The sequence below is a fragment of the Chryseobacterium taiwanense genome, assembly GCF_000813825.1.
GTDB lineage: Bacteria > Bacteroidota > Bacteroidia > Flavobacteriales > Weeksellaceae > Chryseobacterium > Chryseobacterium taiwanense.
The window spans coordinates 1-57,671 of sequence record NZ_JWTA01000015.1 but is presented as its reverse complement, the minus strand read 5'-3'; the positions used below and the strand labels follow the sequence as shown (position 1 = coordinate 57,671).

Below are 57,671 nucleotides of genomic sequence, written 5' to 3'. Positions count from 1 at the left end.
GCTCTGGTTTAGAGTATGTTTTGAAGTTTGACAACGAGAAAACAGATACAGATCAGGTTTTTGAAGACAATGACATTAAAATTATTGTAGATAAAAAATCAATCCTCTATTTGGCAGGAACAATTCTAGAGTATTCTGGAGGTTTGAATGGAAAAGGATTTGTTTTTAACAATCCAAACGCATCAAGAACATGTGGATGCGGAGAAAGTTTTTCTTTATAGAAAAGACATTAGATAAAGGAAATCAGACGAAACTCTGAAATCTAACATCTGAAATCTAAAAAAAAGTAATGAGTAAATATACTGAAGACGATCTAAGAGTCGATCTAGAAAATAAAAAATATGAATTCGGTTGGGAAACGAAAATCGATTATGAAGATTTCCCGACGGGTTTAAATGAAGATATTGTCCGTGCGATTTCTGCTAAAAAAGAGGAACCGGAATGGATGACAGAATGGCGTTTGGAATCTTTCAGAATCTGGTTGAAAATGGTAGAGCCGGAATGGGCTAATATTAAATATGAAAAACCGGATTTTCAGGCGATTAAATATTACGCAGCACCAAAAGCTAAGCCGGAATTGGAAAGCTTAGATGAAGTTGATCCTGAGTTATTGAAGACTTTTGAAAAATTAGGAATCAATATCGAGGAGCAAAAAAGACTTTCTGGCGTTGCGGTAGATATCGTAATAGACTCGGTTTCTGTAAAGACAACTTTTCAGGATACATTGATGGAAAAAGGAATCATTTTCTGTTCAATTTCTGAGGCTATTAAAAATCATCCGGATTTAGTAAGAAAATATCTTGGGAAAGTAGTTCCTAGAGGAGATAACTTCTATGCAGCATTAAATTCTGCAGTATTCTCTGACGGAAGCTTCTGTTACATTCCAAAAGGAGTAAAATGTCCAATGGAATTGTCTACGTATTTCCGTATCAATCAGGCAGGAACAGGTCAGTTTGAAAGAACGCTTGTAATTGCTGACGAAGGAAGTTATGTTTCTTATCTTGAAGGATGTACAGCACCATCGAGAGATGAAAACCAGCTTCACGCAGCTGTTGTTGAGTTGATCGCAATGGATAATGCTGAAATCAAATATTCAACGGTTCAGAACTGGTATCCGGGAAATGAAGAAGGAAAAGGTGGAGTTTTCAATTTTGTAACGAAAAGAGGACTTTGCGAAAAGAATGCAAAAATCTCTTGGACTCAGGTTGAAACAGGTTCTGCGGTGACTTGGAAATATCCTTCATGTATTTTGAAAGGAGATAATTCTGTAGGTGAATTTTATTCAATCGCAGTAACCAACAATCATCAGTATGCCGATACAGGGACAAAGATGATCCATATTGGAAAGAATACAAAATCTACGATTATTTCTAAAGGTATTTCTGCAGGAAAATCTCAGAATTCATACAGAGGGTTGGTAAAAGTAATGCCAACTGCAAAAGGAGCAAGAAACTTCTCTCAGTGTGACTCTTTATTGATGGGTAACGAATGTGGAGCACATACTTTCCCTTATATCGAGATCAAAGATCCCTCTGCACAATTGGAACACGAAGCAACAACTTCAAAAATCGGGGAAGACCAGATTTTCTACTGTAACCAAAGAGGAATCGATACGGAAAGAGCAATTGCTTTGATCGTAAATGGTTTCAGTAAAGAAGTCTTAAATAAATTACCAATGGAATTTGCTATTGAAGCTCAAAAATTACTTGAGATTTCTTTAGAAGGATCTGTAGGATAATCTTAGTTTATTGAAAAGGGAATTAAGATAAAAAATAAAAAAATAATATTTCATTCGCTAGCGTTAATGCCTTTGTTAATTGTGGTTTAGTGTTACAAAGGATATACTCAAAGTTTGACCTTGCGATAAATTTGAATGTATGTTAAATATAAAAAACTTGCACGCCAAAATTGAAGATGGCGCAGAAATTTTAAAAGGTATCAATCTTGAAATAAAACCAGGTGAAGTTCACGCTATCATGGGGCCGAACGGAGCTGGTAAATCTACTCTTTCTTCTGTGATTGCAGGAAAAGAAGATTATGAGGTTACAGACGGAGAAATCATTTTCAGAGGTGAAGATATCATCGAAGATGCTCCTGAAGAAAGAGCTCACAAAGGAATTTTCCTTTCTTTCCAATATCCGGTAGAAATTCCGGGAGTTTCTGTAACGAATTTCATCAAAGCTGCGATGAATGAAAACAGAAAAGCAAACGGATTGGGAGAAATGCCTGCAAAAGAAATGTTGGCGATGATTCGTGAAAAATCTGAGCAATTAGGAATCAAAAAAGATTTCCTTTCAAGATCATTAAATGAGGGATTCTCAGGAGGTGAAAAGAAAAGAAACGAGATCTTCCAGATGATGATGCTAGATCCGAAATTGGCTATTCTTGATGAAACTGATTCAGGATTAGATATCGATGCATTGAGAATCGTTGCAGATGGTGTAAATGCATTCAAAAATGAAGGAAATGCGGTTCTTTTGATTACTCACTATCAAAGATTGCTTAATTATATCCAACCTGACTTCGTTCACGTTTTGGCAAACGGAAAAATCATCAAAACAGGTGATAAATCTCTTGCTTTGGAGCTTGAAGAAAAAGGGTACGACTGGCTTCTTAACTAAGAAGAAAAAATTTCGGAGATTAAAAATTTCTCATTGTCATTCAGAATGAAGCATAGCGAAATGAAGAATCTCTAATAAAAATTAGATTCCTCGTTCCTCGGAATGACAATATTTTAGCTCAAATAAAAAGAAAAATGGTGCAAACCACAGATATACCAGTAATGGCATTAAAAGAACAAGTTATAGAAAATCATAATGAATTTTTGGAGAGTCTTCGTCACAGATTTCTGGATGATGATAGAAAAGCGGCTCTTCAAAGATTTGAGAAACTTGGTTTTCCTACTAAAAAAGACGAAGAATATAAATATACCAACCTAAAGGAGATTACTGAAAAAGGATATAACTTTTTCCCGAAAGAAAGTCATAATATCACTAAAGAGCAATTAGATGAATTGCACTTAGGTGAAGAAAACTTTGACTGGATTACGTTCGTAAACGGTAAACTTCATAAAGAGTTATCTAAAGTATCGATTGAAAATGTTGAATTTCTTTCATTTAATTACGCATTGAATGATGAGAAACACAGAGATATTTTTGAAAAATATTTTAATACAATTGCTGCAGATAAATCGGCTTTCACGAATTTGAATCAGGCTTATTGCAAGTATGGTTTCTTTTTGAAAGTTCCTAAAAATGTTGTGATTGAAAAGCCTATCCACGTTTTCTACATTTCTCAGAATCAGGAAGAAAATACATTCTACAACACGAGAAACTTATTAATCGTAGACGAAGGAGCAAAAGTGGAAATCATTGAAAGTCACCACAATTTTGACAATACGTATGTGTTGACAAACTCTGTGACTGAAATTTTCACGTATCCGAATGCAAAAGCAGACTGGCATAAATTACAAAACGATAACGATACTTCTTACTTAATTGATAATACGTTCGCAAAACAGGAAAAAGACAGTTTAACGACTGTAAATACATTCTCTTTCGGAGGTAAATTGGTAAGAAATAACTTAGATTTCATTCAGAACGGATCGAATATCAATTCATTCATGAACGGAATCACGATTATTGGGAAAGATCAGTTGGTAGATCACCACACTGCGGTTCACCACAATCAGCCAAACTGTGAAAGTTATCAGAACTACAAAGGTATTTTCAACGGAAATTCTCATGGGGTTTTCAACGGAAAAGTTTTTGTAGATAAAATTGCTCAGAAAACGAATGCATATCAGCAAAACAACAATGTGTTGTTAAGTGAAGGAGCTACTATTGATACAAAACCTCAGCTTGAAATTTTTGCAGACGATGTGAAGTGTTCTCACGGTTGTACAGTCGGTCAGTTAAACGAAGATGCATTGTTCTATTTGAGAGCAAGAGGGATCTCTAAAAAAGAAGCTCAGGCGTTACTTCTATATGCTTTCGCAAACGATGCGATGCAGAATATCGATATTGAGCCACTAAAAGACAAAATTTCAAAGCTTTTGGCTGAGAAATTAGAAGTAGATATTGAATTTTAATCAGTATTTGATAATATAAAAAAGCACTTCGATCTGAAGTGCTTTTTGCTTTTCTTTAACAGCAAGTATTAAGAAAAAGCCGTAAATTTGAAGAGTTCTAAATAAGAACGTTTTAATTTAAAATTTTAATAAATGTTTGACATTCAGGAAATCAGAAGTCAGTTTTCTATATTAGATCAGAAGGTGAATGGTAAACCTTTAGTTTACTTAGATAATGCAGCAACCTCGCAAAAACCTAATTCAGTTTTAGAGGTTTGGAACAAATATTATACAGAGCTTAACGCGAATGTACATAGAGGAATTCATACATTAAGTCAATTAGCAACAGAAGAAATGGAACTTTCCAGAAGAAAGATCCAGAAATTCATCAATGCTAAACATGATTTTGAAGTTATTTTCACAAAAGGAACAACGGAAGGATTAAACCTTATTTCTTATATTTTAACTCAGAAATTAAAAAAAGATGATGAAATTATCATCTCTTATCTGGAGCATCATTCCAATATTGTTCCATGGCAATTGCTTTGTGAAAGAACCGGAGCGAAACTAAGAGTCATTCCGATCGATGAGAATGGAATTCTTCAATTGGATAAATTAGATGAGTTTTTAAGTGAGAAAACGAAAGTTGTTTCTGTAAATCAGGTTTCAAATGCTTTGGGAATTGTAAACCCTATTGAAGAAATCATTGCAAAAACAAGAGCCCATTCCAATGCTTATATCGTAATTGACGGCGCTCAGTCTGCGCCACATTTTACAATCGATGTTCAAAAATTGGATTGTGATTTCTTTGTGTTTTCAGGTCATAAAATGTATGCTCCGATGGGAACAGGGATTTTATATGGAAAGCAGGAAGTTCTTGAAGATCTGCCACCATTTCATGGAGGAGGAGAAATGATTGCAACGTGTTCTTTTGACGGAACTACTTACGCCGGACTTCCTTTTAAATTTGAAGCAGGAACTCCGAATGTAGGAGGAAATATTGCTTTAGGTGCTGCGATTGATTTTATTCAGAAAGTAGGGCAGGAGAATATCCAGAATCATGAAAATGCTTTATTGGAATATGCTCAAAGACAGCTGTTGGAAATCGAAGGATTGAAAGTATACGGCGAAAAAGCTCACAGAACGGGTGTTGTTTCCTTTAATCTTGAAGGAGTGGGGATTTCTTCTGATGTAGGAATGATTCTTGATAAAATGGGAATTGCCGTAAGAACGGGACACCACTGTACACAGCCTATCATGAACTTTTTTAATATTGCAGGAACGGTGAGAGCCAGCTTCGCAGTTTACAATACCTTCAGTGAGATCGATTCACTTGTAGAAGGGGTGAAAAAAGCTCAACGAATGCTAAGTTAATTCTTAAAAAAAATAAATTTTAAAAAGCACTTCCAAAATCTGGAAGTGCTTTTTTTATTGTAACCTATTTGAAATGAATGTTTTGTGTGATTTTTTATCTCGTTGATTTAAAATAATTTACTATATTTATTCTACCTTAAAATGTTACCATGAAACAACAATTACTTTTCTTTTTGTTAGCTTGTGGAATAATATCTCATGCACAAGTGTTTTCCGAGAATTTTAATGGAGGCTCAATGCCTTCAGGATGGACAGTCAACAATCCGGATAGTTCCTTTAATTGGGCAGTTGGCAGTCAGTCAGGTTTTGCAACTTTTCCAAGTGGTGCTGCTTTTTTCGATGATGATAATGCAGGTCCCACAAGTATTAATTCTAATGCAAGATTAGTATCTCCGGTTATCAATCTTGTTGGGGTGGCAAGTCCCAAATTATCATTTAAATATGCCAATATGATCTATGACCTTGATTCTACCGTAAAAGTCGAGGTTTATAACGGAACTTCCTGGGTTCAGGTATTCAGCTCTGCAGGAGATTCCGGACAATGGGGAATTGATTTTAATACCTTTATGTATGTTGTTAATTCTTATGACAATGCTACAAACATTGATTTAACACCTTATATCAATGCTAATTTCCAGCTTAGGTTTGTGTATAATGATGCTGGAGATTATTCTTACGGTGCTGTAATTGATGATATAACAATTACAAGTGCTGCGTTGGCAACTTCCGATATTTCGCATGAAGATAAGCTTCAGATCTATCCGAATCCTGTAAAAGACAATCTTTACATCAAGTCTGATCTAAAATCTAATTCGAAAATTTCTATAGTTGATATGTCAGGAAAAATGGTGAAAACATTTACCGATACATCCGGATCATACAATTTATCTGATCTTCCGAAAGGAACTTATATGATTCTTATCGATGATGGAAAAGAAATGATTAGGAAAAAAATTATTAAAGAATAATTGATAAAGCTCCTGAAAATGGGAGCTTTTTTCTTTTTATATAAAGTTATTTGAATTCAACATAAAGAATAGATGTTAACAATAGATCAAATTTAAAAAACCTTGTATCAGAATTGTAGTACATGGAGTACTTTTGTTAGGTCAAAATTTAATCTATGGAATTAATTGAAAAACTGAACTGGAGATTTGCTACCAAAGCAATGAACGGTCAAAAAGTACCACAGGAAAAAGTGGATAAAATATTAGAAGCAGCAAGATTAGCGCCTACATCAAGCGGACTTCAGCCTTTTGAAATCATCGTTGTTACCAATCAGGAGATCAAAGAACAGATTAAACCTCACGCTTGGAATCAGCCACAGATCACAGATTGTTCACATCTTTTGGTTTTCGCAGCTTGGGATACTTATACAGAGGAAAGAATCAACAAAATGTTTGATCTGACAAATGATATCAGAGGTTTTAAAAACGAAGGTTGGGAAAATTACAGACAAATGCTGTTGGGAACATACCCGCAAAGATCTGCTGAAGAAAACTTTACGCATGCCTCAAAGCAGGCTTATATTTCTTTCGGAGCAGCAATTATCGCTGCAGCGTTCGAAGAGGTAGATTCTACGCCGATGGAAGGCTTTTCTCCTGAAGCGGTGGATGAAATATTAAATTTAAAAGAAAAAGGGCTTAAAAGTGTTCTATTATTGCCGATAGGTTACAGAGATGCTTCAAGCGATTGGTTGGTAAACCTTACGAAAGTTAGAAAATCAAAAGAAGATTTTATTACGGAAGTCAACTAATTATTTAATTGATTTTTTATTAATAAAAAATCCCCTTTCAGTACTTGAAAGGGGATTTATATTTTATTTAAACTTAAAGCTTGTCATTCCGTAGGAATCTCGACAACGCATTTAAATATATTTTTAATAACTGAACTTAGATTCCTACGGAATGACAAACATACAGTAAAAATCTGCGTTATCTGTGAAATCTGCGAGAATTAAAACTGAGTTGTTGGTTTCCAATCCACCACCGCTCTGATAAACGCTTCTGCATTTTCTACCGGGACATTAGGTAAAATTCCGTGTCCTAAATTCGCAATATATCTGTCTTTTCCGAAACGGTTGATCATTTCAGTCACCATCTTCTTGATCGTTTCAGGCGTAGAATGTAATCTTGCAGGATCAAAATTACCCTGAAGCGTCATCGTATGATTCGTTAATGTTCTTGCAAATTCAGGCTTGATCGTCCAGTCAACACCTAAAGCTGAAACAGGAGACTGCACCATATCTTCCAGGGCAAACCAGCATCCTTTTCCAAAAACAACAACGTGAGTTAAAGGGCTTAAAGCTTCAACAATTTGGTTGATATATTTCCAAGAGAATTCCTGATAATCAGCAGGAGAAAGCATTCCTCCCCAAGAATCGAAAACTTGAACCGCAGAAACCCCCTTTTCTACTTTTCTTTTCAGATAAGCAATGGTAGTATCTGTAATTTTCTGAAGTAATAAATGAGCCGCTTCCGGTTGTTGGAAACAGAAAGATTTAGCAATATCAAAAGCCTTACTTCCTTTTCCTTCCACGCAGTAGCAAAGAATCGTCCAAGGAGAACCTGCAAAACCGATCAATGGAATTTCATTGTCTAATTTTTGCAAAGTAAGTTCAATGGCATCAAAAACGTATCCTAAAGTATCATTCACATCAGGAACCACAACATTCTGAACCTGTTCCATTGTTCTGATCGGAGTATCCAACCATGGCCCAATAGATTCCTTCATCTTAAAATCAATTCCCATTGCCTGTGGAACTACCAAAATATCAGAAAACAAAATCGCCGCATCCAACGGAAATCTTCTGATCGGCTGAACGGTGATTTCAGAAGCCAATTCAGGAGTCTGACATCTTGTGAAGAAGTCATATTGATCACGCAGTGCAATGAATTCCGGTAAATATCTTCCCGCTTGTCTCATCATCCAAACTGGAGGTCTTTCTACGGTTTCTCCGCGAAGTGCTTTTAGGTATAGATCGTTTTTAATCATAATTTTATTAGACTAGCATTGCCACAAGTGACAATTATAATATATCAATTTTTGTTTAGAATTTCCTTTTTTATTAATTTCAAAACAGACATCAGATTATTTCCTTCAGAAACTAAAATCGGTTTTGAAGTATACTTTCTCAGTTCATTAGCAGTTGTTTCGCCAATAGAAACCAGAGTAGTATCATCAAAGGAATTTCGATTTGCAAAACTACGAACTCCACTCGGACTAAAAAATACGTTAACATGATATTTTTCAGTTATTAAAGGATTGAGTTCTTCGGTATTGTAAACCGTGATTTTTTTATAGCTTATGTTTTGTAGAGGAAGATTTTCATCAAGCACGTCCAATGCGATGTTTCCGCAGAAATGCAAAAATTTTTCATGCTGACAATGGGTGATGATAAATTTTGAAAGCGTATCGGCATTTTTTAGCACTTTAAAAGTTCCGAAACCGTTCTTTCTTACTTCCCGTTTTGTTTTTTCGCCGACACAATAGATCTTATTGTAATTCTTCGCGGTGAAATCTTCGTTGGGTTTAAAGCCGCTTTTAAAAAAAGAGCTGACTCCTTTAGAACTCGTAAAGATCAGTGAATAATCTTTCAGATCAAATGGAATTATTTGCAGTGAATTTGTTTTAATTACCTCAACACAGTCGACCGAAATATCCTCTCCTAATTCTTTGGATATAATAGATGGGTCTATGTTTTTGGTAAATAAAATCTTCATTAAGGCTTATCTTTTAAATGTAAATCGGCGACCTGAAGTCTCACCTTGTTCATAAAGTCTTTTCCAGGATCTTCTTTTCCTGTGAAATAATTAGGATCAGATTCTTTCCAGAGTTTTGAGTTTCTGAAAACACCATATTCAGAATGGCCAATCAGATATTCAATGTTATATTTCTGAGTTAAATACCTTACCAAATGTGCATTTGCTACAACTTGTTTTTCGGTAAGCGGTTCTTTTTTACTTCCGATATTTTCAACTCCGATTGCGCAGTAATTTAATCCAATGGTGTGTCTTGCAAATTGAGTCGGCTCCATTAACTGATAAATGGTTCCGTCACGATCTATGATAAACTGTGAAGAAACATTTAGTGTACTTTGTTTCTTTAAAGTACTTCTTCCGCTTTCAAGAGTGTTTTTATTAAAATATTTGAAATTACTTTCTACAGTTCCGCCTGCTGTATAATGAAGAACGATAATTTTAGGAACTATAGTGGGTGTTTTTTGAACCAATCCATGATGCTCTTTTAGATATTCCAAACTTAAACGAACTCTTTCCTCAGAATAATTAATGGGTTTATGAATTATTTTCGGTTCGTTTTTTTGTCCCATTACAAAACCTATCATCAGTACAAACAAAAAACAAATAATCTTCTTCATAGCCTTTATTTCTGATACTGATAATGTCCGGTAATGGTAAATTTGAATAAACAGTCTTCAATAACCTGTCCTCCTCCGATATTGTGTACAATTAAATACCTTTTTCCGTCTGCTGATTTTTTATTGACAACAATTCCGATGTGGGTTAAATTTCCGGGTAAAATCCACGTTACAATATCTCCGGGAACATACAGTTCCGGTTTTGCCTCTATGGATTTCGATTTACCGAATTTGGCAAAGAATACTCGTAAGTTCGGAACTCTTCGGTGATCAATATTGGTGTCCGGTTTTTTCAAACCCCATGTTTTCGGATATTTTGAAAAATTTTTCGCCATATCTTCATGTACTTCTTTCTGAAGATCAATGCCCAATTTTCGATAGGCTCTGATCACAACATCAGTGCAGACTCCTTTATCCGAAGGAACGTCGCCGTTCGGATATTTTATCGTAAAATAAGCAGGATCGTAAGTTACTCGGTCTTTAGTAAGTCCTAAAGCTGCATCAGATAATTTATAAGCAAACTGAGCTTGTGCTTTTGAAATAAAAACACAACATATAATGATAAGGATAGTGAAATACTTTCTCATTACTCTGGAAATTTAAGATCAATTAAATTTGACTTTTTATTTCCGTCATAAGCTCTTTTCCTCCGTTTTCAAGAACTACTTTTGCAAACTTTTCTCCAAAGTTGATTCCTTCGCTGTATACAAAGCTTTCGTCTGTTGCGATACAGTTTTTACCGTCTAAAGAACAAAGTGCTGCCTTAAAACGGATCTGGTCTTCAAAAATCTCTGCAAAGGCTCCGATTGGAGCTGTACAGCCTCCTTCCAATGTGCTTAGGAAATTTCTTTCCATTTCTACACAAATCTGAGTGGGAGTATGATTGATGGATTTCAGAACTTCATTAATTTCTTTTTTATCAGAATGTCCGGCTACAGAAATTACACCTTGTGATGGAGCAGGGATTAAAAATGGTAGCATTTCATAATCGATGTCCATTTTCATTCTCTTGATTCCGGCTAATGATAAAATGGTTGCATCAAAATCTCCCTCTTCCAATTTCTGAAGACGGGTTTGAATATTTCCACGGATATCGGAAAACTCTGCATTTGGGAAGTTCTTTAGCCAGAAAGCTCTTCTTCTCAAGCTGCTTGTTGCCAGTTTCAGTTCGTGGAATTCTTTATTTCTAGCAGTTTCCTTTCTGATCAAAACGTCTTGTGGGAAGTCTCTTTCCAGATAAGCAATCATCTTAATGTTTTGAGGCAATTGAGTGGGAACATCTTTTAGAGAATGCACGGCAATATCGATCTCGTCATTTAATAATGCGACATCAAGATCTCTGGTGAAAACACCGGTGATTCCTAAAGAATAAAGAGGCTGGGTCAGGTTTTTATCACCTGAAGAGACGATAGGAACAATTTCCGTTAAATAATTATTGTTTTGAAGATGCCTCGCAACTTCTCTTGCCTGCCAAAGAGCAAGGGCGGAGTTTCTGGTTCCGATTCTAATGCTTTTCATTGAATTCGTTGTTTGGTTGTTCAACTAATATTTCGTGCATTAATTTACTAATTTCTTCGGCTTTTAACGGGTTGTCGATAATATATTTTGCAAAACGGTTGGTGATTTTCTGAATCATTTTGTCGGAAAGTTCCATGTCCGTGATGTTTATGTATTTATTTTTTCTGTAAAAATTGTGCATTTCGTTGCGTTCCATGTTTTTTAAAACCGCTTTGAAATGATGAATATTGGGAGCAAGCTTTCTTTTTTTCTCCCATTCAAGGAAATCTTTTGTCAGATCTTTGATAATACCTTCGGCTTTTGGAACTTCTTTTTCTCTTTGCTGAATGGTTTCCTGAATTTGTTTTGAAAGTTCATCAACATCAATCAACGTCACATTTTCATTTTCCATTACGTTTTTATCCACGTTGTTTGGAATAGAAAGGTCGATTACCAAAGTTTCCTTTCCGTTCGGGAAATGAGATTTGTTAACGATGGGATGTCTTGCTCCGGTTGCAACGATCAAAATATCGGTTCCGCTTAGTTCTTTATCAAAATCAGCATAATCAATATGAGGAATATTATATTTTTCAGAAATTTTTGCTGCTGTTTCCTGAGTTCTATTGGCAATTTTAATTTTAGGCTGATAAACATGTTTCACCAGATTCTCAACCGTGTTTTGTCCAATTTCACCAACTCCTAAAAGCAAAATGTTTTTTTCTGCAATTCTTTTCTGGCTGTTTAAAATATAATGAACTGCTGCATAAGAAACGGAAGCGGCTCCGTTAGAAATTCCCGTTTCGTTTTTGATTCTTTTAGAAATCTGAATCGCAGAATTGATTGCTCTTTCTAAAAAAGGATTGGAATTTTGTCTTTCCTTTTTAAATCGATTGTATGCCTTTTTTATTTGCCCGATAATTTCAAAATCACCGATGATCTGGCTTTCCAGACCTGCTGCCACTCTGAATAAGTGGGTTAACGCCTCTTCTTTAGTTAAAATATTGGCAAATTGTAAGAAATCCATCAGGTTTACACCAATGGTTTTGCAATATTCTTCAGCGATTAAAAGATAATTAGGTGAAGTTGTATAGATTTCGGTTCTGTTACAGGTAGATACCACAAATGCATCCCCTAAGTTCTCGTCATGAATTCGGGTAACAAAGTTTTTGATGTTTTCATCAAAGAAGGCAAACTTCCCTCTGGTTTCTACATCGGCCTTTTCAAAGCTAATGGAAAGTACCGAGAAATTCGCTGTTTGATGGATATTGGAATACTGTAACATAAGCGCAGCAAATTTACGTTTTTTTTAATTAATGATACTCTGAAAGTGTATATGATAATTATCGTAAAAAACTATTTCGTTGCTACCTGTGGTTATAGATTAAAAGCTTTAAATTAGAATGTTAAAAGTTTTAAGACTTATCATGGTATTTTAACTTTGGATATGTATTATGTTAAATGCTTGCAACTTTCGTATTGTCCCTTTATGACTACAAAAGATCTTAAATCTGGTTTAATTCAAAGTTCGTAAACATCTAACGTAAAAGTTAATAAGCGGTTAGAAAATTTAATAAAATTTTAACCAAATTATATGCTTTTGGAATGTCTTTGGTAGTGTTAAATTTATATCTTTGTAAATCTTTAAAAAAAAATCAGAAGTAAAATATGAGTTTATTCGATATGTTTACGCAAGAAATTGCGATAGACCTTGGTACAGCTAATACCCTTATCATCCATAATAATAAAATTGTTATAGATCAGCCGTCAATTGTAGCAATTGAACGTTCTACGGGTAGGCCTATAGCTGTAGGAGAGCAAGCAAAACATATGCAGGGGAAAACTCACGAAGATATTAAGACGATTCGTCCGTTGAAAGATGGAGTTATCGCAGATTTTCATGCTTCTGAGCATATGATTAAAGAATTTATCAAAAAAATTCCTGGAATTAAAGGTAAATTTATTCAACCAGCGTTGAGAATTGTAATCTGTATCCCTTCCGGAATTACAGAGGTTGAAAAAAGAGCGGTAAGAGATTCTGCTCAGAAAGTAAATGCTAAAGAAGTACGTTTGATTTACGAACCAATGGCTGCGGCAATCGGAGTTGGGATCGACGTTCAGAAGCCTGAAGGTAATATGATTATCGATATAGGTGGTGGTACTACAGAAATTGCTGTCGTTGCTTTAGGAGGTATCGTTTGTGATAAATCTGTGAAAATTGCAGGTGATGTATTTACAAATGATATTGCTTATTACTTAAGAACACATCATAATCTTTACATTGGAGAAAGAACAGCTGAGAGAATTAAAATCGAAGTAGGTTCTGCAGTGGAAGATTTAGAAGTTGATATTGATGATATCCCGGTACAAGGTAGAGACCTTATCACAGGTAAGCCAAAAGAAATTATGGTGGGCTATAAAGAAATTGCCCGTGCTTTGGATAAGTCTATTATCAGAATTGAAGATTCTGTAATGGAAACTCTTTCTTTGACTCCTCCGGAATTGGCAGCTGATATTTACAAAACAGGTATTTATCTTGCAGGAGGTGGTGCATTATTGAGAGGTCTTGCGGACAGACTACACAAAAAGACAGGTCTTCCTGTATTTGTAGCTGAAGATCCGTTGAGAGCAGTTGTTCGTGGAACCGGTATTGCACTTAAGAATATGGATAAATTCAATTTCTTAATAAAATAATTCTAACCTTTTTACGAACACATCTGAATGGGATTTTTGCTGAGATTATTTTCAAAGAATGCTCTTTTTGTCTTCTTTATATTTCTGCAAATTATTGCTCTGGTTCTGATATTTTCTAAAAACGCAATGCAACGATCTTGGATTGCGGGACAGTCTGCTGCATTGAATTCTTGGGTTTCCGGATATATCGATGAAGGAGTTTCGTACCTTAAATTAAAACAGACCAATGAAGATCTTGTGGCCCAAAACAAAGCTTTAATGATGGAGCTTTACGGAAAACAAGGCACAAAGAATCCTCTTTTCAGAAAAGTTCATGATACATTGGGTGGCGGACAGATTTATACCTTCGTAGATGGTGAGATCGTTTTCAACAGCATCAATAGAAGGAATAATTACTTTACCATAAACAGAGGACGACGAGATGGGGTATATCCTCAAATGGGAGTGATGGCTCCTAAAGGAATTGCAGGTATTGTCATTAATTCTACCGATAGCTATGCTTTAGTTCAGTCTGTTTTAAGTGTTAATAAAATTAGAATTAATGCTGCCCTTAAAAACTCAGGGTACTTTGGTACTTTGTCATGGAACGGAGATAATTCCCGTGTCATGCATCTTGCTGATATTCCGAAATACGTTGCTTTAAAAATTGGAGATTCTGTAGTTACAGATGGAAAATCTGCAATCTTTCCAAAAGGGGTAATGATAGGAACCATTGCCGGATATTCTGTGGATCATAAAACAGGATTCTGGGATATTTCGGTTGAACTAAGCGAGAAAATGGGAGCATTGAGTAAAGTATATGTGATCAAAAACCTGAAAAAAGCAGAAGTGCAAAAAATTCAGGATACCATGCAAGCTGTAATAAAAAAAGAAAATGATTAGCAGAACACTATTTACGGATATATTGATCATGATTTTTCTGGTTGCATTACAAATTTTTGTATTGAACAGAATTACGCTGTTCGGTAAATATACTCCGGTTTTGTATCCCGTGTTTGTCATGTTCTATCCTTTTTTTAGAAATAAATTTCAGTTCTTAGCTTTAAGTTTTTTAATAGGTCTATCCATTGATATTCTCTTGTATTCAGGAGGTATTAATGCATTTGCAACAACCTTGATTGCCTATTTCAGAACTTTGATTTTCAGAACGTCTACAGATACATCTACAGACTTTTTTTCTTTCCAGTCTCTTCAATGGGCGCAGTTTTTGCTGTTTTTGTTCTCTAGTATCTTTTTACATCAGCTTTTAGTACAGTATATTGAATTCTTCAAGTTGAGTAGATTTTTTGAAATATTACTTAATGTATTGGTAACAAGTATAATTTCGTTTATATTTATAGTTATTTATGCATTAATATTTAAAATCAAACAAAAAGTTTGAACACACGTTATTTAAAGATTTTTTCCGTTCTTGTCGTTATAGCCTTGATTTTTGTGGCTAGACTTTCTTATTTACAGTTGTTTACAGATCGTTATGCCTTGAATGCGGCGAATACTTCCATTAAAATTGAATATGTGATTCCTCAAAGAGGTGTCATTTTTGATAGAAACGGTAAAATCATGGTAGGAAACCAGCCTGCCTATGAGATTTCATTTACACAAGCGTTGATGAAACCTGATTTTGATACATTGGGTTTTTGTAATTTAATGAAAATTACGCCACCGGATTTTACCAAAAGAATTGAAGCGATAAAAAAAGAAAAATATTATTCCAAGCTTACTCCCATGACTTTCATGAAGGATTTGAGCAGGGAAGATATTGCAAGAGTTCAGGAGATTATTTTCAAATATCCGGCGTTCAGTATCGTATCAAGACCTCAGCGTCAATATGAAGTTTCCACTTCTGGGAATTTATTAGGATATACGAGTGAGGTAAATGAACGTGAAATTAAAAAAGATTCTCTGTATTATTTACCGGGCGATTTCATAGGAAAAACAGGAGTTGAAAAAGCCTATGAAAAAGAATTACGTGGTGTAAAAGGAATGAAGTATATCCAAAAAGATATTAAACTTCGAAACGTTGGACCTTATAAACAAGGCTCTTTAGATAAAGAAGTTGTAACAGGAAAGGACATTACGTTAACGATAGACTACGATCTCCAGAGAATAGCAGAAGAAATGTTGGTCAATAAACATGGTGCTGTGGTTGCGCTAGATCCTAATAATGGAGAAGTTCTGGTAGCGGCTACAGGTCCGGATATTGATCCGAATCTTTTTACAGGTCCGAACAAATCTAAAAATCTTTACGCGCTGTCAAAAGATACCATTTACGAAAATAAACCCACTTTCGATCGTTCATTGCAGGCGGCTTATCCTCCGGGATCAACCTTTAAATTACTTACCGCTTTGGCAGCTATGCAGATGGGAGTGATGGATGAAAAGACCATTTTTCCATGTGGAGGTGGATTTTATTACAGAGGAAAAAGAATTAAAGGACACGGAGGTGCAGATCCTCTTATCCCATCTATTCAGGTTTCGAGTAACTGTTTCTTCACATACGCATTCATAGCCATCATTAAAAAATATCCGGGAAATCCTTCAAAAGGAGTTGACGAATGGAAAAAGATTATGAGCAGTTTTGGAGTGGGAGAATTCTTAAATAACGATTTTGCAGTAGGAGCAAAAGGAAGAATTCCTTCGGGAGATTTCTACGAAAAACGTTTCAAAGCGATCATGAAAGCAAGTGGATCGCAGAGAAAGGATTTTAAAAACTGGGACGAAATGCCTACGGGAGCTATCTATAATGGAATGGGACAAGGTGATGTTCTTGTAACCCCTATTCAATTGGCTAATTATGTAGGGGCAATTGCGAATCGTGGTTGGTATTACACTCCTCATATTGTTAAATCTATTGATGGGAAACCAAATCCTGATCCAAGATTTAAAGTGAAGCATCAGACATTAGTAGATAAGAGACATTTTGAACCTGTTTTAAAAGGAATGGAAGCGGTTGTACTTCGTGGAACAGCGGCAGGATTGAAATCTCAGGATTTTACTCAGTTAGCTAAAACGGGTACGGCACAGGTTCCTCAGGGAAAAGATAACTCAATCTTTGTGCTGATTGCTCCTGCAGAAAAACCAAAAATTGTGGTTGTGGCTGTAATGGAACATGCCGGTTTCGGTGCCACTTGGGCGGGACCTGCCTGTACTTTAATTGCTGAAAAATATTTGACCGGAGATATAAAAAGAGACTATCTGTACAAAAAAATGACGACGTCTAGCTTCATGCCTGAATATAAAAGACAATGGATTGCCGATTTGAAACGTAAAGGATTGTATGTAGAACCTAAGCCGGATTCAATAAAGCTTAAAAGAATGCAGGACAGTCTTAAATTCATTAAAGAACAGAAAGCTAGGCTGCAAAAAAAGATAGACGAAAAAGCAAAAAATAATAAAAACACTAAAACGGTAAAACAATGAAGTGGACAGAGGGAATAGATAAATTAGGTCTAGGCTTGTATTTTCTGCTTTGTATTTTTGCAATTGCAAATATTTACAGTGTTGACCAAAAACTGGGTGAAAAACAGCTTGTTTTCTTTTGTATTTCTGTGTTTGTTGGACTGATTATTTTTGTAGGAAGAAGCAAGTTCTTCGAGAATATGTCCGGAATTATCTACATTGGAGGAGTTTTGCTTCTTATAGGTTTATTCCCGTTTGGTAAAGAAATTTTGGGGCAAAAGAACTGGTATAAATTCGGAAGTTTTACCATGCAGCCTGTAGAATTTGCTAAAATTGGAACGGCATTAATGCTTTCCAATTATGTTTCAGGTCCCGAATTCAATTTAAAAAATAAAAAATCGTTATATACTACCTTAGCTATTGTAGGAATTCCTGCAGCCGTAGTATTGGCAATTCCCGATGTTGGATCTATGTTGGTGTTCATTGCGTTTTTCATCGCATTGTACCGTGAAGGTCTGAGCGGAATGTTATTCGCTGTCGGATTCCTTTTTGCCGGAGTATTTTTGGTTTCATTAGCTATTCCTCCTATCATTGTTGTGATTGCCATATTGGTGATTGTTGGAGGTTGGATTGCTATGAACTATTACAAAATGTCCTGGAATGTGATTTCAATTTCAAGTATTGTAGGTTCAGTTCTTGTGTTATGTGGGCTGGCTTTTGGTTCGCCATATATTTTAGAAAAGTTGCCTAAACACCAAAGAGAAAGAATTGAGGTTCTTTACAAAGGTGAAAAAGCATTCAGAGATACTTCAGGATACAACTTATTATATTCAAAAACAGCAATTGGTTCCGGAGGACTTTTTGGAAAAGGATATCGTGAAGGATCGGTTACGCAGGGGAAATTTGTTCCGGAGCAGGAAACCGATTATATTTTCTGTACAGTAGGAGAAGAATGGGGATTTGTAGGAAGTGCTGTTCTGGTACTTTTCTATATGATTTACATTGGACGTATCTATTACCTTGCGGAACAACAAAAATCCTCATTTAACCGTGTTTTTGGATATTGCTTTGCTTCGATCCTGTTGATGCACTTTACGATCAATTTAGGGATGGTTATGGGGCTTTTTCCTACAGTTGGAATTCCGTTGCCATACTTTAGTTATGGAGGAAGTTCGTTGCTTGCCTTTTCTATCATGACTTTTATTTTCTTTAAACTAAATTATTCAGATAAAAACAGTTTGGTATAAAGGTTTGGAAATGGGAATTTTCATTGTTCCTATTCTATTTTTGTTGTAAATCTAAATCTGCTCAATCCGCAAAATCTGCGTGAAATAAAATAACCTCACTTTAAAATATTCCATGAAAGATATATACATCTCAGACGAAAATTTTGAGAACGTAGATTTTACTCAAAAACTTTTAGAAAAAGGAGAATACGAAAACTGCACATTCAGGAATTGTAATTTTGAATATCTGGATCTTTCCGGCTTTAATTTTAACGATTGTGAATTCGTAGGCTGTAATTTAAGCATGGTAAAACTTATCGGAACAGCTTTTCGAGATGTTAATTTCAAGGAATGTAAAATGTTCGGGCTTCAGTTTAATGACTGCAATGACTTCGGATTGTCTTTCAGATTTGAGGGCTGTTCTTTGAATAGTTCTGTTTTTTATAAAACATCTATTAAGAAAACTGTATTTAAAGATTCAAAGCTTGTTGAGGTAGATTTCACGGAATGTGATTTGTCAAATGCAATATTTAATATGTGTGATTTCTCAGGTGCTGTTTTCGATAATACTAACCTTGAAAAAGCTGATTTTAGGACTTCGGTTAATTATTCAATAGATCCTTCTCAAAACAGGCTTAAAAAGGCCAAATTTTCACTTTCTGAAATCCATGGTCTTCTTTATAAATTGAATATAGAAATTGATAAGAATAGTTAATAGGAAAGGCGCTTAATGTTTGAAGTAAATACTATAAAATATAAGCTTCCGAAAATTTATCGAATATAAAAACAAAAAAGCCTTCAAAATTTTGAAGGCTTTTCATTATTTAAATCAATTATTTAAAATTAAAAATTTGTTCCTGTTGATACTGGAGTTGTTGCTGCTAAGTTGTTGTAAGCTTCTCCGTTTTCGTTAATCATTCTTTTCGCGAATCTGTATTTAGGTCCCCAATAAGAGTCATTAAGAGAAGAAACCATTACACCCTTTGAAGTGGCAGCGTGAATGAACATTACTTCTCCGGTTTCAGAAACACTTTCAACAATTCCTACGTGAGAAATTCTTCTTCCGTGAGAAAAGAAAATTAAATCTCCTTTCTGTAGGTTTTCTTTTTCAACTTTCTCACCTTCCTGTGCCTGAGAAGAAGCTACTCTTGGTAAGCTAAGTCCTGCTGCTGCACCGAAAACTGAAAGAACAAATGCAGAACAGTCAATCCCGTTTCTGGTAGTTCCACCATATCTGTAAGGAGTTCCTAAATAAGTAGCTGCTTCAGATAAGATATTGTCAATTGTTGTATTGTATTTGATTGCTTTTGCAATCTCAGAATTTTTAATTGTGTTTTTAGCACTTGCAATAGATGCTGCTTTTTCAGCAAGGAAAGAATCAATTAATCTTTGCTTATCTAGCTCAGCTTTCTTAGTGTCGAAAGAAGCTAGTTTGGCATCTGTTTTGTATTCTTTAGTATAAGTTGTTGGTTTTGAAACTACATAATTTGTAACACACGACTGTAGTGACATTGTAGAAACTAAAGCAACTAAATAAAACAAAACTCTTTTCTTCATATATATTTGATTATCCGTGTTAAAAGGAATAGTTATTTTTCAAAAGCATTACAAAAATAGAGATTCCGAGAAAAAGACTCCTGATATGATAATTGTCAGGTTCTTTATTTAACACATTTTAACATATTATTTAAGTATGTTAAAGAAAAACAAACCGCAACCGCTTATTTTAGGCAAGTGTGCGGTTTTTTTTATTAAGATTCTTTAACAAAATAAATAAGGTTTGCTTTGTTAAGCAACACTAAGGATTTTTAAGTCTACATTTTCAACATGTTAAAAATATAAAAAAAGCTTCCCGAAAAAATCCGGGAAGCTTGACTAATATGGAACTTTACAAATGTTACTTCGTAAATAACATTTCTCTGTATTTTGTCATTGGCCAAAGCTCATCATCAACCATCATTTCAAGATCATCAGATGCTTCTCTGATAACATCGAATAGAGGTTTTACTTTGTTACAGTAGCTTTCTGCTTGCTTTTGGCTATCCGACACAGCTTTTGCTGCTTCTCTAGCTTTGATTAGATCTTCAACACCTAATTTGATTTTAGATACGTTTTCAGAGATGCTTGTAATTAAGCTCATTTGTTCTTTAGCTAAAGATTTGAATTCTTTATCTCCGAAAATTTCTTTAAGACCTTTTACGTTCTCGATCAATCTGTTTTGATAATTTAAAGCTGAAGGAATGATGTGGTTTCTTGCGATATCACTTAACACTCTTGCTTCAATATCGATAACAGTAGAATATTTTTCTAGTTTGATCTCGTTTCTTGCTTCAACTTCTCTGTGAGTGAAAACTCCGATTTCTTCGTAAAGATCTAGGAATTTTTTATCCATTTCCTGCTTAAGAGCTTCCGGAGTAGTTTTTAAGTTGTTCAACCCTCTCTTTTTAGCTTCTTTTGCCCAGTCATCAGAATATCCGTCACCTTCAAACATAATGTTTTTACACTGCTTGATGTACTCTCTCAATACGTTGAAGATTGCTTCGTCTTTCTTAAGACCTGTTTCAATTAATGCATCAACTTCTTTTTTGAAGTCCATTAATTGTTTTGCAGCGATCGTGTTCATTACTGTCATAGATTCTGCACAGTTTGCTGCTGAACCTACCGCTCTGATCTCGAATTTATTTCCTGTAAATGCAAATGGAGAAGTTCTGTTTCTGTCAGTGTTATCTAACAAGATTTCAGGAATTTTTCCAACTACATTTAATTTAAGATCTGTTTTTTCGTCTGGTGAAAGTTTTCCTTCAGTTACTTTCTCTAGCTCTTCCAAAACTCTGAACAATTGGCTTCCGATAAATACAGAAATAATTGCTGGTGGAGCTTCGTTTGCGCCCAATCTGTGATCGTTACTTGCAGAAGCGATACTTGCTCTTAAAAGGTCAGCATATTCGTGAACTGCTTTAATTGTATTAACGAAGAACGTTAAGAACTGTAAGTTTTTCTTAGGATTTTTCCCTGGGCTTAATAGGTTCTCACCTGTATCAGTTGCTAAAGACCAGTTGTTGTGTTTTCCGCTTCCGTTTACTCCTGCGAATGGTTTTTCGTGGAATAAAATGTGGAAATGGTGTCTGTGAGCAATTCTTGCCATTACGTCCATCAACAAAGAGTTGTGGTCAACCGCAACGTTTACTTCCTCAAACATTGGAGCTAATTCGAATTGGTTTGGAGCTACCTCGTTGTGTCTTGTTGTTACAGGAATACCCAATTTCATACATTCGATTTCCAACTCTTTCATGAAGTTCATTACTCTTGTAGGAATAGAACCGAAATAGTGGTCATCTAATTGTTGTCCTTTTGCAGGAGAATGTCCTAGCAAAGTTTTCCCTGTTAATACAAGGTCTGGACGAGATTGGTATAATGCTGAATCAACCAAGAAATATTCTTGCTCCCAACCTAAAGTAGGAGTTACTTTTGTTACGTTTTTGTCGAAATACTGCATTACGTTTGTTGCAGCTTCGTCTACCGCGTTCAATGCTCTTAAAAGAGGTGCTTTATAATCTAAAGTTTCTCCTGTGTAAGAGATGAAAATTGAAGGAATACAAAGTGTAGTTCCCATGATAAATGCCGGAGATGTAGGATCCCAAGCTGTATAACCTCTCGCTTCGAAAGTGTTTCTGATACCACCATTCGGGAAAGAAGATGCATCCGGTTCTTGTTGGATCAATAAGTTTCCGCTGAATCTTTCGATAGCTCTACCTCCTTCGATTGGAGTGAAGAAAGAATCGTGCTTTTCAGCAGTTGTACCTGTTAATGGCTGAAACCAGTGCGTGTAGTGAGTCACTCCTTTGCTCATTGCCCAGTCTTTCATTGCTACCGCTACTTGGTCTGCAATGTGTCTTTGGATCTTAGTTCCTTTTTTCATTGCATCCAAAATAGATTGGAATGCTTCTTTCGTTAAATATTCTCTCATTGTTTCTTCTGAGAAAACATTCTGACAGAATAATTCTGACAATTTTACAGGAACTTCAACAGAATTATCTCTTCTAAAGTCCTTGAATGGTAAAGTTTCTAACGCTTTGAATCTTAAAGTTGACATATTAGATTTAATTTTTACGGTGCAAATTTACAAAAAAAATGAATTGAAAAAATTTTTACCCTAAAAATTTAAGGGGTGTTTTGAAATTTAACTAAATTTTAAACGATGATTTGAATTTTGAGAGGGGTGGGTTGTTTTTTGAAGCTAAAATAAAGTGCGTTGTCTTTTGAAAAGAACTGGAATGACCACTTTGTATTATATATGTACAATTTACGAATTTAAATAATACATACTGTAATTTTATTTGATTATTTCTTCTGTATTTCTGAACGTTACAAAGCGGAGTGAAGAATCTCTTTTAAATAGTACTGTTTCACTAATTTGTTATTCTATAAGAATTTAAGTCATATTACTATAAAATAATCTGAGTTTAGATTCCTACGGAATGACAAAAGTGTATGACTAGCCTCTAATGATAGTATTTTAAAGCAAGAATTCCCCTTCTTTGGAGGGGTGGCAAAAATTTCTTTGAAATTTTTGACGGGGTGGTTTTTAAACGCAATCATTTTCTAGCCCCGATTGTCGCGACATCCTTTTTTGAAATGGAAGCAGGCATTGGCAAAAAAGATACAGCAGAAAGCGGGAAAAAGCTCCTTATTTTGCAACGATTGGGATATTATGTTAAATCGTTTATTAAAAGATACTTAAACTAAGTTGGGCGCAGATTTTGTATATTTGTGTGAAATTTATTTTATGACAAATTCTAGAGCAAGAGAAACAACGGAAGCAATTGAAAGATTGTATATTTCTATGAGACACCTCTTTTACAGAGGTTTTTTTAAACCTGCCGGTGTTTCGGGGGAGAGCATCAGAAGTTTGTTAAAGACCATCAATCCTGAAATTTACGGAACTATGAGTGTTCCGAGTAAAGTAGAGTTGGATGGGTTGATGTATGTTTTAGACAGGCTTCCGGAGGGAATTGAAGAATGCGCTTTTATTCATCTGACATCAGATGAGGGTTTTGATAAAGGAAGTTTCGAACCAATTGTACCTAAGAAAAGAAGAAGAAACTGTTATAGAATTGATGAGCACCAAATGAATATTGAAGTTCTTTTGGGACGTTCAGAGATCTATGATATTTTGACTCACTTAACCTTCTTATTTATAGAAGCAGATAAAATCAGGAATTTAGCTTTCATTCAGGATGAAAACTGGAAACCGACACGTGCTTTTAAAATTATCGAAGAAGTAGTAAAAGGCGAAAAGAAATTCAGTAGAAGGGAAAAAGAAGTGGCTTTGATTCATTTGTCTTCTTTAATCGGAAGAACTTTTGATGAGACTTTAACGGCTTACAATACTTTTGGAGATGACAGCAATCCTGATCGTTTATTTAAAATCATCTACAACTTAGGAAAAGTAAGTTTGGAGGATGCAAAACAGACAAGAGAAAGAGAAATTCATTTCAGTTCGATATTAAAGGAAAGAGTAGGACATCACTATTTCGGTGAAAAATGGGCCAATAAAGTGAAGGAAGTTTTATTTGAAAACAATCTTCATATGCGTCCACTTCATATTATTTCTGCCAACATGCATTCTGTAAAAAATATGCTGTACGGAAATGATGCTTTAAAGAAAAAAGATACTAAAGAAGTAGATTACAAACTCTACGGAGAAATTTCTGATAAAAAGGAACTTCGCGATAAAGTTTCAAAATATGCTTTGGAGGAAGGAATGATCTATATTAATGATAAGAGCGGAAGTAATATTGACGTTCAGATCATTGATTTAAGTAAAACCAATCTTAAAAATACGCCTTTTAATGATATTAAATTTGGTGGCGATGATGTGATCATGGTTTTTGATTATGCTTTCGGTGAACAAGCTTATGAAGTAATGGACGAATTATTAAGACCTTACGAACATAAAGGAGAAGTGTACATGATGAAAGTAAAATCTGTTTCTATCATGGGGAAAGCGGGTATTCTTGAAGGAGGAAAAGGAGATATTATGATTCCGACTTCGCATATTTTTGAAGGAACGGCTGATAATTATCCATTTGAAAATACTTTGAAATTGGCAGATTTCCATGATGATGAGTTGAAAGCTTTTGAAGGGCCAATGATTACCGTATTGGGAACTTCACTTCAAAACAGAGATATTTTATCATACTTTATGAATACTTCCTGGAAAGCAATCGGTCTTGAAATGGAAGGAGCTCATTATCAGAAAGCGATCCAGGTGGCGTCTAAAATCAGACATCATATTTCACCGGATCTGTTTGTAATGTACGCATATTATGCTTCGGATAATCCTTTGGAAACGGGAAGTACACTTTCTTCAGGCGGTTTAGGTCTTACAGGTGTAAAACCAACCTATCTGATTACATTAAGAATCTTAGAAAAGATCTTACAAAGTGGAAAGAAAGAAATTTCTGCTAAAAAATAATTTGATTATTTCAAATAAAATCTAAACCTCGAATGTTTTCATTTGAGGTTTTTTATTTTTCGCAGATCGCTCAAATTTTATGATGTTTGGATTTAAAAATCTGCTTAATCTGCAAAATCCGCGAGAATAAAAATAATTATCTTTAAAAAAATTAAAAACAATGAGCTCAACATCACAATTAGCAAAAAGATTCCGCGAAGTCATACTGGATGGTTTGTGGATTGCCAATACCAATTTCAAGGATCAGTTGAAAGATGTATCATGGGAACAGGCAACAACAAAAGTCGGCTCTTTGAATACGATTGCGATGCTTGTTTTTCATCTCGATTATTATATTGCAGGATTGATTCATGTTTTTGAAGGTGGCGGCTTAGAGATTAGAGATCAATATAGTTTCGATCTTCCGCCAATTAAATCTCAACAGCAATGGGAAGAACTTTTACATAAGCTTTGGAATGATGCTGAAAAGTTTGCTAGTTTATTGGAACAAATGCCCGATTCTAAAATGAATGAAATTTTTGTCGATGAAAAATACGGTACCTATTTAAGAAATATTGACGGGATGATTGAACATGCGTATTATCATTTGGGACAGATTACTTTGATTAAAAAGTTATTGAATAATTAATCGCTCACAGATCAAGCAAATTGAGCGAATTTTTGAGCAAAAAAAATCTGTATAATCTGTAAAATTTGCGAGATAAAATTTAACAAACAAGATAAAATCAATCTAAAACTATAGAAGAAGAGCAAAATCGTTCTAATACCTCCATATTTGAGGTTCTTACTTAAAATACATACCTTTAGAAAAAATAAAAAATTTTAAATGAAAAAATCGGTTGCAATCCTATTTGCGTTTATAATTTCACAATTTCATGCTCAACAGGGAGCTTATTATCAGCAGAGTGCGAAGTACAAGATGGATATTGATGTAAACGCTGAAAAATTTACGTATCAGGGAAATCAGACTTTAGAATACACCAATAATTCTCCGGACGAGCTTAATGTCGTTTATTTCCATTTGTATTGGAATGCTTTTAAACCGAATTCAATGATGGATCAGAGAGTTGCCGGACAAGGAAAAAACGGGGATTCAAGATTGCAGAAAGACGGAATTTCAAGACTGGCTTCTATTCCGAAAGATCAGGAAGGTGCACAAAATATTCACTGGATCAAACAAAACGGGAAGACGTTGAAGTTTGAAGTTCAGGAGACGATCATGAAAGTATATCTGGCAGAACCGATTAAGCCAAATTCAACTACGACTTTCACTTTGGATTGGGACGCGGTAATTCCTCAGCAAATCAGAAGAAGCGGAAGAAACAACAGGGAAGGAGTTGATATGACAATGACGCAATGGTATCCGAAAATCGCAGAATATGATTACGATGGTTGGGCGACATTCGATTATATCGGAAGAGAGTTTCATGCACCATTTTCAGATTTTGATGTGACGATTAAAATCAACAAAGATTATGTAGTGGGAGCAGGAGGAATTCTTGAGAATCCTACGGAAGTGAAAGGCTATGATACCAATGCAAAGATCAAAGCTGATAAAAATAAAGCAACATGGAGATGGACGGCAAAAAATATGTTGGATTTCGCATGGAGTGCTGATAGAGACTATATCGTAAAAAGTTTTGATGTTCCGCAAGGTCCAAAAGTATTTTTGGTGTATCAGAATAATGATAAGACAAAAGTTTGGGAACAGGCTCAACCTTACGTTACCAAATATTTCCAGTTGATGAATTCTCACTTTGGGAAATATATGTATCCAACTTATGCTTTCATTCAAGGAGGTGACGGTGGAATGGAGTACGGAATGTGTACAATGATTTTAGGTGAAGCGAAAGATATTCAAGGATTGATGGGATTGATGGCGCACGAAGGGGCTCACTCATGGTATCAGCAAATGTTGGCAACGAATGAATCGATGCGTCCGTGGATGGATGAAGGGTTTACAAGCTATGCAGAAAACTATGTGATGTATCAGTTGTTTCCGGAAGATCTACCCAATCCTTTTGCGCATTCTTTAGATGCGTATAGAAATTTCATTAAAAAAGGAATCGAAGAACCTGCAGTTTGGTTAGGAGATCATCATGATAACGGAACAGCTTATACTTATGCTTCTTACGTAAAAGGTGAGTTGTATTTGGTGCAGTTGGGCTACATTATGGGCGAACAGAATTTAGCAGAAACATTGAAGCAATATTATGATCAGTGGAGTATGAAACATCCTTCTGACAGAGATTTCTTACACATTGCTCAGAAAGTTTCGGGAATGGATTTAAAATGGTTCCAGAATTATTGGATCAATACTACAAAAACGATCGATTACGGAATTAAAGATGTAAAATACGAGGCAAAATCTACCACGATCACTTTGGTAAATAATGGACAGGTTCCAATGCCAATTGATTTCAGTGTCATGACAACAGATAAAAAGATAGTAAATTATCAGATTCCAATGAACATGACGCATACGTGGAAAGAAAAGGATGCTTACGGAGAGTTTAAAACAATGCCGTATTGGCCTTGGACACAGAAAGAATATTCTATTACGATTCCTTACACAAAATCTCAATTGTCTGCATTAGGAATTGATTTTAGCCAAAGAATGGCAGATGTGAATATGGAAAATAATTTTGTTGAGGTAAAATAAAAATCATATTTATAAAAACAAAAAGTCTCTGAAAATATACTTTCAGAGACTTTTTTTATGAGTTGATCTATTTGATTTCAAATTGCTGTACCATCCAATGTTTTGAATGATTCTTAATCAGGTCGTTCTTTATGGCATTATCATGTGTATTCATGTAGCTGTATACTTTAAGCGGAATTGAATCCGGATATTCTTTTAATCCTTGAGCAACCGTATTTTGTGAATCTTCTTTTCTTTTGCCGCTTTCTAATGCTTCAGCTTTGTAAATGTAAATAATTGCAGGAATCTTTCCGAAAACATCTTTTGTTTCACTTTCTAAGAGATTCATGGTTTCAATCTGAAAGTTTGAATCGGGTTCTTTTCCTACAGCCGCCGTTTGGCTGATGTGCTGCTGATACATTAGAAAAAGCATAAGAATATGAAGATTCTTGGCATTAGGATCTGAAAGTAGCTTTTCAATTTGCTGAATATCTTCGGGAGTCATGATTTCCTCATCTGCCTGGAGATTTTTTTCATAAAATTCGGTTAGGAGATTGTAAACCGTTTTGTCGGATTTATCAATGTTGGACTGCTGTTTTAATTTCTGGAAAATATCCTGAACAGATTCTTTGTTTTGTGCAAAAAGACTAAGATTAATAAACAGAAAAAATATAAGAACAAGCTTTTTCATAGATGATCAGATAAGAGGTTGAGCAATTGCGAGTTTAAAGATAGCCAATTGTTTCAAAAGCTAAAAATTTTGAGTCGTTTTAGAAATTGTAAAAGGTATTTTTCGTAAAAATGATTAATTTTAGCCCCTGAAAATTATATGGATTTTTGACGTTAATTTTTAACAATTCAAAAGTCTGATTGAAAAACAAATCAATGAATTCGATTGTCATAAATATAGGAAACAGCAATATTAGATTTGGTCTTTTTAATGATGATAACTGTGATATTTCATGGGTAATCAACACAAAGCCCTACAGAACGGCAGATGAATTGTATGTTCAAATGCTCATGCTGTATCAAACGTATAAAATTGAACCTCAGGAAATCGAGAAAGTAATTATTGGCTCAGTAGTACCTCAGCTTACCAAAGTGATGAGTTCTGCCATCAAGAAAATCCATGATATTACTCCTGTGATTGTTGATAGAACGACTCCTTCTGAAGTTCAGGCAAAATCGAAACAAATGGGAACGGATATTTATGCCAATCTTGTGGCTGCTCATAATTTGTATCCCGGGAGAAAAAAAATAATTTTAGATTTCGGGACAGCGCTTACCGCAAGCTGTGTTGCCGAAGATGGAGAAACAATGGGTGTTATTATCGCTCCGGGAATTGTAACTTCTTTGAACTCATTGATTAGTCAAACTGCTCAGCTTCCTGAAATTGAATTAAAAAAACCAAAATCTGTTTTGGGATTAGATACCGTTACCTGTATGCAAAGCGGAATGGTATACGGATTTTTAGGAATGGTGGAAGGCTTTATAGACCGAATTAATGATGAGGTTAATGATGACTGTTTTGTTGTAGCAACAGGAGGAGTTTCTCATGTTTATAAACCTCTGACGAATAAAATTCATATTGCGGACAGACTGCATACCCTGAAAGGACTTTATTTCCTAGGAAAAGATAAATAATAAGAGAGCAGCTTACAAAAGCTGCTCTCTTTATTTTATAAACCACCTGTACAAGAATCACAAGTTTTTAAAGGATAAACCCATGTCCCGTTTTCATCTTGGAAAGGTTCGATTTTACATCCTAATTTTCTTACTCCGTTTTCGTCGATGTAGAAACATTGATTAACTCCAATTCCGCCATTGATTTTGGCAGTTTCTTTTCTTGATAATTTTCTCATAATAATTATTTTAATTTGAATTCAATCAAATGTAATAAATAATTCAATACTAAGTGATAAAATTGGAATTATTTTTCAAGAAATAAATCTATTATAGATAGAAAATGAAGGAGTTATCTTTTAGATTTAAAGAATTCTTTTACAATCGTAGAGCATTCGTTTTCCATGATTCCGGTTAAAATTTCCGTTTTTGGATGAAGAGACAGGTGTTTATTGATGAATCCTCTTTGTTCATCTCTGGCTCCGATCACCACTTTTGAAATCTGTGACCATGAAAGAGCTCCTGAACACATCACACAGGGTTCTAGAGTTACATAAAGCGTACAGTCTTTTAAATATTTTCCGCCTAAAAAATTAGCAGCAGAAGTAATAGCCTGCATTTCTGCATGAGCGGTAACATCATTCAATGTTTCGGTAAGATTGTGTGCTCTTGCAATGACTCTGTTATTAGAAACAATGACACATCCAATGGGAACCTCATCTTTTTCTAACGCAATTTCGGCTTCCTGCAAAGCCATTTTCATATAATATTCGTCGGTAAACATTTATTCAATATTCATAGTTAACGGAAGCTTGAAACTGAATCTCACTGATTCTCCATTGATGGTTGCCGGAGAGAATTTTTCAGGAATAGAGTAGAGGGCAATTTCAGCCTGCCTGTTGAATGTGAAATTATCTCCCTGCGCATTTACATTGCTAATGCTTCCGTCTTTTTCGACAATGAAATCAACATTAGCTTTAATGGTTTTGATCTCAGAATATACACCGGGGGTATAAAAAATCTGAGCAACTTCCTGTCTTAGGGCGTTGATCCCTCCTGGATAATCTGCGTTTTTGGTAATCGCTAGATTTTCTTTTGACTGGGTATTGGATAATTCTATTTTATCACCTTTCTGATTGATCCTTTTCAGATCTTCCAGATTTTTAACTCTTAATAAAGCTCCGATCATGGCAACATTTTCAATGCTGTCCATCTTTTTCATGAACAGGAGATAATCCTGTTTGATGGCAGCTTTGGTAAAAGTATTGGCTTCTGCCTCAAATTTCTTTTTAAACTCAGTATTGAGCATGCTTCGATGCTGGTTGTAAAAGTTTTTTACATTTTTGAATTCCTCTGTCTGCTGGGAAAAACAAAAAGAAGAAATAAGGCAAAACAGACAAAAGAATATAGGTTTCAAATTGAAATATTTATGTAAATGTAATCAAAAATAACCAAAATTCTCCATTCTTTTTTATTCGTTAAGATAGCTGTTTAAAGACTGTTGTAGATGATTACGGATGTCATCAACTAAAGTTTTAGGTTCTAAAACGCGTACTTCTTTTCCATAGGAAAGAATTTCCTGCATAAAGTCATAAGTAGGGTGGAGGAAAAACTCAAAATAAATTTCTTCGGGAGTTTCTTTCAGTTCTTTCTGAGACTGATGTAGCGGAAAGCTTTTTATATATTCTCCCTGATGTCTGCTGCATTTCAGGACGATTTTTTCCGGATTCTGCTCTGAAAGATTCATCACACCGAAAGCATTTTTAAAATGTTCTCTGAAATTGTATTTGTATTTTTCGCGGTATTGTTTGTCATTCACATCCAAATAATTGATTCGATCCAATCCAAAAGACTTCAGCATTTTATCTTTGGTGTCAATAGCAATCAGGTACCATCTGTCTTTGGATTCTTTTAAAGCCAAGGGATGAACTTTTCGGGAAGTCATCAGTTTGTTTTTGTAGTTGTAATGCTCAAAAGAAACGATTCTTTTGTTTCGGATGGCGAAAAACAGATCATAGAAATTTTCAACACCGGTTGGTTTTCTGCTTTCAAAAAAGATAAAATCAGCAAAATCCGGGTGTGTATTCATGGCGTTGCTTACCTGAAAAGACTCTAGCAATTTCTGGTTGTATTCATCCACTTCCATGATCGGGCGACTTTCGATATAATACCGATTATCCCCTTTCTTTTTATTGTGAATGGAAAGATTAAAAAGATCAGAAATCTCCCGAATGTCCCTCTGTAACGTACGTATAGAGTAGCTCTTGATATCTGCGTCTTGAAATTCGAAAGAGTTGAGTAGATAGTCCTCCAGCTGCGAATAGGTAGCCGGAGAACTTTCTAATCTTTTTATAATTAAGGCATATCTTGTCAGGTAAAAATCTTTTTTCATTCGGATATATGTATGTTGCAGCTTTGCTGCGTTTTATTTTGTCGAATGGAACGCAAGCGTTTCATGGATGAATTTTATAAGACAAATATATGGGCTTAATGCGACAAAAGGTGTCGTGTTTTATTTTTTTGTGGAGAGTGTTTGGGTAACTAAGTTTCCTTTATAAAAAATACCATACTGACTATAAATTGTATCTTTACTTTTACTAAACTTTATATTTTCTTTTTTGTCTAGGATATTAAAGTAGCTTCCAGTAGGGTTTTGTGGAATAAAATAGATAAATTCACTATCTTCAAAATAATAACTATTAATTTTTCTAAAAGATTCAACATTAATAATTTCTTGTAAATTTACCTCTTTATTTAAAGAGTATATATTGACTCTATTATAGAATACGTAATAGTCATTTGCTTTTAAGCTTTTTTCTAATTTAGGATGACGTTCAATAGCTTTTGTTCTAAAATAAATTTCATTTAGATCCTTGTCAATAAAGATTATGCTATCCTTATTAGTTTCACAATTTTGACATTCTTTTAAGCTTTTCTTACAAGAAATAATTATAAATAAAAGAGCTAGTAAAATTATTATCTTTGAATTTTCCATTTTTTGGTTTTCTCAAAGATAATTAATAAAAACCTCCGAAAAAATTTACGTTTTTCGGAGGTTAAATATTATTTGATCTTATATAATCGTAAGACTTTGTACATTTAAAATAATTTACTGTTGGGTATTAGATATAACAATATCTTTTGATAAATAATGAAATTTTGTACTTGTACTTTTAATATAATTAGAATAATTTTTTAAACAAGAATCCTCTTTATCAATAAACACTGTGTCACTTTTTTTTAGCTGAGAATCAAAATTAGAAATACACTCTTTTTTAGCATTTAAAATTGAAAGAGTATAATATAAAGTTATGCTTTTATGCTCATTAGGTTGAAAGGTTAATTTTTCTTCAACCAAGATTTTTTTATTGAGATAGAAATTTGAATTAAGTCCCCCTTTAATATTATTATTCCAAACAGGTGATGTAAAGTCTGCAATAGCGGGAATTGTAATGACTTTGCTTGTCGTATTCTGAATTGAAAATTCTAAAGGAATATGTAATTCAATTACTTTTTCATTTTTTTTATTATCACCGACAATCATATAAGACACAAATGATTTTTGAGAAGACTTGCTAGGAGCAATTTTTATTTCTTCATTTGAGCATGAAGCCAGTATAAAAGCGTAAAAAGCAAAAGTAATATTTTTCATAATTGATTTAATCTTTCATTATTTAGTTCTTATCAAAGATAGTTAATGAAAAATCAGCAAAAACTTAATGTTTTGCTGATTTTAGAATTATTTGTTTTGATCATACAATATCTAGATATTTTGCGCAGCAAGATAAAGAATAAATTTAAGCATATCTTCCAGCTTCATATTCTTGGATGTAATATTCGATAGTGTTCCCTGAACCAAATTCTATTATCTCTCCATCATTATTTTTGACCAAGAAAGGAACATTTCCAAGTAGTGTATTATACTTTTCATTTCCTGTATCATAAAATTTTTTGCTTACATAGAAAAAAATTATTCCATAAGTTTTTTTTATAGTGGCTTCTTTAAAAAGCGAGAGTCGAATGCCTGATTCTTTACCATATTTGTCAATATGATTTTGGGCAATAGTCGTAATCTGTTGCTCTGTTAACATAGTTTGATTGTTTAACTCTTTCTAAATAGATATTAGTCGGATGGTATACTTTTCATTTATTCTTTTGACTTTTTTCAAAAATAGTTAATAAAAATCCGCAAAAATTATTGTTTCGTGGATATTAGATTTATTGTTTTACTTAAGATATATCTAGTCATGTGAAATTTTTTTTCAATCGGATATTTATGCTGCAGCTTTGTTTCGTTTTATTTTGTCGAATGGAACGCAGGCGTTTCATGCTAAAAGTTTCTATGACAAATATATGGGCTTAATGCGAAAAAAGGTGTCATGTTTTTATTTTTTTCAATTTTCTTATGTACTTATAGGATTATTTTTGTACGATTTTTTAGTTACGTAATAAATGTGAAAAGAAAATAAATTTTGACACTAATATTGCATTTTTTTTAACTCATAAAACCTTTCCATTCTTTCATAACATCTATAAGTTCTTGAAGAGGCATGTCAAAAGATTCTTCATCATTTTTAGAGAAAAAATATGCGGTATTTTCTTGGATATCTAGTTCACCACTTCCATATCCTATATCCAACGTGTCGTCAGAATAGGGTTCAATAGCTTCTTCCCATGTTTTACTATTATCATTAACGGACTCTAATAAATCTATGATTTGTTGAATATTTTTAGGAAAGCGGTATTTTCCAATAAATAAACTCAGTAAAATAAATTTAGGATCATTTGGATGTACGGTTCTGAAACCATCATCAATCTTTTTAAATTCTATTTTTTTCATTTTAATTAATTACAATATAGGCGGTTAAAACTTCTCTTGTTTCTAAATCTATTCTCATTTCTATTTTTACTCCATTTTTTGTTTTACCAATAACTCGATTACCTTGCTTTTCTATAATATTCCCACTTGCTTCTTGTACTATACTTCTTATTTTCTCTAAATTCCAATTCGAAGGAAAGAATGTATGCATGTCATCTTTTAGTTTCCAAATTCTTTTCTCTTCTATCCAATATTTGATAGTAGCTATGCGAATAGTCTCTCCGGATGGTATTACGTGAGTTCCGCTTTCCACAATTCTAACAAATTGATTATTTATCTTACTAATAATATGAGAACCTCCCGACCCTTTTATTCTTGCTTGATAAGGTGGTTTAATAGTACTTTGTGATCGACCTTTTCCTAAAATATATCTATATTCTTCTATTATATAATCCGGATTGGGTCTAAATTTTCCTTTAATTTTAATCTTCTTAGGAAGTTTACCATTTACAATTTCTATTGTAACATGACCTATCTCAATATGTTCGTCGAACTTGCGTCCCAAAATAAAAACAGTTTCCAATAAGTTATCTAAGTATTGATCTAATGTTTGTTTGTTTTTTTTTGCCTCTTTTTCCATTCTTACAAAGTAATTATCAATCTGTTCGGCAGGAATATTTTCAGCAATTTTTACATTATTTCTTAGAATATGGCATACTTTTTCACCATTTTTTATTTCAGTTTCTAATTTAAGACATTTCTTAATATTTCCCATGTACTTTCTTTTTAAAATATTGGACACATACTAAATACACCGTTTTCCAACTTTGTAGGTTGTAATCCGATCTTCTCCAAATATTCTCGTACTTTTGGACTGAAAAATTCATCATAAATTTCTTTTACAAAATTTTTCACTTTTCCACCAAGATTAAAAATATCATCAATCCATTTCGATAATTGCTCAAATAAAGCTTTGCTTCCTTCTTTTAGCTTTTTAATAATAAATCGGATAAATTCGATACCCATAGAAAATGCGTCACCGGCGGTCTTTATAATACTTGCTACAGATTTACCAAGATTTTGTAAAGGATTTTTCATAAAAGATGCTACACCTTCAAAAAGTTTTACAACATCTGCGACACCGCCGGTAAGTAATGTTTCCAGAACAATGTCTATGATCATCCCGATAATATATCCTAAATAATAAAAAACCTGTTCTAAGGTGACCTCTACGGAACTTGTTGTCAGCCATTGATAAAGTTTATATGCTGCTTGTGTCTGGAAAGCAATGCTATTAATAAGAAAATCAGCAATATCAAAATTTCTTATACTTTCAACTATACCTTCTATGATTTCAAGGAAGTATTCAATAAAAAGCATCATATCATTAGAAGCTTCTTCTTTTACTTTATCCCATTCAGCTTTTGCTTTGAAGAAGAAGCCAATAAGGGAAAAAATACCAGCAATAACATCAATTAAACTGTTATATATACCACATACTAATGCATTGGCTGTAGTGAAATTTTTATAAATGACAGCTTGAAGAGAAGGTAATGAACTTTTTAAAGATTTTTTTACATTGACTATTTTATTAAAAAAAACATTAATTTCTATATTTAAGATGTTGTAAATAGATTTTGGGAGATATGATTCCATACCAGTGATTATGGATTTGAAATTTTTTCGAGTACCTTCTACTAACTCAAATAGATTATCAAAAATACTTGATACTACTTTTTGGCTATTTAGTACATTTTCATTTGGGGTACCATTTTGATGCTCATAAAAAGGCTTTATTTTTTCCCAAACACTTTGAGGAATTAGTTTTGGATTATATTCCCCTTCTTCTGTTTTAGGATTCCACCCAGACTCATTTATTTTCAAGCTTTCAATACTTTTTGCTATCCCTGTAAAATAATTTGCTCCTTTCTCAAATATCTCATTTGTGAAAAAATCAAATACATCTGAAATAGGGGATTTTATAATTTTCATCAGCCAGTTTAAAAAGCTTTTTTTATTTGCTAAAACTTTTTTTTCGAGAAGATTTCTCATCTCTTTTGGTGAAATTGTGATTTCGTGTTCTCTTACAAAGTTTAATGCTTCGGCAAAAGGGATTTTTTTAGGATCATTTAAATCTTTTGAGACTTTCATTCTCGTTATTGTATACAAATTGTACTCATCATCTATTTCCATAAATAGTACAATGGTTTTATCTGTAGGTTCTTGAATTTGTCGGAATCTCTCTAATAAAAAAACTCCGTCTTTGCTTGCAAAAAGTTTAACAGTAATATCTCCGAAGATCCCTTTATAATATTTATACACTAGTACTTCTTCAATTTGTTGCTCTTTAATAGGATCTGTTTCGTCGGTATAAACTTCATATCCTTCAGATTTGATTAATGGTTTTCCTCCAAAAAATTGATCAGCCATTTGTTGTGTTGTAAGTTTTTCATTCTTATTTGAATTTTCTAAACCGAATGCCTCCCAATTGTTTTTTGAATACTCTTTAAAAGATGGTTTGCTACTTATTTCTAAACTCATTTTGTGATTTTTGTGTTAGTAAAGGCAGAGTTTTTAGGCTCTGCCAGTTTTGGTTAATTAAATGAGAGAGTTTTTTAATTATATACTCTAATTTCTATCATTCCTAAAGGCATCTCTATGTTATTAGCTGTAAATGAAAAGCTAATTTCAGTATCAGAAGGGAAGTTATAAGCTGGAGTAACTGCCGCGAAATATGGAGGTGTTAAAGACATATTCATCATAACAATGGTTTTGCCATCTACGAATTGCCCTCCTGTCAAAACACCTTTATAAGCTCCGGTTCCTGTTTTGCTCCAGGTAATAGTGCCTAAATTGTTATCCAGAACAGTTGCAATTAAATTAAAAGAAGAATCAATCTGTAATCTTGCTACATAAGTTTTATAATTCTTTGTTTCCGTAGAGGTGTGAATTTTTAAATCACCGTTGGCGTCAATTGCATAATCTGTGTAAGTAGTAGAGCCCGGTGTTGCTACCTGATAAATGACATCTACTTCTCTTTCTCCTTCCGGAGGTAATGCATTTACTCTTATAATTTTTCCAATATTGGACATTGTTTTTTATTTTTTTAGTTAATATTTGATTGAAAACAAAATCTCCTATAATGCTCTTACTATTACATTTTGGAATAGCTGATTAGGGAGATTTTGCATAAGTGGTTTATTAGCAATTTTTTTTTAAAAAATTCAGGACAGTATTTATATTATCGAAACGTTTGAATTTTCAGATATTTTCAAGAGTTTTCCATCACCCCATGACATGTATACGATTGTTTTACCTGATGGAATGATATCTACAAGGCCATAACCTTCTACATCTAACCTTAAATCAGCACCTGAACCTGATATGTTGGAGAACTGGTAATATTGATTATCCCTTAATTGAATGATATTGACAGATCCATTTGAACTACCATCAAAAACGATGTTATATTTTTTAATGCGGATGTCGTCAATATAGAAAGGATTACTATCTATTAGTTTGTATACTTCTAATACATTAAAGCCATCGTTGTCGCTTATAACGGTTGATAAACTTGCTGTTAATTGTTCCAGGTTTACCGCATGGTCTCCGTTGGTAGCTGCCGGAATAGCTGGGCTGGAAGTAAATGCTTTATTACCATTGATTGTTTCATCCCCTTCTGTATTCACAAATCTTTCATCTGCAACAGCCTGATTAAAATAATTTTGCTGTAAAAGATCTGTTACGTAAGATTCTGTAGCATAATTGATATTACTGCCGGATAAAACTCTACCTTTCGCATCAACATTTACAGTATTGTAAGTGCCTGCAGAAACTCCTGAATTTGCTAATGTCATGGCAAAACCTACATTTCCTGAGCCGTCAACAGAAGCAGAGCCGGTTACATCACCTGTATACGATAACGTTCTAGGGGTTGTCCATTTTGTTGCAGAGGAAACATTTTTCGTAGCATCTGAAGTATTATCTACATTTGATAAACCAATATCTGATTTAGCTAAATTTACAATTCCTGTCTGCCCATTTACAGATTGAACAGCTCCAGAAGAAATAAGAGTGTAAGAAGAACCTCCCCAACGATATGTTAAATTAGTATCTTTTGCAATGTAAATTTTACCAGTTTCTCCCGTTGCTGGAAATAATGGAAGATTATCAAATTCTAAAACATCATCTACATAACTTGGTAAATAAGCTGAAGAAATTTTTACATCTGAACCTAATGGTGCAAAACCGTTTGCAACACCTCTTTGCACTTCTGTGATAACTGAAGAACCATTTACATTTAAAGTTCCAGTTATTGCTAAACCAGAATCATTTAATATAGCTTGTTGATTTCCTTTAACATACCATCTATGATTATCATCAGCTAAATAATAAACATCAGGAATTGAATGATTACCAAAATATAATTGATTATTTTGATTTGCATTTATTACCTGATCTCCTGTTAATACAGATGAAGACAGGATTCTTCCCTGAAACTCAGTAGCTAAAATAGAACCTGTAGTACTTAAATTCTGAGAACCAATGTTTACAGGCTGATTTGCCCCTGTATATGAGACATACCCTGTCAATTGTGATTGACTAACTTTAGCATTCCAGTCACTAGCTGCTCCATATGCAGAAGTTAATATGTTACCATCAGGAGTAAATAAAAATTTCTCATCATATGTTGAACCATTGTTTGTTGATAAATGAACAGCAAGACCTAAAGTCTCAGTGCTACCACCTCTTTTATTACCTATTAACCATCTTGTATCATAGTGTCTATATTCATGACCTGATACTAGACCTACATTACCTGTTGTTTGTCTATATGCATAAATGTGATTTAAATCTACTCCTTCAAAAGAAACATCTGATGAACTTGCAAAACTCTTATCACCTAAAATATTTTGTGGTGCACCATCAATTGTTACATAGCTATTATTAAGATTGCTAAATCTATAATTAACCCATCCTTGAGTTGCCATAGCAATATATGATTGATTTGTTCCATCATCAAAATAAAAATAAGGATATTGTGAGCCATCTACTGAAGGTAATTGTCCTGAACTAAATCCTATACCTGTTGCATTTTCCAACGCATTTGCTTTCCCACTTACTTCTGAATATAATGCTGTTCTATTCCAGCCAGTATCTCCTGTACCATTTGACCAACCTCTTGTATATAATCTTCCATCAAGAACATTTACTGCCATTTGAGTAAACTCGGCTCCACCTTTTCTATGCGTCCAAACTGAACCATAACCAAATCCATCAGGCGGTCTGTTTAAAGTAGTATCAAAAATATCCTGAATAGATGTATAGGTTATATTATTTAAATCAGCAGTAGCTACTGCATCTGTTCTACCTAGACCATAATCCCTATAATCAGGTAAAATACCTGAGTGCCATACGTTATTATCTTTATAAGTAAATCTATCACTAGCTACAGCTAAATTAGTAGATAGAAGCCAAGGAGATGTACCCCAACCAATATAATTAAACCTAAAATCCCCATCCTCAGTATATACACCAATACCTGCAATTCTGTCTCCTGAACCATCTTTATTTCTCCAAATAGCTCCTGTTGCATTACCTCCTGTAATACTTTGTTTATGTTCAATATCTCCATTGGTGTAAATAATACCACCGCCTGATAAATACATATTTGGATTTACATTTATTGCATCAGAATAAATCCCTAAAGCAGTAGACCCATTAGCCTGTAATAAAACACCTAGACTTGCATTAGCATTAATTTTTAATGGTGAACCATAATTTTCTATGTTATCATATATAAGTCTGTCAGTAGCATTTTGGGCAGAAATAGTTAAAGCATTTATATTATTATTAAAAGTAGTTATTGTATCACCAACAATTATTTTCTGTAATGAATTTCTATATACTACTACATTTTTATCATTTAAAGTACCTATATCAAAATTAGTATCCCCTGAACCAATAATACCTACAGAATTTGATACTGAATCTCCATCTTTTATCCATTTTGTAGCACTGGTCATAGTTTTTTCACCTCCTACATTTTGAGCTGTAGTTCTATCTACATAATTATTCAAATCTGCATCAAGAACAAAATCAGAAATTAATTTGTCCCCTCCTCCTCCAAGTAAAACTCTAGTGTCATCTGAGCCTCCTTTTATGAATTTAGCAGCATTAACATCAGTAAGTAAAGTACCACTATAATCCATAAAATTAAAGCCATTGCCTCTAACACTCATTGTTAATGCATATGCTCCTGGTTGATGAAAACTTATTGTTGGGTAAAACGTACTACCATTACCGTCAATTTCTAATCCCGCACCTAAGTAATCATTTCCTGTTATTGATTGAATACTAAATATTTTACGTGAGTTTATTGATTGTCCTACGGTATCAGTATCTACATAAGCTGACCTAGGTACGTGAGCACCTCCACCAAGCAAGAAATAATTGTCATTTGAACCGTTTTTAACAAAACCGTTTGCTACTATTGGAACATACCCTGATGAGTTTGTATTAAAAAATAGAAAACCTGCACCATTATATGTAATTTGAGCATTATCTACACCGTCTTTAATAAATGACATACCTGGATTTGAACCGTCACTAGACCTTACCCATAATCTGTTATTTGCTATATCACCCCCTAAGTATGAGAAGAAAGTTTTATACCCTGTAATATCTTGTCCTGATGTTCTATCGACAAAATCAGAAACTTGTTTATGACCACCACCTCCTAGTAATACAAGAGAATCATTAGAGAATTCTTTAATGAAACCACCTGCCTTGATTTGAAAGTAACCTGAGTTATCACCATTATTGAAGTGGAATCCTCCTCCATCAAATCTTATTTGACTAATATCAACCCCGTCCTTATAAAATGTTAATCCTGCATCATATCCATTTATACCAAAAATTCTGGCTGAATTATTATTCCACACATTGCCTCCATCAGTTATAAAAGATTTTTTTCCTGTTACTGGTTGGTCAGTATTCAGCGTCATGTAGTTGGTAAGATCAACCGTTTCTGATAATTTATCCCATCCGGAAACTCCTGTATTATTTAAATTAATAACCCATACGTAATTTGCACCAGTATCAAGGAGATTCCAGACATCACCTTCTGTATTTCCAGATGACGGCAATGAAGCAAAATTGGATACTGAACCTTTAGGACGATATACTGCAGATAATTTAGCATCTACTTCCGTTTTATCGTAAAATAAATTGTCTGTTTGTGCTGATGTATAATAGCCAGCCAATGTATTATTTAAAGTAGTTTGTGAAGTAAAATTATCGGTTACGTATTTTTTTTGGACATAATGTTTATCACTTGTTGGTAATACGTAATCATCACCCTGTAATCCTGATACATCTATAATTGCTGAAAATTGGTCATCTGGTGTTGTTGCTGATATTTCTATACCGGTATCATGATGTACATGAATAGAAGAAGAGTTATTTTCTGGATTGCTAATTGATTCGACAAGTATACTATCGTCTTCTTGAATAGTTATAACAGCTTCAGAGACATCAGGAGTATTTGATATAAATCCTACGCTTCCTTCTTCACTTGGGTCTACTTCTATATTTTTAGTTAAAGGCTGTCCTTCTTCTGTTCCTGTTAATGGGATGTAAGATGGCGTTTTCAGATCCCCATTAGCATCAATGGCATAGTCTTTATAAGTAGCTGCACCTGGTGCAGCTACTTGGTAAATGACATTGTTTTCTCTTTCATTCGGAGGAGGCAATGCATTTACTCTTATAATTTTTCCTATATCGGACATTTTTATTGTTTTTTTTAGTTAAACCCAGTCTCCTGTAATGACGCTTTCACTAGTCTCAGATTGGATACCAAGAAGATGATCATTGGTTTCAAAATTGAATTTTTCTTCAGTGATTACTTCAGAAGGGACTTCAAAATCATCTGGATTTTCAGTTGTAAATGGTAATGCATGGGCGACTTTCAATCCGATACTTTCTGCCTGAAGGATATTCAAGGTTGTAGGAAGTCTTGTTAACCATGCTTTTCCTTGTTTTTCTCCTTTTGGTTGTTTCATTTCATCAACAAGTGACAGATAAAGATCATCACCAATTACAGGAACTTCACCACCATTCCAGATTTTTCCGGTTGCTAAGTAGAATTGTACAACATCCTCAAATCCCGGACGAACTGTTACAATTACTCTTGCCATTCCACTTTGCATGAAAGCTCTGAATAAAGGATCTGTATTTTCAGACTGATAAAGATCTGTCCAGTTTTGTCTATTCCCCCAATAATAAGGATACAGATAATAAGAAAGATTATCCCATTCGAAAGCCTGTTCCATAAACTTTACAAAAGCCGTGTATTTATCTAATTTTGAGGAGAGAGTTGTTTCATAGTCTTTAAAAGTACTTCCTTGTGTTAATCCTGATAAACCATAACCATGTGTAGAATCAGTTGCTCTGTCTGCCATGTAGGAAATACAATTTTTACGCAATACGGTATTCTCAATCTGTCTGTAGAAATTCGGGTTTGAGTCTTTGATTTCTACGGCTTTGCTTTGTTCTTCTGCAAGTTTATTATTATAGTCTACTAAGGCTTCCTCATATGCGTCGATAATTGCTTTAAATACCTTTTGCTGCCACGCAATTTTAGATTCTTGATTAAGTTGGCATGTGGCAACAAGGGATCCAGAGATTCCTTTGATATCCCATGTTACCGAAGAAATTGTAATTTTTTCTCTAACTGAACTTAGAGGCATTGAAACATTTCCCCCGGATTCTGTTCCACATATATATACATGAGAAACTGGATTCATACTTCCATTGTTATATGTCCCTCTTCCAACATTTAAAGTTCCTTTTACAAAAATAGCTTCATAGTTTTCAGGGATTTTAAAATCGTTATTGTTATAAACACCAGTCCATCTTCCCGTTCCATTATCATCAAATCCTTGGTTCCTGTCTGAGAATGAATGTGAAACAAAAATAGTTTGATCTGGTTTTTGATCTAATTCAACATTATATTTTCCTGCCCAATATTTAACAATATTATCCCCATTTAAGGTTCCTAATACAGAGAAGTCTTTCATCTGCATTGTTGTGGATGTTCTAGGGTCTTCCGGAAGTATTAAATCTGTTTGATCTGCGCTCTTAATATTCGTCATTCCTAGCAAGTGTAGTTTGGCAGGTTCTGGAACCATGAATTCAAACATCATACGTTTCCCATAGTTATAAATTTGATTTTTCATCAATTTATCAACCCATCTGTAAACACCTACAACATGTTTATCTCCTTTTCTGTTATCTAGACCATGAGAGTTTGTTTCTTCAAATTCATCAATGATTTTTTCAATTCTTTCTTCATGAACTTTTGTGACAATTCTATCCATTGCTCTTGAGGTTATGTCTTGAGCTTGTGTTGTTGCTTGTCTAGTGCTTTCTTCTTTAGACTTATGATTTGCGTAATTCGCTCCTAAGTCTAATGTGTAATTGCTGGTAAATCCTAAGTGAGCATTTGCTGAAATACCAATATCGGTAGACTCTTGCATCATTTTAGAAATCTCATTCTGCATTTCAAAACGATTTGCAGTTGTTGTATCAGTAAGTTGTTCTCTTTCAGTATCGGTAGATGAAGTTGTAGTATTTTCACTTCTTCTTAACCTTCTGGTAGATTTCTCACGATATTCTCTGGCCATTACATTTTCGATGTGCGCTACTTCCCCTTCAACATAAGCATGAGTACTTTGTTCGACTTTTAAATAATCTGCAACCCCAATATTTTTGAAGCCAAATCCAGATGGAATAAAATTATCTTCATCCTCAATAACTACAGGTGGTTGACCTTCCTCAACTTCCAATTCAAATGAACCTGAACTACATGTTCTTGCTTGAATTCCGGGAACGAAAATTTCAGTTATTCTTCCATTTGAAAAGACAATCTTTACTCTCAACGAAGCATCCTGAATGCTATAAAAATCTACTCCGGGGTAATGCAGATCATTTAAGAAAATTGTATTTCCTGTTCTTGATTTTACAAAATAATCACTGTCAATACTTGTTGGTGAATTATTAGGAATCAAATTATAAGAAATGTAGCTTACATCCCATGATAAATCCGGTACTGTTAAGGCTAAATTTTGAGTATATCCTTTATAAACATACTTTGCACAAACCTGATAAGTAAAAGGAACTGAAATTGTTCTGGCAACAGGAACGATTATACCTCCAATACTGGTATAGGTTTCTTCATTCCCTTGTGTATTTTCAAGAATTACGGTATTAAGCCTTTCTTCAGCTTCATTGATCGCTGAAGTGACTTCCGCAAATGTATTTCTACCTTCCAATGATGCTTCAAGATCAGCAATATCTTGTTCTGAAGAGCGCTCGGAAAGCGTTTCCGTTTGTTCAAATTTATGACCTAAAACATCCAGTAACGCGTCAAGATTTTCCGATTTTAATGAATCAACCAGAGTCTCTGCAGCTACCTCATCTCTGAAATTAAATTCAAAATCAGGAAGTTTCGGAAATGGGATTGCTCTCGGTTGTTGGCAAGGATCTTCCGGATTATATTCTGTTTCCGAAGGTCTTACTTCACAATATTCTGTTCTTGCAGCTTCAACGGCTTCATTATATTCCTGAATAAGAGGTTCAATCGTTGCCTGATGAGCTGTGTTTTGAATTTTATATTCTGCCTGATATTCCTTATTATACTGCTTTTCAACTACAATAAGGTTTTTCTTTAAACTCTCAATTCGGTTAAGTTTTATTTTTGCTGTAGAAATTTCCTGTTGTTGCTTCATTTCCTCGGTTGGGAAGCTCTCTCTTACAGCATTATCGGCAATTCTTGATGTGATTTGAGATAAAGAAGGGTTCTCATCTAACATTAATTCTTTTGGAAGTACAATTCTTGCAGCTATTGCTAATTTGAAATCTTCTTCATTCGTTACAGATAAATTGTGCATAGCGAAAAGCATTTGCATAACGACTTCCTTAATGTAGAAATCTTTCTGAGCAACAACCTGATAAATTAAGTTATTCCATAATTGAATGAGTTCGGGAAGTGCATAAATAGGAGGGAATATTTCCTCTTTCTTAACAAGAAATTCTGTATAAGTGCAAGTACTCTTATTTCTGGCTAACCATGTTGCGAAATTATAAAGATCACTAAAGTCATTTTTTAGATAATTTACATCGGTGATACATTGAGTGCTTGTGGAATAATTTTCAGCAGATCCTTTTAAAAGTTCTTTTTTTGTTCCGGTTCCTGTAGTAACGGGGATATAAAAATGATTGTCGGTTTTTAAAACATCAGGAATTAAAATAAATCTTTTGTCCTGATCTTTGTCATCAGAAAGTTGAGGGCTTCTCAAGCTTACGAATCTAAATAATGTTTGTGTTGGTGTGTTTTCTGCAATTGGCGTTGCAGGAGTTTCATTTTCTGCCATTTTGTAATTTTTGGGTTTTAAAAGTTAAATGTTGAAGCTTCTTTTTATTAGAATAGCTTCTGTTTTGCTAGTTTTTTTAGTGGTTTTCCAGCAAAGTATTCCACCTTTTTGTTTACATTTTTTGTTTCATTGTTTTATGTATTGGGTCTTAGTTTTTAGACATAGTTCTGGCTGTCCAGCATTTTGTGAATGGTGAATTCAAAGGTTTTTTGAGATATTATGTAATGGATTTGTGTTTTATAGATGCTTTAAAAGCAATGACTGGAAGTTCCAGAACTATGTTAAAAACAAGAGACAATTAATAACTATCTTCTTCAAGGGTATCTTTCTCAAAATCTTCCCGGAAGAAATTTTCAATGTCGTTGAGATAATTGTCGTAGTCTATCTCTGTATTTTCGATATCGCTCCATTCAATAGTATAGAGATCTTCATCGAAGGTTATATTTGGATTGTGTTTTGATGTTTCCATGCTTTGTGTCTTGGTGCTTCGGTTGAGATTCGAACAGAATTTTGGCTGTTCAGCATTTTGGAATGTTGAATTCAAAAAGTTATTTTTTAGTTTTTAAGGATTATTTTTTGTGTTTTATTTATATTCCAAAGGTAGGAGTGAGGGGCGACAAAACTTGACGTGATTAAAATATTTTAGAAAAAAAATCATTTCCTTTTTAAGTACTTTCTAATCAGAAAGAAAAATAAAATAGAGACAATAAATGATGTAATTCCGGAATTAAAAACATTTCCAATTGGCATATATTTATGTCCGTCTTTTGTGATAGGAGGATTAAAATAATCAAATAAAAAGTAAAAAATAAACCAACCAAAAATGAAAAATAGTATGCTCATAAAAACTGACGCTAATGTTGCTTTCATATTGTTATTCATTTAAATTCTTACTTGACTTTATATATTTAAATATAATCAAAATAGCTTATATTATTATTTTATAAGTTAAATAGCTTATATTTTGTTTTTTATCAATTTCTGTACAATTTGGTTCAATACCTCTCTGTTATCATCAATATAGCTTAATCCGGCCTGTATTAAGTTCTCAATATTAGATCTTCTTACATTATCCATTGCGGGAGAAGCATTTTTCAACGAAGGATTTAGTCGATAATAATTTTTCTGATTTCTCAATCCCAATGTCTGAAACATTTGACCAAGCTGATAATCTACAGTTTCCGCATTTGCAGACATTAAAATGTCAATAATAGGATTTACCCAGCCTATTTTTCCTGCTTTTTCCAATTTTTTGAAAGAATAAGGTCTTGCTTCAATTCCTGTCCCGATAGAAACGACAATCATATCATTTACACTCGGATGATTAGCTTTCTGATGATTTTTGAGCACTTCGGCAAAAGGAATTTTTCTTGCTTCAGCATAGGCGCACAGAGCAGGGTTATTGGCGAACATTCCGCCATCAATTAAACTGAAGATCTGTCCGTACATCGATTTGATCTGAACTGGTGTAAAGTAAGTAGGCGCTGCAGAAGTAGCTCTACATACATCTTTTACATAAAAGTTATCGGCGCTTAAATGAGCATTCCATGAGTTAAATAGTTTGGCTCTTCTGTTTTCGATGTCGTAACTGGTTATTAAGCATGGTTTTATCAATTCTTTAAGTTCTAAATTTCCGAAAAAATCATTCAAATTTTTTTCAAGAGCTTCCTGAGAGATCTTTTCATTTAGCAATCCGAAGGGATTTACCAAACGTTCCCAAAAAGACACCTGAAATATGTCTCCCCCTTTTTCAGCATATAATTCTAATCCTTTTTGGATTGAATATTTTGCCTTTCGGTGTTCATCAGGACAGAGAATAATGGATGCAATCAATCCTCCTGTACTGCTTCCTGCCACAAGATCGAAATAATCACCAAGTCTCGCATTCGGCTGATCATGAAGCTGAAGCTGCTCTTCGATGTAGCGTAGAATAATACAGGTGATGATTCCTCTGATTCCGCCTCCGTCCAAAGAAAGAATGGTTGTCTTTTTCATATGTTTCTTTTACTTTTTTTAAGAAATACTTTTCAACTTTAGACAAGTAAAACCAATAGTTTTCAGAAAAATGACTATTGGTTTTAACTTGTCATAATAAAGTTTTTAGTGTTTTTCTATACAATAAAGATAACCTGAGAAGGCGACAGAACTTGTCGTATTAAAAAATAAATTACATAGGCTTTATATAAAGTATTTAACTCAATAAAGTAGAGAGTATCTTTATCTGATTTTGGATTGTTTAGTTGGTAATAATATTCCATATTATTAATTCCTTTAAAAATGGTTTCTTTTGTTCCAATTTTTACTTTAAAGTAATCTTTAGTTTTTTGATAAAAAGATGAGTTCCAACTTGGAGTTTCATCAGGGAATCTTGAGTTACTACCACCATTACCAATTCCTTTTAGTCCATTAACAATAGGATTATCAAAATTAAAATGATTACTAATTACCTGTTGATTATCTAAAGCTATATTTTTAAGATTTTTTGAATACAATTTATTCTGAATATTACAATCCATACATTGGTAATCAATAATTGAAATAGGGAATTTATCAAAATCCTTTTTTGTGAAGTTTTTAAGTTCTTTGATTTTTTTTATAGTAATCTCTTTCTTATTAGTGTGGTCTGGAAGATTTGCTATTTCCGGATATTTATCAACCCAAGGGATTTTATAACCATAACAAAATATTACAGATATAAATAAAATGATACTAACTCCTATTTTTAAGGATTGTTTTCTTTTGGGAATAATCCATTTATTTAGAATGTAATAAAAAGGAAGTATGTATAATATGAGAATCGCTATCATCAGATTGTGACATTTAACTACAAATTTATTCTTTTTTGATTATGGTAAAATCACATATCCATCCTTATCCATTTTCATTTTCAACAACGCTCTCCAGCTCGTTTTCACCAAGCCTTTCTTAGTTGGGATATTCTTCTTTTCAAAGTGGGGGAGATCTTTAAAAGTCTTCCAGTTTCCACCCCAATCCCAACCGTGTTTTGCGAAAATTTTCACACACTCGTACCAATCTGCGACTTTATCGTTGTCCCAGTCTTTTACCGTGTCCCAACTTGCGGTTTTCCCGTCAATCATCATACAGATATCGACTGCAAGCCCGTAATTGTGGATGCTTTGTCCCGCTTTGGCATTGGTTACTTTTTTTCCTGAGGTAATTCTTCCGATGGCATAGAGTTTTTCCTGTTCTTCAAAACTCCTTAATCCTTGTGTAATTCTCACTTTTGCTCTTCCGGTTAATGCTTTATCACATTCCTGAATAATCTGCTTGACTTCCTCTCTTACCAAAGGGTGAAGTTTTTCAATTCTCTGTATCGTTACTTTATCCATAGTATCAATTTTTTAGCGTTTTTGGAAGACAAAATTAAACTTGAGAGGCGACAAAACTTGACGTATTTAAAATAAATTAATCTTTTGTAAATCAGTTGTTTAATTTAGTTTTAAAATTTTAAATAATTATACTATTCTGCTTTAAAAGTTATAATTTTGTGTATTGAAATGTTCCGTTTTTTGAATCATGTATGCTTTAGTAGATTGCAACAATTTCTTTGTTTCCTGTTATCGAAAGTTATTGTTTATCAAAAGTAAATAAGGATTTGGCTGCTAATTTTCTGATTAACAGTTTTAATTTTGATAAAAATGTTTTGATAATAATGTAGTACGTATTCTTTTGTTGATTGACACACATCAAACATTCAGTATTCGATATGGTTTTTATTTACATTTTGACTTTTTTTAAGATTTTTCTTTCAAAATATCTAAAAGCCAAAGCGAAACAATTCTCGAAACTTGCTAAAAAACTTCCCACAAGTGCTGCTGATTGATAATCAAATCCCATTGATATTGGAATACCTCCTAAAACAGCACCTAAAGAATTATCAATATTAAATCCTACCTGAGTTAAAGATTCTCCAAGGATTTCGGCATTTTTAGCACTGCGGATCATCAATATCTGAATGGGATCGGCTACTGATACGGAGAGGGTTCACGCACAAAATGTTAAGAATAATGAAGTATAATAATTCTTCGAAAATAAAAAGATGCTTAAGATCACTTAGTTTTGCTCCAAAAATTACTAACAAACATTCCGATTTCTACTAGAATCATCAAGTATGATATGATACTTTTAAAGGAGATATATAGGTAATCTAGGCGAATAGTCCGCCAGTTCCAATAAAAATAATCAATAGTGACAACCAAACTTTTACTGACTTGAAAATGAACAATTCACTTTTAATGCTTCCATTTGTATTATTCTCAATATGTGGTAACATATTATATAATAGGGAAACAAGTGAGCAATCCTAAAATGACAACAGTGGCATAAGTAAAACGCCAGGAAAATTCGTGCTCCATCCAAGTACCCAAGGGTACAAAAACTAAATTGGTTTCTGGTTATAAGACTAAAAGGTTAGAGTAATTACAAGACTTCGTGGCATTTGTAAATTCTGTACCCATAGTTTAGGTTAAAATTTAAGAGCTGATTATAAAAATCAGCTCTTACTTCTCTCCTTAGCAATATCCTCATCCGTTCGGTTATCGTAAATGGTGATTTTATCCAATTCTTGCTGCATATTTTTAAATTCACCATCAGTAAGAATAACATCCTCTGCACTTTGATTTTCTGCAATATATTCTTTTTTTCTTGCTCCTAGTATCGGCGAAATAAAGTCATTGCCGTAAAATATCAAGGCCAATGAAATTAAACCAGCAATAATCAACTGTACTTACCTTTAAATCCTTTTTTCTAAATTACATATTTTTATCCTTATAATTCACTAAACCATTTTACCACTTCCGGTTCTGTATGGTTTTTAAATGTACTTTTTCCCGTGTCAATAGATTTTATTATGTCCATATCGGAATCGTCCAATTTGAAATCAAAAACATTAATGTTTTCTTTGATACGCTCTACATGAACAGACTTTGGAATGACCACAATACCTCTCTGAATAAGCCAACGCAACACTACCTGCGCTACCGATTTATTGTATTTACTAGCAATGTCTTTTAATACGTCATTATTAAAAACGTTCAATACTCCTTGACCAAATGGTGACCACGATTGGTGCAATATGCCATTTTCTGATAAAAATCTGTTGTTCTCAATCTGCTGATTAAAGGGATGTGTCTCAATTTGGTTAACAGCCGGTTTAATTTCATTGTATAGCATAAAATCCATCGCTCTGTCCGGGCGAAAATTACTCACACCAATAGCACGGATTTCCCCTTTTTTGTACAATTCTTCCATAGCTCTCCAAGAACCATACACATCATTGAAAGGTTGGTGAATCAGATAAAGGTCTAAATAATCCAACCCTAAATTCTTAAGAGATATTTCGAATGCTTTTTTTGTATTTTCATAGCCGGCATCTTGCAGCCAAAGTTTTGTCGTTATGAAAAGTTTTTCACGAGCTACACCGCTGTTTTTAATACCTTTTCCAACAGCTACTTCATTTCCATATTTTGAAGCGGTATCAATTAGGCGATAGCCTGCTTTAATAGCTTCTTCTACGCTCTTTTCACATTCAGCCAGGTCATTCATTTGGTAAACACCAAAACCAAGCATAGGCATTTCTACGCCATTATTTAATTTTATAAATTCCATTTCTTTATTTTGTTATTTTAATGAATAAAATGATATCTCTAAGCTTGTATTTTCGTTTTTCTACCTGCTATAATTTTTTTAAAGGCCGCTACATCAAAAAGATTAGGCAATGGTCCGCCGTGTAAATTTTTATTTAGATTGTCGATTGCCGCCATGTCATCAGCAGTTAACTCAAAGTCAAAGATATCGATGTTGTATAGCAGACGTTCGTAATGTTGCGATTTAGGAATAGCAATCATTCCGTTTTGAACATGCCATCTAAGAACAATCTGAGCCGTTACTTTTTTGTACTTTTCTGCGAGCTTGACGATTGTATAATCTTGTAAAAGTCTAATAGGTGCTGTTGGATTACTTGCACTATTTGTAAGCTCACCACCTATTGGTCCCCAACATTCCGTTACAATTCCGTGATTTTTATGGAAGCCTCTCAAGTCTTTTTGAATAAGATAAGGATGTAGTTCCACTTGATTAATTGCTGGTACAACAGAAGTTTGCTTCATTAGATTTTCAAGATGCTCAATAGTGAAGTTGCTAACACCGATGGCACGGATTTTTTTATCAACATATAATTTTTCCAAAGCTTTGTAAGCTTGTACCGTTTTGTCAAAATCTGTTGGTACCGGCCAATGCAAAATATATAAATCGATATAATCCAATCCTAACAATTTTAAACTATTTTCAAATCCTTTTATAGCATTGTCGTAACCGAAATCTTCAATCCACAATTTAGTAGTGACAAATAATTCGGAGCGTTTTACTCCGCTTCGTTTTATTCCCTCACCTACTTCTTTTTCGTTTCCATAATTGGTGGCAGTATCCACCAAACGATATCCATTTTGTAATGCGAAAGCAATGTCATCTGCCGCCTGAATCGTAGGTAAAGCAAAAGACCCAACACCCAAAACTGGCATTTCAACTCCGTTATTAAGCTTTATGGTTGGACTTTTTGCGGGTACTATGTCCGCATTTTGGTTTACATTCATAGCAGTACTATTTAAAATTGAACCTGCAGAAGCAACACTTGATACAGCTAAAGCACCAGATGCTAGTCCTGCTTTTTTGATAAAATCTCTTCGATTAGTCATAATATTATATTTTGTATTTGTGTAAATATTAGGTTATTGTTTAACAGGAGAATTGTTAGCATAACAAGTTGTGCATTCGCAAGTCTACCAATACATCATATGATCATTGAGCTTACAATAACGATATATTGCAGTTGATGGATGAGCAATAGTAATAACTTCCCAAGAACAATTTGGAAGATGAGTGAGATTTGTATTCTTAACACAATTACTTTGATAATGTTTGAAAATTTCTGCTAAAATCGCCTTGATTTGATCATTATTATCGGCAGAAAACTTAAATATCCTTTATTATTAAGAAACTCAATATGAACAGCTCTTTGTTCCTCAAGTTCAACCTTACTTTTTTTTATTTTTGCACATTTTAGAATGCTTTCCACTGAAAAATTTTGATTGTCAGTTTATGATTAAGCATAGAAATTCAGGGTTGTTAACTGCAATATCATAGCAGTCATCTTTAAAAATTTTGATTTCATAACTACTTTGATTAGGTGTTTTAAAGTTCTATTTAATGGTGTATCCTCCATCAGGCACTACGGCTTGGCCAATCATAAATCCAGCGGCTTCACTTGATAACCAAAGTACAGTGGAAGCTAACTCTTCAGATTTTCCCATTCTCCCTCTTGGAATACTACTAATGATAGCATCCATATGTTCGGGATGATCAGCCACGGCATTCGCAACCATTGGCGTATTGGTAGTTCCCGGACAAATGCAGTTCACACGAATTCCTTTGGGAGCATATTCTAGCGCTGTTGCTTTGGTTAGTCCTACAACACCGTGTTTGGCAGCAGTGTAAGCGCCCAAATTGGCAGTTCCCACAATTCCACTTTGCGAAGAGCAGTTAACAATAGAACCAGAACCCTGTTGACGCATTACTTGTAATTCATATTTCATACAAAGCCATATACCTTTTAGATTTACAGCGATTGCTCTGTCGAAATCTTCAGATAAGGCATCGGCTGTTTCAGCTACGGCAACGTGCATACCAGCATTATTGTAAGCAACATCCAACTTTCCAAATTTTTGAACTACCTTTTCCAGCATACTTTTTACTTCAGCTTCGTTGCTTACATCGCATTTAATACCTATCACATTATACCCTTTATCTGAAAGCAATTTCACTGCTTCATCTAATGCTTGCTGATTGAAATCAGACAACACCACAGAAGCACCTGACTCTGCAAATTGTGTCGCTGTTTCTAACCCTAACCCTGAAGCTGCACCAGTAACTAATGCCACTTTATTTTTGAATGATATTTCCATTTTTGATTGTTTTAATTTTTTTGTTTTTACAAAATTATCAGCTTAAAAGTAGAGCTACTTATACCAATTACAGATATACTGTTACATTTTACGGAAATAGCTAACATTCTGTTTCACATTATAATAATTTGAATAAATTTGCTATTAAGAAATAGAAATGTAATGAATAACACAGTGAACTTTGATACGGTTGATAGTTACAATAAATACGGAGGTCAAACCACTATGAATCCTTTGGTGAGTATTGTAGATTTATCGCAAGGACCGCTGAATTGTTATACTCAATTAAATGTTGGCTTGTATATTATTGTTTTTAAAGACAAGTACTGCGGTGAAATAGAATACGGCAGAAGTTCGTACGATTATAATGAAGGAGCCCTTTTATTTTTCTCTCCAGGACAGGTAATTCGTTTAGAGGAAACGGAAGAACTACACCAACCCAAAGGCTATGCATTGGCATTTCATCCAGATTTTCTGCACAGAACCTCACTACTCAAAAACTTTCACGAATACACTTTTTTCAATTACGCAATGAAAGAGGCACTTTATATGTCCGAAAAAGAGCAAACCGATATACTTGATTGCTTTGCTAGGATAAAATCAGAAATTGAAAGACCTATTGATCAGCATAGCAAAAGAGTAATCATCTCTGCTATCGAACTGTTATTGAGTTACTGTATCCGTTTTTACGATCGGCAGTTTATAACCAGAGAGAAAATGAACTATGGTATCCTTGAACGTTTTGAAGAATTAGTAAGAAATTATTATCAGTCTGAACTACCCACCGATTTAGGTTTACCAACAGTAAATTATTGTGCATCAGAATTATTTTTATCACCTAATTATTTTGGTGATTTGATTAAGAAAGAAACTGGAAAAACAGCCCACGAGTACATTCAAAATACGATTATAAATGTTGCAAAAAACAAAGTAGCCGATCCTTCAAAATCTTTGGGAGAGATTGCCTATGAATTGGGGTTTAAAAGTCCTTCCCATTTTTCAAAATTATTCAAGCAAAAGACTGGAAAAACCCCGAATGAATATCGAATGGAAGTTTAATGGCTCAAAACATCGTTTTGTGAGACTTAGTTATATCTAATATTTCGACCATTTTTTCAAATCTGTTCTGCGATCTTTTACGCGAATTCCAATTCTTTTGAATAACGTTTTTTCTATTTCTACTCCTTTTTCTATTTCAATTTCATAAACTTCGCACATGTCTTTAAGATAATAGATTTCTGAATCAGCAAATCCCCATCTTTCTTTTAATAATTCAAATTCATTTTGATTTAGTTCTGCGGGCTTTTTGGAATTAAAAAATGCACTTAATTCGCTATAAATTGTTGCAATATGTTCTTCAAACAATGAAACGTCTCCATTTGCAAATCTTTCAGCATAATCTTTTGCCGTTGGATTTTCATTATTTAATTTTTTGAATTCGTGACCATAACTTATTGCCATTGTGAAAAATTCGACAATATCAACATCGTAAGGTTCTCCCATGAGTTCTTTGAAATCTTTTACAAGATATTCTTCTTCAAAATTATTACTGCGTTTCTGATTGCATTTTGAGCACAATAATCTAATATTATGTTCTTCTGTTGCCCCACCTTTAGACCACGGGATTATATGGTCAAAATGAATATTTTCATCTAAAACTGCATTTCCACAACTACGACAAATTTGATTTTCTCTTTTTAAGACTTTAAATTGAATAGTTCTTGGAATGGTCCGGGAAATTCTTCTTAATTCTTTTGTTTCCGTAAATGGTTCCGCAACATAAAAAACCGGACAGTCATGTCCGAAAATCCGACAACTTTTTTCGTCATTTTCAGTTTGAATAGGAAAATCTTCAACTAATGGACCGTAGGGACAATATTTTAGTTCCCAACAAGGTTTACAGACCGAAGTAACTCTTTTATTCCAATCTATTTTCTTTCCCCAAGTTAAGAAGAAATCGTCTGATTTATCCATAGTATTATAATAGGTTGTTTTTTTAAATCGTATTTTGATATAAATAATCTATAAGTATTTGCTTTTCTTGCATTTGATCATTTTTTTAGATTTATCTTTTAGCTTTAGTATTAGTATTAGATAAAAAAATAAAGCTACACTAGTAACCATAGTTGATAAGATAACCGCTGAGTAAATAATATCAATATATGTATTTCTCACTTCTATCTGTATTAAAATAAAACACAAAAGAAACACTATTAAGAATAGAAAAGATGTTATATAGAGTAGATTTTTATTTTTCATCGAATCGTATTTTGAGATTAGTTATAGTGTTGTTTGTTCAAAATCAAGTTCGAATTCTACGTTACCTACTTCATTTTTGCCAAATACAGCTACGCAAATTAATTCTGGAAAATCGGAAGTCCAAAATCCAAAATTGAGTTTTTCTCCTTCTTTAATATCAAGTGTTTTGGCAATTTTTTCAGCCTCTTTTTGACTTAAGATTTGAAGATCTTCGAAAGAATCAGTAGTTTTTCCAATTGAAACGTTATTAGTACTCATTATTATTATTATTATTATTATTATGTTTTTAATGTGAAAATTTTTTTTAAATAAAAAGGACCATCATAAGGTGCTGTTAACAAAATGGTGCTATATAAAGAATATAGAATAATTAATGTCAAAATAGATAATTGAAAATTTTAAAATTCTAATAAAATTTGTGGAACTAAAAAATACGAAAACTTTCAAAAGTTGAAAGTTCGTTAAAATTAAATATTTAAGATTATGGATTCATTTACAGTAGTATTAATATATACGATAGCATTATTTTGTCTAGGAATTATTAGGAGCAAAAGATTTAATGGATCTTTTAATTTCAACTTCCTTAATGGATTCACAATAGATATTGAGGCAAAAAAGTAACAAAAAACAGTTTTTCTATTTTAGAAGAGCTGTTTTTAAATTAATTCAGGTGATCTGATTTTAGTTCGTTAAAATCGTTCCGGAAAGAACATATCCATTCCGGAACTGGTAGCCATTAGCAAAATAAAAAAACAGAAGCGATTTTCGAACACAATTTTAGTTCTGATCTTTTAGTGAACGTTTAAATGTTATTGCTAAAGAATCTGATTTAGTTTATCAATTAAATTTTGAATCTTTACCTTGTGTTCGTCAATTTTGGTTTTAGCAAAACCTCCATTAACTTGAATCCAAATTGGGTTATTACCTGTATGTAAAGTATCAATTATATCCTTTGATTCTTGCAAAGATGTATCATCGCTTACACTGTTTAATAATTCTCTTAGTTCATTTGCTGTTTGTTCGTCCATAATAATTGTTATTAATAATTAAATAAAAAATATGCAAAAATTTATCCAAAATTTTAGTGTGCCATTTTGACATGTAACCACAGTAAAATATAATTACTTTTTTGATAGTTTATCATTTAACAGCTCAATATCCTTTCTTAAAACTAAAAACATATCCTTCAAGTTATAGTTTTCAAAATTATCGGGTTCAAAATCTTGAGGAAAAATTCCTGAAGCATACTGCCATATTTCAACGATTTCTCCCAATGGAATTTCATAAGGTTTATAGAATGAGTTATCAGCGGTTATAGTTATTGATTTCTTATTTCTGGAAGTAAGTCTTTTATAAGAAATACCATCATTTAACGTAACAAAAACATAACTTTTATTTGGTTTCAGATCATTAATGTTTTCAAGATATTTTCCAATAATATACGAACCATCTTTAAATGGTGGCATAGAATCTCCTTGAGCCGGGAATGCTCTGTATTTACCATTGGTTAAAAAAGGTAAAGAAATTCTCTGTAAGCTTTCAATATATTCAGGGTCACTATACCCCGATAAATAACCCATAGAAGCTTTTTGCGGAACAATTTCAATACTGTTATTACCCAATTGGTCTACTACAACTGGTAATACAATTCTGTTATCCGGAAGTTTTAATATATCTTCCAAAGGATACTTTCTGATATCTACCGTGAGAAGTAAATCAATACTCAAATTGAAATATTTTGAAATTCTAATGAGTAGCTCGTAAGGAGCCTCAGAACGTCCGTCCTCATATTTGGAATAACGA

At 33.7% G+C, this 57,671-nt stretch carries 53 protein-coding genes (1 of these 53 running past the window's edge); 18 read left to right on the top strand and 35 right to left on the bottom strand.

The features are described 5' to 3' along the window. The 7 genes from RM51_RS14850 to RM51_RS14820 all read left to right on the top strand — a co-directional run. On the top strand, positions 1–221 hold the 3' portion of the coding sequence (locus tag RM51_RS14850; protein ID WP_039371260.1) for a HesB/IscA family protein. 109 nt of this gene lie to the left of the window's left edge; the window shows 221 of its 330 coding nt (coding positions 110–330); the start codon falls outside the window, past its left edge; it ends in the stop codon at positions 219–221. 68 nt (positions 222–289) lie between these two features. After that, entirely contained in the window at positions 290–1,738 is a 1,449-nt protein-coding gene (gene sufB / locus RM51_RS14845; protein WP_039371257.1) for a Fe-S cluster assembly protein SufB, read from the top strand. Positions 1,739–1,877: 139 nt separating this feature from the next. Then, on the top strand, positions 1,878–2,621 hold the full coding sequence (gene sufC, locus RM51_RS14840) for a Fe-S cluster assembly ATPase SufC (RefSeq protein WP_039371254.1): 744 nt from the start codon (positions 1,878–1,880) through the stop codon (positions 2,619–2,621). 161 nt (positions 2,622–2,782) lie between these two features. After that, positions 2,783–4,090 (top strand): Fe-S cluster assembly protein SufD, encoded by a 1,308-nt coding sequence (sufD, locus tag RM51_RS14835; RefSeq protein WP_039372015.1) that lies wholly within the window; start codon positions 2,783–2,785, stop codon positions 4,088–4,090. 132 nt (positions 4,091–4,222) lie between these two features. After that, a complete protein-coding gene (locus RM51_RS14830) occupies positions 4,223–5,443 on the top strand; it encodes an aminotransferase class V-fold PLP-dependent enzyme (protein WP_039371251.1) in 1,221 nt (406 codons plus the stop codon). A 149-nt stretch (positions 5,444–5,592) separates the two neighbouring features. After that, complete coding sequence (locus RM51_RS14825) at positions 5,593–6,411, top strand: T9SS-dependent choice-of-anchor J family protein (protein ID WP_084111159.1); 819 nt, start codon at positions 5,593–5,595, stop codon at positions 6,409–6,411. A 155-nt stretch (positions 6,412–6,566) separates the two neighbouring features. Next, positions 6,567–7,199, top strand: coding sequence for an NAD(P)H-dependent oxidoreductase (locus RM51_RS14820; protein ID WP_039371245.1), 633 nt, complete (start codon positions 6,567–6,569; stop codon positions 7,197–7,199). A gap of 200 nt (positions 7,200–7,399) precedes the next feature. Here the strand turns inward: RM51_RS14820 and hemE are convergent, their stop codons facing one another. The 6 genes from hemE to hemA are packed head-to-tail and all read right to left on the bottom strand — an operon-like array spanning position 7,400 to position 12,600. Then, positions 7,400–8,437: a uroporphyrinogen decarboxylase gene (gene hemE, locus RM51_RS14815; RefSeq protein WP_039371243.1), complete on the bottom strand. Its 1,038-nt coding sequence runs from the start codon at positions 8,435–8,437 to the stop codon at positions 7,400–7,402. A gap of 44 nt (positions 8,438–8,481) precedes the next feature. Then, complete coding sequence (locus tag RM51_RS14810; protein WP_039371240.1) at positions 8,482–9,165, bottom strand: uroporphyrinogen-III synthase; 684 nt, start codon at positions 9,163–9,165, stop codon at positions 8,482–8,484. Then, positions 9,165–9,821 (bottom strand): peptidoglycan recognition protein family protein, encoded by a 657-nt coding sequence (locus RM51_RS14805; protein ID WP_039371237.1) that lies wholly within the window; start codon positions 9,819–9,821, stop codon positions 9,165–9,167. Before RM51_RS14805 ends, RM51_RS14810 begins: the two co-directional genes overlap by 1 nt. A 5-nt stretch (positions 9,822–9,826) precedes the next feature. Beyond that, the gene (locus RM51_RS14800; RefSeq protein WP_039371234.1) at positions 9,827–10,408 is read right to left on the bottom strand and encodes a DUF1287 domain-containing protein; all 582 of its coding nucleotides are present in this window, start codon (positions 10,406–10,408) and stop codon (positions 9,827–9,829) included. A gap of 22 nt (positions 10,409–10,430) precedes the next feature. Continuing rightward, complete coding sequence (gene hemC, locus RM51_RS14795; RefSeq protein ID WP_039371230.1) at positions 10,431–11,339, bottom strand: hydroxymethylbilane synthase; 909 nt, start codon at positions 11,337–11,339, stop codon at positions 10,431–10,433. Further along, the gene (gene hemA / locus RM51_RS14790) at positions 11,326–12,600 is read right to left on the bottom strand and encodes a glutamyl-tRNA reductase (protein WP_039371227.1); all 1,275 of its coding nucleotides are present in this window, start codon (positions 12,598–12,600) and stop codon (positions 11,326–11,328) included. Before hemA ends, hemC begins: the two co-directional genes overlap by 14 nt. Positions 12,601–12,983: 383 nt before the next feature. On the opposite strand from hemA, the gene RM51_RS14785 reads away from it, so the two are divergent. The 6 genes from RM51_RS14785 to RM51_RS14760 all read left to right on the top strand — a co-directional run bounded on the left by RM51_RS14785 (position 12,984) and on the right by RM51_RS14760 (position 19,349). After that, on the top strand, positions 12,984–14,009 hold the full coding sequence (locus RM51_RS14785; protein WP_039371224.1) for a rod shape-determining protein: 1,026 nt from the start codon (positions 12,984–12,986) through the stop codon (positions 14,007–14,009). Positions 14,010–14,036: 27 nt separating this feature from the next. Further along, entirely contained in the window at positions 14,037–14,891 is an 855-nt protein-coding gene (mreC, locus tag RM51_RS14780) for a rod shape-determining protein MreC (RefSeq protein ID WP_039371220.1), read from the top strand. Beyond that, the gene (locus RM51_RS14775; RefSeq protein ID WP_039371217.1) at positions 14,884–15,390 is read left to right on the top strand and encodes a hypothetical protein; all 507 of its coding nucleotides are present in this window, start codon (positions 14,884–14,886) and stop codon (positions 15,388–15,390) included. Before mreC ends, RM51_RS14775 begins: the two co-directional genes overlap by 8 nt. Continuing rightward, positions 15,387–17,429: a peptidoglycan D,D-transpeptidase FtsI family protein gene (locus RM51_RS14770; RefSeq protein ID WP_039371215.1), complete on the top strand. Its 2,043-nt coding sequence runs from the start codon at positions 15,387–15,389 to the stop codon at positions 17,427–17,429. The genes RM51_RS14775 and RM51_RS14770 overlap by 4 nt, the downstream gene beginning before the upstream one ends. Continuing rightward, the gene (rodA, locus tag RM51_RS14765) at positions 17,426–18,655 is read left to right on the top strand and encodes a rod shape-determining protein RodA (protein ID WP_039371212.1); all 1,230 of its coding nucleotides are present in this window, start codon (positions 17,426–17,428) and stop codon (positions 18,653–18,655) included. The genes RM51_RS14770 and rodA overlap by 4 nt, the downstream gene beginning before the upstream one ends. Before the next feature lie 112 nt (positions 18,656–18,767). Further along, positions 18,768–19,349 (top strand): pentapeptide repeat-containing protein, encoded by a 582-nt coding sequence (locus tag RM51_RS14760; RefSeq protein WP_039371209.1) that lies wholly within the window; start codon positions 18,768–18,770, stop codon positions 19,347–19,349. A 128-nt stretch (positions 19,350–19,477) separates the two neighbouring features. On the opposite strand, the gene RM51_RS14755 is transcribed toward RM51_RS14760, so the two are convergent. Then, positions 19,478–20,191, bottom strand: coding sequence for a C40 family peptidase (locus RM51_RS14755; protein WP_039371207.1), 714 nt, complete (start codon positions 20,189–20,191; stop codon positions 19,478–19,480). Positions 20,192–20,531: 340 nt separating this feature from the next. Next, positions 20,532–22,727, bottom strand: coding sequence for a glutamine synthetase III family protein (locus RM51_RS14750; RefSeq protein ID WP_039371204.1), 2,196 nt, complete (start codon positions 22,725–22,727; stop codon positions 20,532–20,534). Between the two features lie 693 nt (positions 22,728–23,420). Between RM51_RS14750 and RM51_RS14745 the strand changes: the two genes are divergently transcribed. The 3 genes from RM51_RS14745 (at position 23,421) to RM51_RS14735 (ending at position 27,774) form a co-directional block, all read left to right on the top strand. Next, complete coding sequence (locus RM51_RS14745; RefSeq protein WP_039371200.1) at positions 23,421–25,112, top strand: DUF6909 family protein; 1,692 nt, start codon at positions 23,421–23,423, stop codon at positions 25,110–25,112. 160 nt (positions 25,113–25,272) lie between these two features. Further along, the gene (locus RM51_RS14740) at positions 25,273–25,740 is read left to right on the top strand and encodes a hypothetical protein (RefSeq protein WP_039371197.1); all 468 of its coding nucleotides are present in this window, start codon (positions 25,273–25,275) and stop codon (positions 25,738–25,740) included. A gap of 198 nt (positions 25,741–25,938) precedes the next feature. Next, positions 25,939–27,774: a M1 family metallopeptidase gene (locus RM51_RS14735; protein WP_039371196.1), complete on the top strand. Its 1,836-nt coding sequence runs from the start codon at positions 25,939–25,941 to the stop codon at positions 27,772–27,774. Positions 27,775–27,841: 67 nt separating this feature from the next. On the opposite strand, the gene RM51_RS14730 is transcribed toward RM51_RS14735, so the two are convergent. Then, the gene (locus RM51_RS14730; RefSeq protein ID WP_039371195.1) at positions 27,842–28,444 is read right to left on the bottom strand and encodes a hypothetical protein; all 603 of its coding nucleotides are present in this window, start codon (positions 28,442–28,444) and stop codon (positions 27,842–27,844) included. 194 nt (positions 28,445–28,638) lie between these two features. Between RM51_RS14730 and RM51_RS14725 the strand changes: the two genes are divergently transcribed. Continuing rightward, on the top strand, positions 28,639–29,397 hold the full coding sequence (locus tag RM51_RS14725) for a type III pantothenate kinase (RefSeq protein ID WP_039371194.1): 759 nt from the start codon (positions 28,639–28,641) through the stop codon (positions 29,395–29,397). 35 nt (positions 29,398–29,432) lie between these two features. On the opposite strand, the gene RM51_RS14720 is transcribed toward RM51_RS14725, so the two are convergent. From RM51_RS14720 to RM51_RS14615, 22 genes are all read right to left on the bottom strand, one after another. After that, positions 29,433–29,615 carry a hypothetical protein gene (locus tag RM51_RS14720; protein ID WP_039371193.1) on the bottom strand — a complete coding sequence of 61 codons (183 nt, stop codon included), beginning with the start codon at positions 29,613–29,615 and terminating at the stop codon, positions 29,433–29,435. A 113-nt stretch (positions 29,616–29,728) separates the two neighbouring features. Further along, positions 29,729–30,160 (bottom strand): nucleoside deaminase, encoded by a 432-nt coding sequence (locus RM51_RS14715; RefSeq protein WP_039371192.1) that lies wholly within the window; start codon positions 30,158–30,160, stop codon positions 29,729–29,731. Continuing rightward, positions 30,161–30,685 carry an energy transducer TonB gene (locus RM51_RS14710; RefSeq protein WP_039371191.1) on the bottom strand — a complete coding sequence of 175 codons (525 nt, stop codon included), beginning with the start codon at positions 30,683–30,685 and terminating at the stop codon, positions 30,161–30,163. Positions 30,686–30,847: 162 nt separating this feature from the next. Continuing rightward, a complete protein-coding gene (locus RM51_RS14705) occupies positions 30,848–31,768 on the bottom strand; it encodes a helix-turn-helix transcriptional regulator (RefSeq protein ID WP_039371189.1) in 921 nt (306 codons plus the stop codon). A gap of 120 nt (positions 31,769–31,888) precedes the next feature. Continuing rightward, a complete protein-coding gene (locus RM51_RS14700) occupies positions 31,889–32,371 on the bottom strand; it encodes a hypothetical protein (protein WP_039371187.1) in 483 nt (160 codons plus the stop codon). A gap of 114 nt (positions 32,372–32,485) precedes the next feature. Beyond that, on the bottom strand, positions 32,486–33,028 hold the full coding sequence (locus RM51_RS14695) for a hypothetical protein (RefSeq protein WP_039371185.1): 543 nt from the start codon (positions 33,026–33,028) through the stop codon (positions 32,486–32,488). 145 nt (positions 33,029–33,173) lie between these two features. Continuing rightward, on the bottom strand, positions 33,174–33,467 hold the full coding sequence (locus RM51_RS14690) for a hypothetical protein (protein WP_052248523.1): 294 nt from the start codon (positions 33,465–33,467) through the stop codon (positions 33,174–33,176). A 404-nt stretch (positions 33,468–33,871) separates the two neighbouring features. Continuing rightward, the gene (locus RM51_RS14685; RefSeq protein WP_039371182.1) at positions 33,872–34,216 is read right to left on the bottom strand and encodes a hypothetical protein; all 345 of its coding nucleotides are present in this window, start codon (positions 34,214–34,216) and stop codon (positions 33,872–33,874) included. A 1-nt stretch (position 34,217) separates the two neighbouring features. After that, on the bottom strand, positions 34,218–34,970 hold the full coding sequence (locus RM51_RS14680; protein WP_039371179.1) for an EndoU domain-containing protein: 753 nt from the start codon (positions 34,968–34,970) through the stop codon (positions 34,218–34,220). Between the two features lie 11 nt (positions 34,971–34,981). Then, positions 34,982–36,736 (bottom strand): hypothetical protein, encoded by a 1,755-nt coding sequence (locus RM51_RS14675; RefSeq protein WP_039371176.1) that lies wholly within the window; start codon positions 36,734–36,736, stop codon positions 34,982–34,984. A gap of 74 nt (positions 36,737–36,810) precedes the next feature. Beyond that, on the bottom strand, positions 36,811–37,287 hold the full coding sequence (locus RM51_RS14670; RefSeq protein WP_039371173.1) for a hypothetical protein: 477 nt from the start codon (positions 37,285–37,287) through the stop codon (positions 36,811–36,813). Between the two features lie 144 nt (positions 37,288–37,431). Further along, the gene (locus tag RM51_RS19180; protein ID WP_052248522.1) at positions 37,432–41,985 is read right to left on the bottom strand and encodes a hypothetical protein; all 4,554 of its coding nucleotides are present in this window, start codon (positions 41,983–41,985) and stop codon (positions 37,432–37,434) included. Between the two features lie 18 nt (positions 41,986–42,003). Further along, positions 42,004–45,630: a hypothetical protein gene (locus RM51_RS19600; RefSeq protein ID WP_185095012.1), complete on the bottom strand. Its 3,627-nt coding sequence runs from the start codon at positions 45,628–45,630 to the stop codon at positions 42,004–42,006. A 298-nt stretch (positions 45,631–45,928) separates the two neighbouring features. Beyond that, positions 45,929–46,174: a hypothetical protein gene (locus RM51_RS19415; protein WP_131667080.1), complete on the bottom strand. Its 246-nt coding sequence runs from the start codon at positions 46,172–46,174 to the stop codon at positions 45,929–45,931. Positions 46,175–46,587: 413 nt separating this feature from the next. Then, on the bottom strand, positions 46,588–47,625 hold the full coding sequence (locus RM51_RS14650; RefSeq protein WP_039371168.1) for a patatin-like phospholipase family protein: 1,038 nt from the start codon (positions 47,623–47,625) through the stop codon (positions 46,588–46,590). Positions 47,626–47,741: 116 nt separating this feature from the next. Then, positions 47,742–48,437, bottom strand: a complete 696-nt coding sequence (locus RM51_RS14645) for a hypothetical protein (protein ID WP_039371165.1) — start codon at positions 48,435–48,437, stop codon at positions 47,742–47,744. Positions 48,438–48,476: 39 nt separating this feature from the next. After that, on the bottom strand, positions 48,477–48,980 hold the full coding sequence (locus RM51_RS14640) for a M15 family metallopeptidase (RefSeq protein WP_039371163.1): 504 nt from the start codon (positions 48,978–48,980) through the stop codon (positions 48,477–48,479). 388 nt (positions 48,981–49,368) lie between these two features. Then, on the bottom strand, positions 49,369–49,596 hold the full coding sequence (locus RM51_RS14635; RefSeq protein WP_039371160.1) for a hypothetical protein: 228 nt from the start codon (positions 49,594–49,596) through the stop codon (positions 49,369–49,371). A 547-nt stretch (positions 49,597–50,143) separates the two neighbouring features. Further along, complete coding sequence (locus tag RM51_RS14630; protein ID WP_165585011.1) at positions 50,144–50,341, bottom strand: hypothetical protein; 198 nt, start codon at positions 50,339–50,341, stop codon at positions 50,144–50,146. Between the two features lie 77 nt (positions 50,342–50,418). Then, the gene (locus RM51_RS14625) at positions 50,419–51,258 is read right to left on the bottom strand and encodes an aldo/keto reductase (RefSeq protein WP_039371154.1); all 840 of its coding nucleotides are present in this window, start codon (positions 51,256–51,258) and stop codon (positions 50,419–50,421) included. 38 nt (positions 51,259–51,296) lie between these two features. Then, positions 51,297–52,343, bottom strand: a complete 1,047-nt coding sequence (locus RM51_RS14620; RefSeq protein ID WP_084111156.1) for an aldo/keto reductase — start codon at positions 52,341–52,343, stop codon at positions 51,297–51,299. 504 nt (positions 52,344–52,847) lie between these two features. After that, positions 52,848–53,609: an SDR family NAD(P)-dependent oxidoreductase gene (locus tag RM51_RS14615; protein WP_039371151.1), complete on the bottom strand. Its 762-nt coding sequence runs from the start codon at positions 53,607–53,609 to the stop codon at positions 52,848–52,850. A 162-nt stretch (positions 53,610–53,771) separates the two neighbouring features. Between RM51_RS14615 and RM51_RS14610 the strand changes: the two genes are divergently transcribed. Beyond that, positions 53,772–54,668: a helix-turn-helix domain-containing protein gene (locus RM51_RS14610; RefSeq protein WP_039371147.1), complete on the top strand. Its 897-nt coding sequence runs from the start codon at positions 53,772–53,774 to the stop codon at positions 54,666–54,668. A 36-nt stretch (positions 54,669–54,704) separates the two neighbouring features. Here the strand turns inward: RM51_RS14610 and RM51_RS19175 are convergent, their stop codons facing one another. The 4 genes from RM51_RS19175 to RM51_RS19530 form a co-directional block, all read right to left on the bottom strand. Further along, positions 54,705–55,583 carry an HNH endonuclease gene (locus tag RM51_RS19175; protein ID WP_052248521.1) on the bottom strand — a complete coding sequence of 293 codons (879 nt, stop codon included), beginning with the start codon at positions 55,581–55,583 and terminating at the stop codon, positions 54,705–54,707. Positions 55,584–55,889: 306 nt separating this feature from the next. Then, positions 55,890–56,126: a hypothetical protein gene (locus RM51_RS14600; protein WP_039371146.1), complete on the bottom strand. Its 237-nt coding sequence runs from the start codon at positions 56,124–56,126 to the stop codon at positions 55,890–55,892. Positions 56,127–56,683: 557 nt separating this feature from the next. After that, positions 56,684–56,896: a hypothetical protein gene (locus RM51_RS14595; RefSeq protein ID WP_039371143.1), complete on the bottom strand. Its 213-nt coding sequence runs from the start codon at positions 56,894–56,896 to the stop codon at positions 56,684–56,686. A 93-nt stretch (positions 56,897–56,989) separates the two neighbouring features. After that, positions 56,990–57,671 (bottom strand): XRE family transcriptional regulator (locus RM51_RS19530; RefSeq protein ID WP_039371140.1); only part of this gene is annotated, 682 nt, incomplete at its 5' end.

Excerpts from the sequence above, each read along its gene's own strand:
- sufB (WP_039371257.1), top strand. The coding sequence starts at position 290 with ATGAGTAAATATACTGAAGACGATCTAAGAGTCGATCTAGAAAATAAA.
- sufC (WP_039371254.1), top strand. The coding sequence starts at position 1,878 with ATGTTAAATATAAAAAACTTGCACGCCAAAATTGAAGATGGCGCAGAA.
- sufD (WP_039372015.1), top strand. The coding sequence starts at position 2,783 with ATGGCATTAAAAGAACAAGTTATAGAAAATCATAATGAATTTTTGGAG.
- RM51_RS14830 (WP_039371251.1), top strand. The coding sequence starts at position 4,223 with ATGTTTGACATTCAGGAAATCAGAAGTCAGTTTTCTATATTAGATCAG.
- RM51_RS14825 (WP_084111159.1), top strand. The coding sequence starts at position 5,593 with ATGAAACAACAATTACTTTTCTTTTTGTTAGCTTGTGGAATAATATCT.
- RM51_RS14820 (WP_039371245.1), top strand. The coding sequence starts at position 6,567 with ATGGAATTAATTGAAAAACTGAACTGGAGATTTGCTACCAAAGCAATG.
- hemE (WP_039371243.1), bottom strand. The coding sequence starts at position 8,437 with ATGATTAAAAACGATCTATACCTAAAAGCACTTCGCGGAGAAACCGTA.
- RM51_RS14810 (WP_039371240.1), bottom strand. The coding sequence starts at position 9,165 with ATGAAGATTTTATTTACCAAAAACATAGACCCATCTATTATATCCAAA.
- RM51_RS14805 (WP_039371237.1), bottom strand. The coding sequence starts at position 9,821 with ATGAAGAAGATTATTTGTTTTTTGTTTGTACTGATGATAGGTTTTGTA.
- RM51_RS14800 (WP_039371234.1), bottom strand. The coding sequence starts at position 10,408 with ATGAGAAAGTATTTCACTATCCTTATCATTATATGTTGTGTTTTTATT.
- hemC (WP_039371230.1), bottom strand. The coding sequence starts at position 11,339 with ATGAAAAGCATTAGAATCGGAACCAGAAACTCCGCCCTTGCTCTTTGG.
- hemA (WP_039371227.1), bottom strand. The coding sequence starts at position 12,600 with ATGTTACAGTATTCCAATATCCATCAAACAGCGAATTTCTCGGTACTT.
- RM51_RS14785 (WP_039371224.1), top strand. The coding sequence starts at position 12,984 with ATGAGTTTATTCGATATGTTTACGCAAGAAATTGCGATAGACCTTGGT.
- mreC (WP_039371220.1), top strand. The coding sequence starts at position 14,037 with ATGGGATTTTTGCTGAGATTATTTTCAAAGAATGCTCTTTTTGTCTTC.
- RM51_RS14775 (WP_039371217.1), top strand. The coding sequence starts at position 14,884 with ATGATTAGCAGAACACTATTTACGGATATATTGATCATGATTTTTCTG.
- rodA (WP_039371212.1), top strand. The coding sequence starts at position 17,426 with ATGAAGTGGACAGAGGGAATAGATAAATTAGGTCTAGGCTTGTATTTT.
- RM51_RS14760 (WP_039371209.1), top strand. The coding sequence starts at position 18,768 with ATGAAAGATATATACATCTCAGACGAAAATTTTGAGAACGTAGATTTT.
- RM51_RS14755 (WP_039371207.1), bottom strand. The coding sequence starts at position 20,191 with ATGAAGAAAAGAGTTTTGTTTTATTTAGTTGCTTTAGTTTCTACAATG.
- RM51_RS14750 (WP_039371204.1), bottom strand. The coding sequence starts at position 22,727 with ATGTCAACTTTAAGATTCAAAGCGTTAGAAACTTTACCATTCAAGGAC.
- RM51_RS14745 (WP_039371200.1), top strand. The coding sequence starts at position 23,421 with ATGACAAATTCTAGAGCAAGAGAAACAACGGAAGCAATTGAAAGATTG.
- RM51_RS14740 (WP_039371197.1), top strand. The coding sequence starts at position 25,273 with ATGAGCTCAACATCACAATTAGCAAAAAGATTCCGCGAAGTCATACTG.
- RM51_RS14735 (WP_039371196.1), top strand. The coding sequence starts at position 25,939 with ATGAAAAAATCGGTTGCAATCCTATTTGCGTTTATAATTTCACAATTT.
- RM51_RS14730 (WP_039371195.1), bottom strand. The coding sequence starts at position 28,444 with ATGAAAAAGCTTGTTCTTATATTTTTTCTGTTTATTAATCTTAGTCTT.
- RM51_RS14725 (WP_039371194.1), top strand. The coding sequence starts at position 28,639 with ATGAATTCGATTGTCATAAATATAGGAAACAGCAATATTAGATTTGGT.
- RM51_RS14720 (WP_039371193.1), bottom strand. The coding sequence starts at position 29,615 with ATGAGAAAATTATCAAGAAAAGAAACTGCCAAAATCAATGGCGGAATT.
- RM51_RS14715 (WP_039371192.1), bottom strand. The coding sequence starts at position 30,160 with ATGTTTACCGACGAATATTATATGAAAATGGCTTTGCAGGAAGCCGAA.
- RM51_RS14710 (WP_039371191.1), bottom strand. The coding sequence starts at position 30,685 with ATGCTCAATACTGAGTTTAAAAAGAAATTTGAGGCAGAAGCCAATACT.
- RM51_RS14705 (WP_039371189.1), bottom strand. The coding sequence starts at position 31,768 with ATGAAAAAAGATTTTTACCTGACAAGATATGCCTTAATTATAAAAAGA.
- RM51_RS14700 (WP_039371187.1), bottom strand. The coding sequence starts at position 32,371 with ATGGAAAATTCAAAGATAATAATTTTACTAGCTCTTTTATTTATAATT.
- RM51_RS14695 (WP_039371185.1), bottom strand. The coding sequence starts at position 33,028 with ATGAAAAATATTACTTTTGCTTTTTACGCTTTTATACTGGCTTCATGC.
- RM51_RS14690 (WP_052248523.1), bottom strand. The coding sequence starts at position 33,467 with ATGTTAACAGAGCAACAGATTACGACTATTGCCCAAAATCATATTGAC.
- RM51_RS14685 (WP_039371182.1), bottom strand. The coding sequence starts at position 34,216 with ATGAAAAAAATAGAATTTAAAAAGATTGATGATGGTTTCAGAACCGTA.
- RM51_RS14680 (WP_039371179.1), bottom strand. The coding sequence starts at position 34,970 with ATGGGAAATATTAAGAAATGTCTTAAATTAGAAACTGAAATAAAAAAT.
- RM51_RS14675 (WP_039371176.1), bottom strand. The coding sequence starts at position 36,736 with ATGAGTTTAGAAATAAGTAGCAAACCATCTTTTAAAGAGTATTCAAAA.
- RM51_RS14670 (WP_039371173.1), bottom strand. The coding sequence starts at position 37,287 with ATGTCCAATATTGGAAAAATTATAAGAGTAAATGCATTACCTCCGGAA.
- RM51_RS19180 (WP_052248522.1), bottom strand. The coding sequence starts at position 41,985 with ATGTCCGATATAGGAAAAATTATAAGAGTAAATGCATTGCCTCCTCCG.
- RM51_RS19600 (WP_185095012.1), bottom strand. The coding sequence starts at position 45,630 with ATGGCAGAAAATGAAACTCCTGCAACGCCAATTGCAGAAAACACACCA.
- RM51_RS14650 (WP_039371168.1), bottom strand. The coding sequence starts at position 47,625 with ATGAAAAAGACAACCATTCTTTCTTTGGACGGAGGCGGAATCAGAGGA.
- RM51_RS14645 (WP_039371165.1), bottom strand. The coding sequence starts at position 48,437 with ATGATAGCGATTCTCATATTATACATACTTCCTTTTTATTACATTCTA.
- RM51_RS14640 (WP_039371163.1), bottom strand. The coding sequence starts at position 48,980 with ATGGATAAAGTAACGATACAGAGAATTGAAAAACTTCACCCTTTGGTA.
- RM51_RS14635 (WP_039371160.1), bottom strand. The coding sequence starts at position 49,596 with ATGATCCGCAGTGCTAAAAATGCCGAAATCCTTGGAGAATCTTTAACT.
- RM51_RS14625 (WP_039371154.1), bottom strand. The coding sequence starts at position 51,258 with ATGGAATTTATAAAATTAAATAATGGCGTAGAAATGCCTATGCTTGGT.
- RM51_RS14620 (WP_084111156.1), bottom strand. The coding sequence starts at position 52,343 with ATGACTAATCGAAGAGATTTTATCAAAAAAGCAGGACTAGCATCTGGT.
- RM51_RS14615 (WP_039371151.1), bottom strand. The coding sequence starts at position 53,609 with ATGGAAATATCATTCAAAAATAAAGTGGCATTAGTTACTGGTGCAGCT.
- RM51_RS14610 (WP_039371147.1), top strand. The coding sequence starts at position 53,772 with ATGAATAACACAGTGAACTTTGATACGGTTGATAGTTACAATAAATAC.
- RM51_RS19175 (WP_052248521.1), bottom strand. The coding sequence starts at position 55,583 with ATGGATAAATCAGACGATTTCTTCTTAACTTGGGGAAAGAAAATAGAT.
- RM51_RS14600 (WP_039371146.1), bottom strand. The coding sequence starts at position 56,126 with ATGAGTACTAATAACGTTTCAATTGGAAAAACTACTGATTCTTTCGAA.
- RM51_RS14595 (WP_039371143.1), bottom strand. The coding sequence starts at position 56,896 with ATGGACGAACAAACAGCAAATGAACTAAGAGAATTATTAAACAGTGTA.